The following is a 55,586-nucleotide window of genomic DNA, read 5'->3' as shown; positions in this document are numbered from 1 at the left end:
CTGCCCATCGGTCCGGCCTCGTTGATCTGCGGGGGGATCGCCTCCTCGACCGGTTCCAGGGCGCCTCTCGCGTACCGCCGGAAGCGGGCCGCGCCGACGGCGACCTGCATGGACCGGGCGGTTCCCGTCGTCGCCCCACTCTCCGCCCGGGCGAGTGCGGCGTTGGCGGCGAAGTCGCGCTGTATCAGATCCGCGGCGCGGTCGAGGATCGTCGCGCGCTCCTCGGGGCGGGTGCGGGACCAGGCGGGGAAGGCTTCGCGGGCCGCGGCGGCCGCCGCGTACACCTGCGCGCGGCTCGCCTCGGGTGCGAGACCGACGACGTCCTCCGTGGCCGGGTTGATCACCTCGTAGTGACCGTCGTCGGGTTCGGTCCACTCGCCGCCGATGAAGAGGCGCTGGGGTGTGGTCACTGGGTGCTCACCGTCCGGGTGTCGCGACCGGAGCGGAGCACCGTGCCGGGAACCGCACCGGTCACCTTGTCGTCACGCAGCGTCTCCACGCCATTCACGCGGACCGACACGATGCCGATGGCCTTGGAGTCGAGGCGCGGGCTGTCGCCGGGCAGATCGTGTACGAGGGTGGCGGGCCCGGCGTCGATGCGTTCGGGGTCGAAGAGGACGAGGTCGGCGTGGAAACCCTCCTGGATCCGGCCGCGGTCGCGCAACCCGAAGAGCCGGGCGGGGTCGTCGGTGAGCATTTTGACAGCGGCGGGCAGGGAGACGAGTTTCCGGCCGCGCAGGCAGTCGCCGAGGAAGCGGGTGGTGTACGGGGCTCCGCACATCCGGTCCAGATGGGCGCCCGCGTCGGAACCGCCGAGCATGACGTCCTCGTGTTCCCAGGTCCGCTGCCGCAGCGCCCAGGAGTCCGGATCGTTGTCGGTGGGCATGGGCCACAGCACCGTCCGGAGCTCGTCGGCGGCGCAGATCTCGACGAGGCAGTGGAAGGGGTCCTGGCCGCGCTCGGCGGCGATGTCGCGGACGACGCGCCCGCTGAGCCCCTCGTTCGCCGCACTGTACGTGTCGCCGATGACGTACCGGCCGAAGTCGGCGAGGCGCCGGAAGACCCCTGCCTCCTTGCTGTCCGCGCGGCGGAGCATCTCGGCACGGGTGCCGGCGTCGCGGAGCCGTTCGATCCGCTCGGGGACGGGGAGGGAGAGGATCTCGCCCCAGCCGGGGATGAGGTTGAGGGCGCAGAAGGTGCCGAGCGACATGTTCATGGGGGCGAGGATCGGCATGGTGAGGGCGACGATCCGGCCGCCCGCGCGGCGGGCCCGTTCGCTGGGAACGAGCTGGCGCGGCACCCGTTCGGGGACGGCGGCGTCGATGGTGAGGACGTTCCAGTTCAGGGGGCGTCCGGCGGCCGCGGTCATGTCGACGAGGAGGTCGATCTCGTCGTCGGAGAACTGGTCGAGGCAGCCCGCGACGATCGCTTCGAGCTGGGTGCCTTCGTGTTCGCCGACGGCGCGGGAGAGCGCGAGGAGTTCCTCGGGGAGGGCGTGCCGGGAGGCGACGGGTCTGCCGTCGCCGTCGGAGTGGGTGGCGGACTGGGTGGTGGAGAGCCCCCACGCCCCGGCGTCCATGGCGTCGTGGAAGAGGCGCAGCATCGCGTCGAGCTGGGCGGGGGTGGGCTGTCCGCCGACCGCGTCGACGCCCATGACATGCCGTCGCAGGGCGCAGTGACCCACCATGAACCCGGCGTTGACCGCGATGCGTCCTTCGAGGGCGTCGAGGTACTCGCGGAAGCTGGACCAGGACCAGTCGACGCCTTCCTCCAGCGCCTTGAGGGCCATGCCCTCGACCCTGGACATCATGCGGCGCGTGTAGTCGGCGTCCTCGGGCCGGTCGGGGTGGAGCGGAGCGAGGGTGAAGCCGCAGTTGCCGCCGGCGACGGTGGTGACGCCGTGGTTCATGGAGGGGGTGGCGTACGGGTCCCAGAAGAGCTGGGCGTCGTAGTGGGTGTGGGGGTCGACGAAGCCGGGGGCGAGCACGAGTCCGGTGGCGTCCTCCGAGGTCACAGCCTCCTCGGTGAGGGTGCCGGGCTCGGCGACGACGGCGATGCGGCCGTCGCGGATGCCGAGGTCGGCGGTGTACGAGGGAGCGCCGGTGCCGTCCACGACGGTCGCTCCGCGGATGAGGTGGTCGAACATGACGGGTTCCCTTCTGCGGTGGGTGTGCAGCCGGGGTGCGTACGACCGCGGTACGCACCCCGGCTCGCGGAGCGACGGTCCGGGAAGACGCCGCTCCAGCTCAAGCCCCTCCGGCGATTGAGGAGCGGGGATCCGGGGGCAGCCCCCCGTCTAGGCCGCCGTGCGGAACCGCGTCGTGCGGTGCACCGGATCCGTATCGATCTTCGGAATCACGTGCTCACCGATCAGCCGGATCGAGTTCATCGTGTCCTCGGGACTGATCCCGATCGGCAGCCCGAAGCTCAGCTGATCCGCCCCCGCCTGCTCCCACCGCTTGCACTGCCGCAGCACCTCGTCCGGATCCCCGCAGATCATCAGCTCCTCGGCGATCAGCAGCTCGATGATCTCCTCGCTGTACTCGGGCAGCAGCTCCGGCCACTCCGGAATGCCCTCGGGCCGCGGGAACGTGTCGTGGTAGCGGAACAGCAGCGACTGGAGGTAGTTCAGCCCGCCGCCGACCGCGATCTCGACCGCCTTGGCGTGCGTCTCGGCACAGATGGCCGTGGACGTCACCATGACGTTGTCGTTGACGAAGCCACCGACCGGCTCCGCGTCCTTGACGGCCGTCTTGTACGACTCGACGACCCACTCCATGTCCGAGACCTTCTGCACGCTGAAGCCCAGCACGCCGAGGCCCTTGCGGCCCGCCATGGCATACGAGGACGGCGACCCCGCCGCGTACCACATCGCCGGGTGGGACGTGCCGTACGGCTTCGGCAGGATCTTGCGGGGCGGCAGCGACCAGTGCTTGCCCTGGAAGCCGACGTACTCGTCCTGGAGCCACATCTTGGGGAACTCGGCGATGGTCTCTTCCCAGAGTTCCTTGGTGTGGTTCATGTCGGTGATGCCCGGCATGAACCCGAGGATCTCGTGGCTGCCGGCCCCGCGCCCCGAGCCGAACTCGAAGCGGCCTTCCGACAGATGGTCGAGCATGGCGACCTTCTCGGCCACCTTCACGGGGTGGTTGACGGGGGCGAGGGGGTTGAAGATGCCGGATCCGAGGTGGATCCGTTCCGTGGCGTGCGCGAGGTACCCCAGGTACACGTCGTTGGCCGAGAGATGCGAGTACTCCTCCAGGAAGTGGTGCTCGGAGGCCCAGGCGTACTTGAAACCGGACCTGTCCGCCTGGATGACGTACTCGGTCTCCTCGATCAGCGCCTTGTGCTCTGCCCCGGGGTCGGCCTCGGCGCGCGCGGCGGGCACGTACCCCTGTACAAACAGCCCGAATTCCAAGGAGGTTCACCGTCCTCAATCGTTTCTGACGCTCCGTCAGATTGTGATGCGACCGACTGTCCCACCGGCCGCCCGACCCGTCAATACCTGACACCTCGTCAGCTATCGGCGTCCTCAGAACAGACTGACCCCGGCCAGCCACCCGCCGTCGATGACGAACGGCTGCCCTGTGATGTACGAGGAGTCCTCCGAAGTCAGGAAGAGCGCCAGGGCCGCGACCTCCTCCGGCTGCCCGATCCGCCCCAGCGGCACGAGCTTCCTGTAGAGCTGCGCCACCGCCGCCCGGGACCCCTCCGGGTCCGCGGCCGGATCGAGCGCGGCCGGGTTGGTCATCGCCGTGTCCACGGCCCCCGGGCACACCGCGTTGACCCGTATCCCCTTGCCCGCGAGCTCCACCGCCGCGACCCTGGTCAGCCCGAGCACGGCATGCTTGGTCGCGGCGTACGCGCCGACGAAGGCCATGCCGGTGAGCCCGGTGTACGAGGCGGTGTTGACGATCGTCCCGCCGCCCGCGGTCTCGATCTCCGGCGCGACGTTCTTGATCCCCAGGAAGGCGCCCACCTGGTTGACCTGCACCACCTGCTGGAACTCTTCCAGAGGGGTGGTCACCAGCTCGTTGAACCGGAGAATCCCCGCGTTGTTGACCAGCCCGTCGATCTTCCCGAAGGCGTCCCTGGCGGCGGCGACCGCGCCCTGCCACTCCTCCTCCCGGCCCACATCGAGATGCACGAACCGGGCGACCCCCTCCCCCAGCTCCTTCGCCAGCGCCTCCCCCTGGTCGTCGAGCACATCGGCGATCACCACCCGGGCGCCCTCCGCGACGAAGAGCCGCGCCTCCTGCTCGCCCTGCCCGCGCGCGGCGCCGCTGATGAGGACGACACGCCCATCCAGCTTGCCCATGCCCGTACTCCTTACTGCCGGTCGAGGTATGGAGCGACATCGGCGGCGAACGCCGCCATCTGATCGGTCAGTTCGCTGCGGCTCCGAGTGCGGAACCGCACCTGGATCTGGTGCACCCCCATCGCCCCGTACGCGCGCAAGGACTCGGCGAGCGCCTCCGGCTTCCCACTGAGCGTGCGCCGCCCCACGGCCCAGCCCGGCTCCCCCACGTACAGCGGCTCGGTGATGGCACCGACGACCAGCGGCGCCTCGACACCCGCCTCCTCCCGCAACGCCCGCACCCTGGCGATCTGCTGCGGCAGCCGGTCCCTGGGATCCCCCTGCGGCAGCCATCCGTCACCCCGCAGTGCGGCCCGGCGCACCGCGGCGGGCGAGGAACCGCCCACCCAGACCGGCACCCGCTCCTGGGCGGGCCGCGGCCGCTGCCCGAGCCCGCTGAACGAGAACCGTTCCCCGGCGAACTCCGGGTACTCCTCCGGCCCGAGCGCCGCCTTCAGCGCGTCGATGGTCTCGTCGAGCACGGCGCCGCGCCCGCCGAAGTCCGCCCCGAGCGCCTCGAACTCCTCCCGCACGTGCCCGGCCCCGACCCCGAGGATCAGCCGGCCGCCGGACAGATGGTCGAGCGTGGCGTACTGCTTGGCGGTGGCGAGCGGATGACGCAGCCCGACGACGGCGACATGACTCATCAGCAGGACGCGCTCGGTGATCCCGGCGAGAAAGCCGAGGGTGGCCACCGGGTCGTACCAGACGGTGCCCATGACATCGGCGAGCCGCCGCGGAATCGCGACATGGTCGCAGCTCGCCAGATAGGCGAAGCCGGTGCGGTCGGCGGTGCGGGCGATCTCGGCGAGATCACCGGGCCCGGCCGAGGCCTCCCACGCTTCCGTATAGATGGTGCTCTGCGACTGGACCGGGAGCTGCATCCCGTACGACAGCCGCCCGGCGGGCAGTATCGGCACCGGGTCGCCTCCCTTCCTCCGCTTCCACCCCGACCCGATCTGACACTTCGTCATGTTTCGAGGCGGGTGCCATCGTCGTACCTGACGATGCATCACACAAGAGAGGGGGAGAAGAACGGCGGATCCGTCACCCCGGCCGGTCGCCGGACGGCCATGGACGACGGTTGAAACCGGTACTCCTGCTGTGGGTGCCGCTCGCTACGCTCGCGCCGCAGCGGCCGGAAACGCCGTCCTCAAGGACATCGGCCGAGGCCGGCGGTCCGTGCGTGTCAGAGGTGCGCGGTACGGTCCCCACCACATGCCCCGGACCGAGGAGGAGCCATGCCGACCAGGTGGACCGTGACGCTCGACTGCGCGCAGCCGACCAGGCTCGCGGAGTTCTGGGCGCTCGCCCTCGGCTACGTGCCGAAGCCTCCGCCCGCCGGTTTCGGCAGCTGGGAGGAGTGGTTCGCCCACCACGGCGTCCCGGAGGAGGAGTGGGACGACGGCGCGTACCTGTGCGACCCGGACGGTGTGGGGCCGACGTTGTCCTTCCTCAAGGTGCCGGAGCCGAAGGTGGCGAAGAACCGGGTTCATCTGGACGTACAGGCCGGCGGCGGCCGGGACACGCCGTGGGAGGAGCGGTGGCCGCGCGTCGTCGACGCGGTCGAGCGCCTGACCTCGGCGGGTGCGACGGTGGTACGCGAGCACGACATGGACGGCAGGCCCGATCACGTGGAGATGGCCGACCCGGAAGGCAACGAGTTCTGCGTGCTCTGACTCCGGCTCCGTCACTCCGTGCGTGATCCACCGGGCGACGTCTGCGCATCGCGGCGGAACAGGGCCGTCCACAGGAACGGCTCACCGAAGTACGGGGACCCGGGCGGTTCGTCCTGCATGCGGCGCAGTTCGACTTCCGTCAGGTCGGAGAAGATCCGGCGCAGGGACTCCGGTGTGTAGGCGAGCCCGCCGTGGAGGCCGGACTGGCGGTAGAACTCCGCGTCGGGGAGTTCGGAGCCCATCCCTCCGGCTGCGAAGCAGGTAAGGGCCAGATGGCCGCCGGGGGCGAGGGCGCGGTCGAGCAGGGCGAGGTAGCTGACGCGGCGGTGCGGCGGCAGGTGGTGGAAGCAGCCGGAGTCGTAAATCAGGTCGTACGGCCCGACCAACTCGGCCTCGGCGAGGGCGAAGGCATCACCGCACCGGAACCGGATGTCGGCTCCAGCCTCACGGGCACGCTCCTCGGCCCAGGAGATGGCTGTCGGGGAAAGGTCGACGGCGTCCACCTGGAAGCCCAGGGAGGCGAGATGGACGGCGTTGCGGCCCGGACCGCACCCGAGGTCGAGCGCGCGGCCCGGCGTGATCAGGGATCGGTCGAGGTACGAGACCAGGTTCTCGTCCGGCTTCGCCACGAAGAACGGCACCGGCTTCGAGCGATCGGTGTAGAAGCCGTCCCACCAGCCGGCCCCGTCCGCCGTCCAGCGATCGGCCTCCGGCGCGAACAGGCCGTCCAGCAGCTTCAACACGTCGTCGACCGTGCGTATGTTCCGGTCCATCGAATCCCCTTTCACGATGGGGAAACGGTAGGGCTGTGCGGCGCAAAAGCCCAGGTCAGGGAGGTTTGCTCGGAGTCGCGGACGGCCGCCTGAGAGGCTGCGCCGGGCTGCCGCACCCGCACCCCCACGACCGTTGCCGCAGGATTGCCCATACCCCCGCCGGACGCCGTCAAGGCGGCATTCCCGATGGCGCTCTCGCATGTTTCTTGACGCATTTCCGCGCGAACTCCGTGTGTTGTCGGGCCTCGCGCACTCCCTCATCCCGGTGATCCTGCCCGCCCCCTCCCGGGGGAACGGGCGGGACCACCCACCAGACCGGCGTCAGCAGTTCGGAATGACCGTGCCGTTGTTGTCGCGCGCCTCGTCGTTGCCCCAGCGTGAGAGGTAGTACGCGGAGACGTACGCGCCGCGACCGTTCTTGCCCGCATACACCATGTCCAGGTCGGTCTTCAGCCACCAGTGGTTGTAGGCGCTGCCCGAGCCGACCTGGGCGCCCCACACCTTGCAGTAGACGTAGTTCGTGCCCGCGTACAGTACGCCCTGTGCGTCAACGGTGTTGGCTGCGGCATAGCCCGTCGCGTTGGCGAACGTGTCCACCCAGTACTTCGCGCCGCCACAGCCGTTGTCGCTGGTCAGGTACTTGCTGTAGTACGAGCCGGGGTACGGGGCCAGCGACTGGCCGTTGATCGCGATGCTCTGGCCGACGCCGTTGTACAGCTGCTCGTAGTGGATGTGGGCGCCGGAGCTGTTGCCGGTCGTGCCCGTCACGCCGATTTGCTGCCCCTGGGAGACCGAGGCGCCGTCGGCGACGGAGTACGAGGAGAGGTGGAAATAGTAGGTCTGCCAGCCGCCGCCATGGTCGATCACGATGTAGTTGCCCGCGCCGCTGGGCTGGGAGTAGCGGTGTGCGGTCCCTCCGGACGAGGCGAGGACCGGGGTCCCGGCGGTGGCCCCGCCGTCCGTGCGGACGAAGTCGAGCGCCGATCTGACCTCCGCCGAATGGTGGCTGTAGGTCCAGGTCTGGCCGCAGGGGAACGGCGCCTTGAAGTTCGGCGCCGCTGCGGCGGGAGTTGCGGTGAGCAGTCCTGCGAGCAGAGCCACGAGGGCGAGCAGGGCGATACGTAAAAAGCGCATACGTCCTCCGAGTCGAATCCGGGCGTGGAGTGCGGGGCATCAATCCGGGTTGAACGGGCTCAAGAGTGCCGGAGTTTCCGCCTTCCCCATAGGCCCACTGGGCCCAGAGGACGTACGCGCAGGGCCCAAAGTCGCGAACAGGCGTCAGTCACTGTCCTCCTTCCGGTACAGCCCCGCCGTCGCCGAGTGGCGGATCCCCGGCGATCTGGGACGTCGCTACGGGGCGGCGTCCAGGACTTCCGCGTCCGCCGAGTGGCCGGTTATGCCCCCGCCGAAAGTCGGGTCTTCCGAAGCCCGGGATCACCCTGTGGTGGGACAGCGGTTCCCCCTTGCGCGCGATGTTCCCGCACGGCCGGATCCGTAGCGTCTTCACCATGATCAGTCTTCGCAGCCGGGCCACGGCCACGGCGATCGCCCTGGCCGTCCTGCTCGCCTCACCCACGACCGCCTTAGCCGCCCCGGGTCCCGGAACCCGTCCCGATGCGACCCCTGCGGCACACGCCGCCACCGGACCGTCGCTGGAGGTTCCCAGGCCCACCGGACCCTACGCGACAGGCCGGGAAACCCTGCATCTGACCGACTGGAGCCGCCCGGACCCCTGGGTCCCGGCCGCGGGCGCCCGGCAGTTGATGGTGTCGGTCCACTACCCGGCCCGTCCCGGCAGCGGCACGGTGACCGCGCCGTACATGACCACGGACGAAGCCCGGCTGATGCTGGCGTCCCGGGGGCTGGAGGACGTGATCCCCGCGACCACGGTCAGCGCCACCCTCACCCACGCCCGCCTGGCCGCCCGCCCGGCACCCGGCCGGTTCCCGCTGGTGGTGCTCTCCCCCGGCTTCGGCACTCCGCGGACAACGCTGACCGGCCTGGCCGAGGACCTGGCCAGCCGTGGATACGTCGTCGCGACGGTCGACCACGCCTACGAGTCCACCGGCACCACCTTCCCCGGCGGGCGCCTGCTCACCTGCGCCGCCTGCGAACAGACTGCGACGACGGGCATGGCAGCCGTGGCCACGGGGCGGGCCAAGGACCTCTCCTTCGTACTGGACCGGCTGACCGGCCGTCACCCGGCCTGGCGGCACGCCCACATGATCGATCCGCACCGGATCGGCATGGCCGGTCATTCCATCGGCGGCAACGCGACCGCCTCGACCATGGCCGTCGACCACCGCGTGCGCGCCGGGGTCGACATGGACGGCACCTTCTTCGACCCGGTCCCCGCCGGCGGACTCGACAGCAGACCGTTCCTGATGCTCGGCACCGCCTCCGACCACCATCCCGGCGGTGAGGACGAGAGCTGGGACGAGGGCTGGGCGCGGCTGGACGGCTGGAAGCGCTGGCTGACCGTCACCGACTCCGGCCACTTCACCTTCACCGATGTCCCCGCGCTGGCAGGCCAGTTGGGCATCGTCGACCCCGAGGCACCGCTCTCCGGCGAACGCTCGATGCGGATCACCCGGGACTATGTCGCGGCCTTCTTCGATCTCCATCTGCGGGGCACACCCCAACCGCTCCTGGACGGCCCGACACCGGACAACCCCGAGGTCGGGTTCCAGCAGCCCTGACCCGCCCCGGACGGGACGGGGGCACGTCGCGTCGCATACGCACGTGGCGCTCAGAGCCCGAGTGCCACGTGCGTGCGGTAGTGGGGGCACCGGGTGAAGTCGTCGTGCTCGCAGTCCAGCGCGCACTCGACCAGGTCCAGCGAGGCCTGCACGGCAGCGATACTGGTCCGCAGCCGCGCCGCCTCACCGACGAGCACCGCCCGACGCTCGGCGGGGTCCGCGGCGGAGACCAGAACCCGGATCGCATCCAGGCCGAGACCCGCCTGCTTGGCCCGGACGACGACCGCGACCCGGGTGAGGTCGTCCGTACCGTAACGCCGTCTTCCCGCACCGTCCCGCGCGGGCGTCACGAGCCCCACCGCTTCCCAGTGCCGCAGCACATGCGTGGGCAGCCCGAAGCGCGCCGCCGCGTCCCCGATGCTCAGCAGAGTCCCCGCCTCGCTTGACTTCATGCCGACATTAAGTCGCAGCCTGGCGGCCATGGACAAGCCCCGGACCACACCCCCGACCGCACCCGTGCCGGCACCCCTGGCCACGCCTCCCACCACCGCATCCGCCACGCCTCTCGCCGCGCTCCTCGATGCGGCCGAGCGGATCCCGGGCGCCGCGGCGCTCCGCCGCCACAGCTACGAACTGCTCCGGGCAGGAGCGGACACCACCGTCGTCGACATCGGCTGCGGGACCGGAACCGCGGTCGCCGAGCTGTCCGCGCACGGTGCCCGGGTCATCGGCGCGGACCTCGACGCGCGGATGGTCGCCGTTGCCCGGGAGCGGCTCCCCGGTGCGGACATCCGGAGGGCGGACGCGTACGCCCTCCCCTTCCCCGACCACTCCCTGCACGGCTACCGCGCCGACAAGGTGCTCCACGCCCTCGCCGACCCCGCTGCCGCACTGCGCGAGGCGCGGCGCGTACTGACCCCCGGCGGGCGGGCCGTCCTCATCGGACCGGACTGGGACACCTTCGTCATCGACTCCGACGACCCTGCACTCACCCGCACCGTCGTGCACGCGCGGGCCGACACCGTACCGAGCCCCCGGGCCGCCCGCCGCCACCGGAATCTGCTGCTGGACGCAGGCTTCGAGGACGTCGTGGCGGAGGTGCGTACGGCAGTCCTCACCGACGCCGCGGCGCTGCCGATGCTCACCGGACTGGCAGAGGCGGCCAGGGACACGGGCGCCCTCACCGCCGCGGAGGCCTCGGCCTGGACCGCGGACCAGCGCGCACGCGCCCGAACCGGGCGGCTGTTCCTCGCTCTCCCCCTCTTCGTCGCAGCGGGCACCGCTCCCTGAGGTGCCGGCCGACTCCCGCACAACGCCGAGCGCCCCCGGTCTGTCAGTCGACGGACCGGGGGCGCTCGGCGGAAGCATGGCCGTTACGCGGCGACCGGCACGCTCACCTGCTGCTCCGCGTCGCGCACCTCGACGTCGTCGATCGGGGAGGACGAGGCCGAGTGGTACGCGTCGAGGTCGAGGATCTTCTCGCGGGCCGAGACGATCACCGGGACCAGTGCCTGGCCGGCCACGTTGGTGGCCGTACGCATCATGTCCAGGATCGGGTCGATGGCCATCAGCAGACCCACACCCTCCAGCGGCAGACCGAGCGTCGACAGCGTGAGGGTCAGCATGACCGTCGCACCGGTGAGACCGGCGGTGGCCGCCGAGCCGATCACGGAGACGAACGCGATCAGGATGTAGTCACCGACACCCAGCTGCACGTCGAAGATCTGGGCGATGAAGATCGCCGCCAGCGCCGGGTAGATCGCGGCGCAGCCGTCCATCTTCGTGGTCGCCCCGAACGGGACGCTGAAGCTCGCGTACTCCTTCGGGACACCGAGACGCTCGGTGACCTTCTGGGTGACCGGCATCGTGCCGACCGAGGAGCGGGAGACGAAGGCCAGCTGGATCGCGGGCCAGGCGCCCTTGTAGAACTGGACCGGGTTGACCTTGGCGACGGTGGCGAGCAGCAGCGGGTACACACCGAACAGCACCAGGGCGCAGCCGATGTAGACGTCGGCGGTGAACGTCGCGTACTTGCCGATCAGGTCCCAGCCGTAGTCCGCGATCGCATAGCCGATGAGGCCGATGGTGCCGATGGGGGCCAGGCGGATGACCCACCACAGGGCCTTCTGGAGGAGCTCCAGGATCGACTCGCTGAAAGTGAGGATCGGCTGGGCCTTCTCGCCGAGCTGGAGCGCGGCGATACCGGCGACGGCGGCCATGAAGACGATCTGCAGGACGTTCAGCTCGGTGAACGGGGTGATCACGTTCTCCGGGATGATCCCGGTGAGGAAGTCGAGCCAGGAGCCCGCGTGCTCCGGCAGCTTGCCGTCCTTCGGGGTCAGGCCGGTGCCCGAACCCGGGTTGGTGATCAGACCGATCGCGAGGCCGATGGCGACCGCGATCAACGAGGTGATCATGAACCAGAGCAGTGTGCGGCTGGCCAGCCGGGCGGCGTTGTTGACCTTGCGCAGGTTGGTGATCGACACCAGGATCGCGAAGAAGACGAGGGGCGCGACGGCGAGCTTCAGCAGCTGGACGAAGAGGTGGCCGACCTTGTCGAGCGTGGTGTAGAGCCAGTTGATGTCCTGGCTGCGGGCGAGCCACCCGAGCAGCACGCCGAGGACGAGACCGGCGACGATCTGGGCCCAGAACGGGACCTTGGGTATACGGAAACCGGAGCCGGAGCCGGACGGCTTGCCGGTGCCGGCGGTGGCGGACGCGGGATTCGCGGACACGGACACACTCCTGATGTGACGCATCGGGGCGCACGGGAACGAGACGGGGGGACGGGGGTGCGGCGCCCGCGTCAGGGGCGGCGCCGCTGCATGGTGCCGGTTCGACGTTGCGGCTAACAGACCGCGGACATACAGCGGCAGAGATCGACATGCAGGCGCGCCACGAGCGGAATGCTCGCCGAGTGGCGGGGGCGCACAGATGTCTTCATGCCGAACACGTTAACACTTGAACTTTGAGAACCTCAAAGGTCTTCTTTGGGGAAACCTCGACCCGCCCGGTCCGGGGTACGACAAAACCCCAGTACCTGAGCGGGAAGCTCGGTACTGGGGTTTCAACGAGAATCTCTGCGGGTGTGAGGAACCTTACGTATCCCTTACCCGACCGTCACTCGGCCCTCGCGGACTCGACGCGCCTCGCTACGCGGCGCCGTCAGTCCTCCTGGCCCTGGTTCGCCGCCAGCCGCGCCTTGGCGCGGTCGATCTTCGGGGCGATCTGCGCGGACATCTCGTCGCGCTGCTTGCGCAGCAGGACGTAGCTGAGGGGCGCGGAGAGAATCAGGGCCAGCAAGATGACCCACATGACGTTGGACCCGCCGAGTCCGGAGGGCAGCAGACCGTAGGTGACAGCCACGGCGACGACGGCGAGGCAGCCGACGAAGATGCTGAGGCGCATCAGGGTGTACCGGATCGTTGCGCTCGGCTTGGCAGCGGACACGGCTGGCCTTCTCTCTACGTACGACAAACCTGCCCGACCAGTGAAGCATGCCCCGAAATCGATCGCTTCGGCGGGCAGGACCAGCCAGAAGACCCCTGCGGTCGGTCCAGCGGGAGCAGCATGATGATGTCGTCGCGGTCGTCCCCGTCGGCGACCCGGATCGCATCCGGCACCCGCCCAGCCCCGGCCGGGGACGGCGGCCGGGGCTTTCGTACGGAGCGGTACGCAGGGACGTGCCGGACGTCAGACGCGCATCGGCTGCGGCGCCTCGCGACGGTCCGCGTCCGGCCCCGGGTACTCGCGGATGATCTCGTACCGGGTGTTGCGCTCGACGGGGCGGAAGCCCGCGTCCCGGATCAGGTCCAGCAGGTCGTCACGGCCGAGCTTGTTCGGCGTGCCGTAGTTGTCCGCGTCGTGCGTGATCTTGTACTCGACGACCGAGCCGTCCATGTCGTCCGCGCCGTGCTGCAGCGCGAGCTGGGCGGTCTGCACGCCGTGCATCACCCAGAAGACCTTGACGTGCGGGACGTTGTCGAAGAGCAGGCGCGAGACCGCGAAGGTCTTCAGCGCCTCGGCGCCGGTCGCCATCGTCGTCCGCGCCTGGAGCTTGTTGCGGACCTTGCCGTCCTTCATGTCCACGAAGTCGTGCTGGTAGCGAAGCGGGATGAAGACCTGGAAGCCACCGGTCTCGTCCTGCAGCTCGCGCAGTCGCAGCACATGGTCGACGCGGTGACGCGGCTCCTCGATGTGCCCGTACAGCATCGTCGCCGGAGTCTTCAGACCCTTCTCGTGCGCGAGGCGGTGGATGCGCGACCAGTCTTCCCAGTGGGTGTTGTGGTCCACGATGTGCTGGCGGACCTCCCAGTCGAAGATCTCCGCACCGCCACCGGTCAGCGACTCCAGACCGGCCTCGATCAGCTCGTCGAGGATCTCGGAGGCGGAGAGCCCGGAGATGGTCTCGAAGTGGTGGATCTCGGTGGCGGTGAACGCCTTGAGGGAGACCTGCGGCAGGGCTTCCTTCAGCGCGCCGAGGGAGCGCGGGTAGTAGCGCCACGGGAGGGTGGGGTGCAGCCCGTTGACGATGTGCAGCTCGGTGAGGTTCTCGCCCTCCATCGCCTTCGCGAGGCGGACGGCCTCCTCGATGCGCATCGTGTACGCGTCCTTCTCGCCCGGCTTGCGCTGGAACGAGCAGTACGCGCACGACGCGGTGCACACGTTCGTCATGTTGAGGTGCCGGTTGACGTTGAAGTGCACGACGTCACCGTTCTTGCGCGTGCGCACCTCGTGGGCGAGGCCGCCGAGCCAGGCCAGATCGTCCGACTCGTAGAGGGCAATGCCGTCCTCGCGGGTCAGCCGCTCCCCTGCGCGGACCTTCTCCTCCAGCTCGCGCTTGAGCCCAACGTCCATGCGGCTGCCTCCCAGATGTCTCTGACGTGCTGTGCGTTCCACCGGATTCCGCCGTGGCACCGGCAGAAACCCCCGGTCCCCCGGGGGCTCCACCACGTTACGCCTACGACTCCTCGGGGAGTTCCCCGACCCGGTTCTCCCACTTGGTGGAGAGCACGATCGTCGTACGGGTCCGGGAGACGCCCTTCGTGCCGCTGAGCCGGCGGATGGTCTTCTCCAGGCCGTCGACGTCACCGACCCGCACCTTGAGCATGAACGAGTCGTCGCCCGCGATGAACCAGCAGTCCTCGATCTCGGCGAGGTCCTTGAGCCGGCGCGCGACGTCCTCGTGGTCGGCGGCGTCGGAGAGCGAGATGCCGACCAGGGCCGTCACCCCGAGCCCGAGCGAGGCGGCGTCGACAGTGGCGCGGTAACCGGTGATGACACCGGCGGTTTCCAGCCGGTTGATGCGGTCGGTGACGCTGGGCCCGGAGAGCCCGACGAGCCGTCCCAGCTCGGCGTACGAGGCCCTGCCGTTCTCCCTCAGTGCCTGGATGAGCTGCCTGTCCACCGCGTCCATATGACTGAAACCTTCCATTGTTCAGCAGTACCGCGAGTCTACGTGTAGAATCTAAGGCATACAGAGCCCACGCCCTGTAAATCTTTCAGATATTCCAAGAAGTGCTTTCGAATCCTCAGGAGTGAAAACACCGTGTACACGATCGAGATGGCCTACGCCCGGATGCGCGAGCTGCAGGACCTGGCCAACCGCTCGCGTGCCCACCAGCCCGCCGCCGCGCACCGGATCGACAAGACCCGCACCCCGCGCGCCCCGAAGAAGCGCTGAGTCCCGCCGGGGCGAACCCGGCCTCAGTCACGGGAGCCACCGAGCTTCCCCTCCCACCGGCGGTACAGCTGGTGCGGCACCCCTGCCGCGTCCAGCACCCGCCCCGCGACGAAGTCCACCAGATCCTGGATGTGCGTCGCGCCCGCATAGAACGCCGGAGAGGCGGGCAGCACCACGGCGCCCGCCTCGTCCAGGGTCACCAGATGCTTCAACGTCTGACCGTTCAGCGGAGTCTCGCGCACCGCGACGACCAGCTTCCGCCGCTCCTTGAGCGTCACGCTCGCGGCCCGCTGGAGCAGATCCTTCGAGAGCCCGAGCGCCACTCCGGCCACACAGGCCGTCGAGGCGGGAACGATCAGCATCCCCTTCGTCGGGTACGACCCCGAGGACGGCCCGGCCGCGAGATCGCCGGCCGCCCAGTGCTGTACGGCGTCGAGCTCCGCATCGCCCACCTCGAAGGTGTGCGGCTTCCCGTCCGCGCCGAGCGCCAGCCAGCTCCGCAGGTCCTCCTGCCAGCGTGCGTCGCGGAAGGCGATCCCGGTCTCGTCCAGCAGCGTCAGCCGCGAGGCCCGGCTCACCACCAGGTCGACGCTCTCGCCCGCGGCCAGCAGACCACGCAGCACGGCGGCGGCGAATGGTGTACCTGAAGCGCCCGAAACCCCGACAATCCAAGGCTGACGCTGCTGCTGACTCACTGAAGTCCCGGATTTCACACCCCCGAGCCTATCCGGCACAGGAGTTGCGGAACCGAGCGAGGGGCTCCGCGCGCTCCGACAGCCGGAGGGGTGGGCGCGACGTTCGCGTTCCGCCGCCCGCGCCGTACCGCCCGCCCCGTACCCCCGCCTCTACGGTGTGAGGCCGCGCACCAGCAGGTCCAGCAGGGCACATGCGAACAGCGCGATCCCGATGAATCCGTTGACGGAGAAGAACGCCCGGTTCAGCCGGGACAGATCGTGCGGCCGCACCACGCGGTGCTCGTACACGAACGCCACGGCGACGATCACCATCCCGATCCAGTAGAACAGCTCCGCACCCGTCGCCAGACCGAACCAGACCAGCAGCCCGGTCGTCACCGCATGGCAGACCCGCGCCCCCCACAGCGCGGCCGGGATCCCGAAGCGGGCCGGGACCGAGAACACACCGTGCGCGCGGTCCGCCTGGACGTCCTGGCAGGCGAAGATCAGGTCGAAGCCGCCGATCCAGACGCCGACCGCGAGACCGAGTATCACCGCGTCCCACGACCAGCTGCCGGTGACCGCCAGCCAGGCACCGACGGGCCCTATGGCCTGCGCGATGCCGAGGATGGCGTGCGGGTAGTGGGTGAACCGCTTGCCGTACGGATAGACGACCATCGGCACGACGGCGATCGGCGCGAGCGCCAGACACAGCGGGTTCAGCAGCGCGGCGGCGCCGAGGAAGACGACGACCGCGACGAGCGCGCCCGTCCACGCCGACTTCACGGAGACGGCACCGGTGACCAGCTCACGGCCGGCGGTACGCGGATTACGGGCGTCGATCTCGCGGTCGATGATCCGGTTCGCGGCCATGGCGAACGTGCGCAGCCCGACCATCGCGATGGTGACGAGCAGCAGGCGCGCCCAGTGGATGCTCTCGTCGAGGTCGAACATCGCGGTCAGCGAGGCGATGTAGGCGAAGGGCAGCGCGAAGACCGAGTGCTCGATCATCACGAGCCGCAAGAACGCCTTGACCCTGCCGGTCGGTTGCGCGGGCCCGGGGCCCAGCGTCGCTTCGGCCGCACTCACAGCCCGTACTCCTTCCACCGGCGGTCGACCTTCGCCGCCGTCTCCGGGTCGGACTCGACCATGTCCGGCCAGCCCCCGTCCCGGGTGTAGCCCTCCTCGGGCCACTTCTTCGTCGCGTCGATGCCCGCCTTGCCGCCCCAGAACTGCTGGTAGGAGGCGTGGTCGAGATGATCGACCGGGCCTTCGGTGACGGTGAGGTCCCGGGCGTAGTCGGTGTTGCCGAGCGCCCGCCAGGCGACCTCGTGCAGATCGTGGACGTCGCAGTCGGAGTCCACGACGACGATCAGTTTGGTCAGCGACATCATGTGAGCGCCCCAGATGGCACTCATCACCTTCTGGGCGTGCTTCGGGTACTTCTTGTCGATCGAGACGATCGCACAGTTGTGGAAGCCGCCCGCCTCCGGCAGGTGGTAGTCCACGATGTCCGGCACGATGATCTTGAGCAGGGGCAGGAAGAACCGCTCGGTGGCCCGACCCAGCGGCCCGTCCTCGGTCGGCGGCCGGCCCACCACGATCGACTGGAGCAGCGGACGATTCCGCATGGTCACGCAGTCGATGGTCAGCGCGGGGAACGGCTCCTGCGGTGTGTAGAACCCGGTGTGGTCGCCGAACGGCCCCTCGGGAAGCATCTTCCCGGGCTCCAGCCACCCCTCGATGACGACCTCCGCCTGCGCCGGGACCTGCAGCGGCACGGTCTTGCAGTCGACCATCTCGATCCGCTTGCCCTGGATGAACCCGGCGAACAGATACTCGTCGATGTCCCCGGGCAGCGGGGCGGTGGACGCGTACGTCACCGCGGGCGGCGCCCCGAACGCGATCGCGACGGGCAGCCGCTCCCCGCGCTTGGCGGCGACCTGGTAGTGGTTGCGGCTGTCCTTGTGGATCTGCCAGTGCATCCCGATGGTGCGCCGGTCGTGGCGCTGGAGCCGGTAGAGCCCCAGGTTCCGTACGCCGGTCTCCGGGTGCTTGGTGTGGGTGAGCCCCAGGTTGAAGAAGGAGCCGCCGTCCTCGGGCCAGGTGAAGAGTGCGGGCAGCCGGTCCAGGTCCACGTCGTCGCCGGTGAGGACGACCTCCTGCACGGGGGCGCTCTCCGACTTCACCTTCTTCGGCGGCACGTGCACCATCGAGCCGAGCTTGCCGAACGCCTCGCGCACTCCGACGAAGCCGTGCGGAAGCTCCGGCTTCAGCAGGCCGCCGATCTTGTCGCTGATATCGGCGTACGACTTCAGCCCGAGCGCCTTCAGCAGCCGCCGGTCGGTCCCGAAGACATTCATGGCCAGGGGCATCGACGAGCCCTTGACGTTCTCGAAGAGCAGCGCGGGCCCGCCCGCCTTGTTCACCCGGTCGACGATCTCGCCGACCTCCAGGTAGGGGTCGACCTCGGCCTTGATGCGCTTGAGCTCGCCCTCGCGCTCCAGCGCCCGGAGGAGGGAACGAAGATCGTCGTAAGCCATGCGATCCAGTATCGGCCACGGGCTACCCTGGGCCCGTCACCGGGGCGGGACAGTGCCCCGCCATCTCTCCGTGGGGGGACCCTTCCACCATGTTCCGGGCCTTGATCTATCTCCTGCCTCTGGCGCTGACGATCTACGCGTTCATCGACTGTCTGAACACCCCGGAGGACGAGGCCAAGCACCTGCCGAAGATCGCCTGGGTCTTCATCATCCTGCTCTTCTGGATCGTCGGCCCGATCGTGTGGCTGGCCGCCGGCAAGCTGCGCCAGGTGCCCGCCGGAGGCCGCACGCCCTCCGAATGGCACCGCAGTCACCGCCACGAGTGGGTGGCGCCGGACGACAATCCGGATTTCCTGAAGGCGCTGAAGGAAGAGAACAAGAAGGACGAGTCGCTCCTCAAGGACTGGGAGGCGGATCTGCGCCGCCGCGAGGAGGAGCTCAAGCGCCGGGAGAGCGGGTCCGGTCCCGAGGAGTCCGCTCCGCCCGCCTCGTAGCGCGAAGGCTCACGGATACAGCGGCTGCCCCGGCCGTTCGAGCAGGGGCAGCCGCGCTGTCCGCTCCTGCGGGGCTGGGCGCTTCGAGGGCAGCGTGCACCATGCGCATGGAGCAGCGGTCCGGGAACACCGACCATCAGGAGAGGACGCGCATGAACGACAGGACCATGCTCGCCACCGCCCTCGCGGAGGCCCGCGCCGGTCTCGCCGAGGGCGGCATCCCCATCGGCGCGGCCCTCTACGCCGCGGACGGCACGCTCCTCGGCCGGGGCCACAACCGCCGTGTCCAGGACGGAGATCCGTCCATGCACGCGGAGACCGCCGCCTTCCGCGCGGCCGGCCGGCAGCGTTCGTACCGCGGTACGACCATGGTCACCACGCTCTCCCCCTGCTGGTACTGCAGCGGCCTGGTCCGCCAGTTCGGCATCTCCCGGCTGGTCATCGGCGAGGCCGCCACCTTCCACGGCGGCCACGACTGGCTGGCCGAGCACGGCGTCCAGGTCGTGCTGCTCGACGACCCCGAATGCACTGCCCTGATGCGGGAGTTCATCCGCGACCACCCCGCACTCTGGAACGAGGACATCGGTACCGAATAGCGTTCGAAAATCCTCACCCCTCTCCAACACACCACCGATATCCTGATGTTGACGATGTGGCAGTTCGGGCAGGCGTCGGCACTGGGGGTGCTGTGGACAGAGAACTGTACGGACGCGAGGCGATCTTCGGCAACGACGGACTTGCGGCGCGTCTGACAGGTCTCACCCCCCACGGCTCCGCCAGGGCCGCGTACGAGCACCGCGACGATCCACCCGTCGTCGTGCTGACCGGCGGGCGCGGCATGGGCAAGACCGCGGTGCTCAAGCAGTTACGGCATATGTACCGGGAGATCACCCCGGTCGCCCTGGCCGACTGCGAGGCCGTCACCCCGCCCGAGGATCCCGGTCCCGCCTGGACACCCGTCATCGGTGCGCTGCCCGATCTCGTCGCCCAGTTCGCGGCCAGGGTGCGGGCCGCGCCCTCGGTGCAGTTCCCGCGGCTGAGCCTCGGTCTGGTCGCGGTCGCCTCCATCTCGTGGACCCGGGAGGACGAGACCCGGGCGCAGCGCGATCTCCAGTCGCTCGGCCCGGTGCTGGCCACCGTCCACTCCAAGGGGGACGCGTGGACCGGCTGGGTCACCAAGGTGCTGACGAAGCTGGCCGCCACCACGCTCGACGCCGTGGTCCCGATGGCCGGGCTGCTGGCGGAGGCGACCGTGGAGACGGTGCTGGAGGAGACGTTCAGCCGCGTCCAGCGGCGTTCGGCCGACTGGTACGGGACCTATCCGCAGGCGGGCGGCAATGGCCGGATCGGGCTGCGGCAGCTGGCCGTCGACTTCGAGCGCGGCGGCGATCTGCGTCGCCGCGCCGAGGACCATCTGGTGCTGGCGCTGGTCGAGGACCTGGTCCGGGCCTACCGGGGTAGGGCGCGGGGCGCCCGCCGGGGGCGACCGGTGCTGCTGCTCGACAATGCGCACACGGTGCTGGGGCGGCAGCTGCTCGAGCCGGTGCTGCGGCGGCGCGCCGCGGGGGGCCGTGATCACATTGCCGTGTTCGCCTCCTCCCGGGTCCGGGACCACGAGGGGCTGAGCCATGCGGTGCGGCGCCGGCTGCCGGAGGTGGCGCACGCCAGCCACTGGGTGCGGTCCACGGAGGTGACGTCCGGGATCCTCGCGGTGGGCCTCACCCCGCTGAACGCCTCGCATGTGCAGGCCGCCTTCGACCGGTTCGACCCGGCGGGCCGCACCCCGGCCGGGCTGGCCCGCGGGGTGCACCGGCTGACGGGCGGGCGGCCGCTGGGGGTGGCGCTGTTCGCGCAGGCGGCGGGCGAGGCGCGCGAACCGGCGACGCTGGTGCCGGGGGCCCTGTTCGACTGCACGGTGGAGCTGCGCGAGGACCGGCCGCCGGTGCGGGTGGCGGACGAGCTGCTGCGGCAGCTGCTGCCGGGGCAGCGTCCGGACGTACTGAGTGTGCTGGCGGCCGCGCACGGCGAGGAGTCGGCGCGGCTGCTGGCCAGGACCCGGCTGCGCGGCGTCCCGATGGACGGCGATGTGGCGTTGCTCGTACGGGATCTGCTGCGGGCGGAGGACTGGCAGGTCGGTCCCGACCATTTCGTCGCCGATCCGCTGCTGCGTTCGCTGCTGCTGCACCGGCTGCGGTTCCAGGACGGCGACCATCCGCATTACGCGATGTGGCGGGCGGTGCACGAGTCGCTGCGCGGGGCGTACGTGCCCGGTGGCAGCTTCCCGAGCGTCCCGCACCGGCTGCACCAGGAACTGGTGCTGGGCGGGGCGGGGGCGTGTGTGACGCATCTGCGGGTGCAGTTCGAGCTGGGGGACGTGGTGCGCTGGCTGGATGCGCTGCGGTTCATCGCCTCGGCGCCGTATCCGCGCCCCCTGGGCGGCGGCGGTCCCGATCCGCGGCGGGCGGTCGCCCTGGGCCGGGAGGCGGCGGGCTCGCTGCCGGACGAGGAGACGGGGCTCGCCGGGCTCGACGAGCGGGCGGCCCAGCTGCAGTTGCAGCTTCGCCGGCTGTTCCATGCGGTGTGGCTGCTCTCCGATCCGCTGGCGCTGCCGGACGACGAGGTGACCGAGAAGATGGCGTTCGAGCTGCGGCAGCTGTCCGGGAGACACCCGACGGGCAACAGCGTGCTGTGGGACGCGGCGACGCACTGGCCGCAGGACATCAGGGCGTGGCGGCCGCTGTCCATGCCGCCGGGGCCGCCGGCCCCTGTGCACGGACCAGGACGGACCCAGGGGGACGGTGGCTCGTATGCGTAATCCGTTGCGTTATCGCGTCTGGTACACGGCCCGGCAGAAGATCGTCACGACGGTGGTGACCGGGGCGCTGGTGATCACGTCGGGGTGGTACGTCATCAGCCGGCTGACCGACCCGGAGAACCGGCAGTGCGTGCCGGGTGTGGAGCGCCCGCAGGGCAGTGACGAGTGCATCGGTGTCTCCGGCTCCGGTTACGACTTCGGGAGGGCGAAGCTGACCGATGTCGCGGCGGCGATCGGGCGGGAGAACGCGGGGCTGGAGCCGGGCAAGTACGTGACGGTCGCGCTGCTGCTGCCGCTGACGTCGACGGACGACTCGATGGGTACGAAGATGCGGCATGAGCTGCAGGGCGCGTTCGCCGCGCAGTACCGGGCCAATCGTCTGTCGAACGACCAGGTGCCGAAGATCCGTCTGGTGCTCGCCAATACCGGGAAGAACAACCTGCTCTGGCGCCCGGCGGTGGACCGTCTGAAGACGATGACGGGCGCCCCGGACCGGCTGCGGGCCGTCTCGGGGGTCGCCACCAGCAGTGCGGAGGTGAAGTCGGCGGTCAAGGAGCTGACCGCGGCGCACATCGCGGTCGTCGGCACCACGATCACCGCGGACGACATCGCGAACGGCCCGAAGGGCGACCCGTTCCCGGGGCTTGCCCGGGTCTCCCCCACCAACCGGGACGAGGCACGCGCGCTGGCCCAGTTCGGCAAGGTGGAGGCCGACAGGGCGCTGCTGGTGCAGGACACCCGTACCGGCGACAACTACACGGACACGCTGAGGGCGGCGTTCGCCACGCTGGTGAGGGGCACCCGGTACGAGCCGCAGTTGTTCACCTCGCCGAAGGACCCGACCGACGAGGGCACCACGGCCAACACGTTCCAGCAGATCACGCATCTGATCTGCGACACGAACGCGGAGACGGTGTTCTTCGCCGGGCGCCATACCCAGCTGCGGCAGTTCATCAACGCGCTCGGGGACCGCGGCTGCCAGAACCGGGCGTTCACCGTGCTCACCGGTGACGAGGGTTCGTATCTCGGCGGCGACAAGAAGCTCGACCGGAGTGCGCTGCTTCGCAAGGTGACGGTGCGGTACGCGTCGCTCGCGCACCCGGACGCCTGGGCGGCGGGGAAGGGCGGGGCGGCGGTGCGGACGGGCGGCTCCGCGGCGGACTACCGCAGCTTCCTGGATCTGCTGGAGGTGGTGGGGAAGAAGAAGGCGGGTCCGATCGGCCCGACCGCTTACGCCGATCTGACCGACGGCCAGGTGATCATCGCGCACGACGCGATGGCGACGGCCGTGCACGCCATCCGGCAGGCCACCCCGAAAAGCAAAGAGCTGCCGCAGCCGGCGGACGTGGGTGAGCAGTGGCCGCGGGTGAAGGCGTCGCTGCGGGTGTCGGGGGCCAGCGGCTGGATCTGTCTGGACAACCACGGCAACCCGTACAACAAGGCGGTGCCGGTGGTGGAACTGGTCCCCTCCGGACAGGCGACCGTCTCCCAGCGGTTCGTGGCGATCGCCTGGCCGGAGGGGAAGCCCCCGGCTCAGAACTGCTTGCCGCCGTCCTCCGCACCGTAGCTCTCGCGCAGCTCCCGCCATCGGGCCAGGGTCCACCGTGACCAGTCGGCGGGGTGCCCGTCCAGGGCGTCCACCAGGTACTCGAAGTGGTTGTGCCAGCCCGCCAGGCAGTCCAGCCGCAGCTCGTCGTCGCCGTGGAACTCGTTGCTGAAGCGCAGGAGCACGTGTTCGCCGCGTGGCGGCTCCAGGTGGAAGCGGATCCGGCCGTGCACCCCTTCGAGGGTGTATTCGGCGACGCGCTCGACGTCCCAGGCGGTGACGGTGCCGGAGGCGACCGTGGCCTTCCCGTCCGGGTCGGTATTGAGCCAGCGCAGTGTGATCGCCCCGCCGATGCGGGGCTCGAACGGGTCGGCGGCGGCGAGCCAGCCCCGCAGCCCCTCGGAACTGGCAACGGCTGCCCACACCCGTGGGACGGGGTGGGGCAGCCGGAGCACGAACCGCAGGAGGTGGTGGTCACCATGGGTCTCGGCGGTACCACGTTCGATCACGGGGAGTGCGTCGGTCATGGTTCCAGCGTGGCCCGGTGGGGCGCGTTCCGCACCCGTACGCGGGAACGGTCAGACGCCGGCGTAGGAGTGCTTGCCGGTGACGAAGATGTTCACGCCGTAGTAGTTGAAGAGCCAGCAGCCGAACGCGATCAGCGCCAGGTAGGCCGCCTTGCGGCCCTTCCAGCCTGCGGTGGCGCGGGCGTGCAGGTAGCAGGCGTACGCGACCCAGGTGATGAAGGACCAGACCTCCTTGGGGTCCCAGCCCCAGTAGCGGCCCCAGGCGTCGCCCGCCCAGATCGCGCCGGCGATGATCGTGAACGTCCAGAGCGGGAAGACGGCGGCGTTGATGCGGTACGAGAACTTGTCGAGGGTCGCCGCGGCGGGCAGCCGGGACAGCACGGACTGGGCGAAGGAGCCGGGCTCGGTGCCGTTCGCCAGCTTGCTCTCGTAGGTGTCGCGGAACAGGTAGAGCAGCGTGGCGACAGCGCCGATGTAGAAGACGGCGCCGCAGATGATGGCGGTGGAGACGTGGATCCACAGCCAGTACGAGTGCAGCGCGGGCACCAGCTGGTCGCTGGAGGTGTACAGCAAGGTGGTCGCGATGCCGAGGTCCAGCAGGACGGTGGTGACCAGCAGCAGGCCCATCCAGCGGACGTTCTTCTTCAGCGCCATCAGGATCAGGTACGCGGCGACGGCCACCGTGGAGAAGGTGATCGAGAACTCGTACATGTTGCCCCAGGGGGCACGCTGCACGGACATCGCGCGGGCGATGACACCGCCGGCCTGGACGAGGAAGGCGACGACGGTCAGGGAGACCGCGATCCGCCCGTACAGGTCGCCCTTGAACGTGCCACCGGCGGCACCGGGGCCGTCCGGGACGTCCCGCGAGCCGGCGGCGGACCTCGTGATGATCTTCGGCCGGTCCAGTACGGCGGTGGCGCCGCCCTTCTGCGCGACCTGGACCTGGATCCTTGCCGAGGAGGCGGCGGCCCCGTCCCCGGTCAGCGCGGCGGCGGTGCGGCCGACCTTGCTGCGGCTGCCGAACACCCACTCCGCGATGTGCGCGAAGAAGGCCAGGGTGTAGACGGCCATCGACGAATAGATCAGCACATTGCTGGTGTGTGCCAGATTCTCGTTGGTTGCGGCGGCGAGATTCACTTCTCAGCCCCTTCGGAAAGTGCTTCGGCGGATGCGTCGTCCGGCGCTGTGGGCGCCGCGGCCACGCCTGGTTCTTCGGCCACATCTGGTTCACCGGACGCGTCCGGTGCTTCGGGCGCGTCCGGCGCCGTGGGTGCCAGGTCGTTGAGCGTGACCGCGAGGTCGGCCAGCTCCTCGGGCAGCTTCGCGGACTCGCTGCGGCCCAGCCCCGCCATCTCCACGACGGTGACGCCGTCCGCTCCCCGTACGGCCCGGACCCAGACCCGGCGCCGCTGGATGAACAGCGACCCCGCGAGACCGGCGATCGCGCCGATGGCCCCGGTGAGTGCCCAGCCGCTGGCGGGCTGCTGCGAGATCTGGAAGCTGGCCCACTGCTCGACGCCTTCGAAGGTGATCGATCCGGCGCCGTCGGGCAGCTTCATCGTCTCGCCGGGCAGCAGGCGCTGCTTCAGCTGCTCGCCCTTGCTGTCCTTGAACGCCTTCATCTTCGAGGTGTTCAGCTGGTACACGTTCTGCGGCAGTCCGGAGTCGACGCCGAGGCTGCCGTGGTACCCGTTGAGCGCGAGCACCGGGAAGTCCGCGGCCGGGAACTGCGAGAACATCGTCCCCTTGCCCTTGCCGGCGAACGTCGGCACGAAGAACGCCTGGAAGCCCAGCTGGTCCCTCTTGCCGGTCCCGTCCTTGTAGCCGTCCATCACCTTGATCGCACCGGTCGAGGTGACGTTCGAGTCGATCGGCAGCAGCGGCACAGCGGCCTTGTAGACCTCCTTGCCGCTGCCGTCCTTGACGGAGACGACCGGGGCGTAGCCGTGCCCGATCAGATAGACCTTGGAGCCGTCGACCACCAACGGCTCGTTGACCTTGATGACGGCCTTCTTCGGCTTGCCGTACGCACCCTCGGAGTACGTGACGTGGGCCTCGTACTTGCGGGGCGTGCCGATCTGCGGGCCGTTGCGCTCGTACGTGCCGACGAACTTGTCGAGGGTGAAGCTGAACGGGGCGAGCGAGTCGGTGTCGTACAGCGAACCGGACTTGAAGTCGTCGTACTGGGTGAGCGTGTTGGAGAAACCGTCACCCTGGACGATCAGCTTGCCGCCCTCGGACTTGAAGAGCTGTCCGATGGCGAAGGCCACCAGCATGACGATCAGCGCGATATGGAACATCAGGTTCCCGGCCTCGCGCAGATAGCCCTTCTCCGCAGCGACCGCATCACCGTCCACGTGCGCCCTGAAGCGCCGCTTGCGCATCATCGCGAGCGCGGCCTCGCGGACCTGCTCGGGCTCGGCGTCGGTGCGCCAGGTCGTGTACACGGGCAGCCGGGTCAGCCGCTTGGGGGCGCCCGGCGGCCGGCTGCGCAGCTGACCGACGAACTGTCCGGTGCGCGGCACGATGCACCCGATGAGGGAGATGAACAGCAGGATGTAGATCGCGGAGAACCACACCGAGCTGTAGACGTCGAAGAACTGGAGCTTCTCGTAGATCGGCGTGACGGTGGTGTGGGCTTCCTTGAAGGTCTGCACCTTCAGCTCGTCCACGCTGTTCTGCGGGATCAGCGAGCCGGGGATGGCCCCGAGCGAGAGCAGGAAGAGCAGGATCAGCGCGACCCGCATCGAGGTGAGCTGGCGCCAGAACCAGCGCGCCCAGCCGATGACGCCCATGGCGGGCAGCGTGGCCAGGGCCTCTTCGCGCGGGGCGGTGGACAGTTGCGAGCCGGCCGCGCCGAGTTCCGCCGCGTTCTCCAGCTCCCGCTGGTTCTCACGCTCGCGCTCGTTCGCGCGCTCTTCGGCCGCGTTGGTCTTGGTGTTGCTCATGGAACTCAGATCCCCACCGTGAAGCCGTCGGACCAGCCCTGCAATTCCTGCATCATGCTGCTCCACACCCCGGTCAGCAGGAGCAGTCCGGTCACGATCATCATTGCGCCGCCGATCCGCAGGACCCATACATAGTGGCGTTTGACCCACCCGAAGGCGCCGAGCGCCTTGCGGAAGGCGACTGCGGCCAGCACGAACGGCAGGCCGAGTCCGAGACAGTACGCCAGGGTCAGCACGGCCCCGCGCCCCGCGGTCCCCTGTTCGAGGGCGAGTGTCTGCACCGAGGTGAGCGTCGGGCCGAGGCACGGCGTCCAGCCGACCCCGAACAGCACCCCGAGCAGCGGTGCCCCGGTGAGGCCGGACACAGGCCGCTTGTGGATGCGGAATTCGCGCTGGGTCATCCAGGGCATCAAGCCCATGAAGAAGATGCCCATCAGGATCATCAGGACGCCGAGGATCTTGGAGATGACCTCGCTGTGGTCCTGCAGTCGCTGCCCGAAATAGCCGAAGAGCGCGCCGCTGGAGACGAACACCGCGGAGAAGCCGAGCACGAAGAGCGAGGCGCCGGCGACCATGCGCCCCCGTCTGGCCTGGGCCAGATCGGTCCCGCTGACCCCGGTGACGTACGAGAGGTAGCCGGGCACCAGGGGCAGCACGCACGGTGAGAAGAACGAGACCAGTCCGCCGAGTACGGCGATGGGCAGGGCCACCAGGAGGGCCCCGTTGAACACCGTCGTGTTCATGCCCGTGGTCGCGGCAAGGGTGAGCACGGAATCACTTCTCCGCGATCAGCGGGTCGATCATCTCGTGGAGCTTGACGTCGTCGAGGGCGACGAGGGTGCGGGCCGCGATCTTCCCGTCCCGGTCGATGACCACGGTCGACGGGATGGCCTGCGGGTTCAGCGTGCCCTTGGGGAAGCGCAGGATGAGCTTCCCGATCGGGTCGAAGAAGCTCGGGTAGGTGATGCTGTTGTCCTTCTCGAAGTTCACCGCCGGGCCCTTCTCGGCGTCCCGGGTGTTGATCCCGATGAACTGGACACCCTGGCTCGCGGTCTCCTTCGACACCTTCGCGAAGTGCTTGGCCTCCAGCCGGCAGGGGCCGCACCACGAGCCCCAGACGTTCAGCACGACGACCTTGCCCTTGTAGTCGGCGACGTCGAGGGGCTTGCCGTCCAGTGTCGTTCCGTCGAGCTTCGGCGCGGCCACGCGCTCCGCCTTGGCCACGGTGGAGATTCCGCCACTGCCGGTGACGAAGTGCGAATTGCCGCCACCACCGGCCTTGTTGCCGTCACCTCCGCAGGCGGTCAGGGTCAGCGCCAGTGCGGCGGCCGCTGCGGGGGCGGCGAGCAGGGTGAAGCGGCGTCGGGGTGCGCGGCCAAAGCTCATGTGAAAAGTTTCGCATGACGGTTCCGGGGATCTTGCGCACCCCCCTCGGTGCCCGTAAAGCCCGTTGTCAGGCCCGTTTAAAGAAGGTGTTCCACCCACCGTCGGGCGACTGGCCGACCTCCAGCGTACGGAGCTTCGCGAGCACGGCCGGATCCTGGACATCGAGCCAGTCGACGAACTGCCGGAAGGAGACGAGCCGCACATCCGGCTTCCCCGCGATCCTTTTGAGGGTCTCTTCGACCGCATCCATATAGATGCCGCCGTTCCACTCCTCGAAGTGGTTGCCGATGAAGAAGGGTGCTCGATTCGACCCGTACGCACGATTGAAAGCGGCGAGGTACGAATGAGTGGCCTGGGTGCGCCATTCCGGATAGCGCGACGGCATTCCCCGGGTGGTGTTCTGTGACTGGTTCGCGAGGATGTTGTAGTCCATCGACAGCACTTCGAAGGTGTGCCCGGGGAACGGCATGCCCTGCAGCGGAAGATCCCATATGCCCTGGCGCTTCGTGGGCCAGATCTGGGTGCCGCCGGGCGAGCTCGCATCGTAGCGCCAGCCCAGTCGGCGCGCGGTGGGCAGCAGATTGTTCTGGCCGAGCAGACAGGGGGTGCGGCCGCCGACAAGTTCCTTGCGGTAGTCGAAGGGCAGCGGGTCGAGATCGGTCCAGCCGGTATTGGTGCGCCATTCGGTGACGAAGGAGACCGCCTGATCGATTTCGTTCTGCCACTGGGCGGACGTCCAGTGGGCGACCGATCCGGAACCGGCGCAGAAATGCCCGTTGAAGTGCGTGCCGACCTCATGACCGTCGAGCCAGGCCCTGCGTATGTGGCCCAGCGTCTCCTTGATGTGGGCATCGGTGAGATAGCCGATGTCGGAGGCGCCGATACGGTTGTTCGGCGGCCGGTACAAGGATTTCTTCGACTCGGGCAGCAGGTAGATCCCGGAGAGGAAGAAGGTCATCGCCGCGTCGTGCTCCTTGGCGAGTTCGAGAAAACGCGGGAAGAGCCCGGTGCCGACCTCCCCCGCCCCGTCCCAGGAAAAGATCACGAACTGCGGCGGGGTCTGGCCGGGTTCCAGCGGGACCGGCGCGGAAGGCTGGTTCGGCTGCTCCCCGGTGTCCGCGGTGGAACCGTCCCCGATCTCGCGAACGTCCTCGTCCTCGGCACCGTCCCCCTCGGCCTTGCCGCCCGTCCTCTCCCCGGGGCCAGGGCCCGGCCGGCCCCTTTCGGAAGAGTGCCGGGAACCGCAGCCCGCCGTCCCGATGGCAGCCGCCGCCCCCAGTCCGGCTCCGAGCAGACTCCTTCGGCTGATGTCGCGCATGGCGTCCCCATCTGCGGTCGTTCCCGACCCAACTGCACACAAACTGGCGAAGGCTTAGATGCGCGATACAGCGCGGCGGTTCCGCTGGCTAACACACAATTCTGTGCGTGACCGGACCCCACTCCGGACGTGACCTTGTTCCTGACCCGAACGCACCACGGGCCCCGGCCGACACATCGGCAGGGGCCCGTGCGGGTCGAGAAATCTCGGCTACGCGCCGAACGCCTTGGACTTCCCCTTCACCGGCTTCGCACCGGCCAGCAGGTGCGCAGGGACCAGATCGCGGGCCGGCTCGGTGTAGCCGACCGAGACGATCTTGTCGCCCTGGTACGTGAAGCTGGTCAGCGAGGCCAGCGTGCACTGCCGCTTGCGCGGGTCGTGCCAGAGCCGCCGTCGCTCGACGAAACTCCGGACGATCCAGATCGGCAGCTGGTGGCTGACGCAGACCGCCTCGTGCCCGCGGGCCGCGTCGCGCGCGGCGTCGAGGGCGCCCATCATCCGTACGACCTGCTCGATGTACGGCTCGCCCCAGGACGGGCGGAAGGGGTTGGTGAGGTGCTTCCAGTTGTCCGGCTTGCGCAGCGCACCGTCGCCGACCCCGAAGGTCTTGCCCTCGAAGACATTGGCCGCCTCGATCAGCCGCTCGTCGGTGGCCAGGTCGACGCCGTGCGACTTGGCGATCGGCGTCGCCGTCTCCTGGGCGCGCTCCAGCGGGGAGGCGACGACATGGGTGATGTCGCGCTTCTCCAGGTGCTCGGCCACCCGGTCGGCCATCTGCCGGCCGAGCTCGGAGAGGTGGTAGCCGGGACGGCGTCCGTAGAGCACGCCCTCGGGGTTGTGCACCTCCCCGTGCCGCATCAGATGAACGACCGTGATGTCCTTGCGCGCACTGTCTGCGGTGCCGGCACTGCTGGTCTCGCTCATGCGGTGGCCTCCGAGGCGGCGCGGGCGGCGGCGGGCAGCGCGGCGGCGATCCGCTCGACGGCCTGCGTGTCGTGGGCGGTGGAGACGAACCAGGACTCGAACGCGGACGGCGGCAGATAGACGCCCTGCGACAGCATCGAGTGGAAGAAGGCGGTGAAGCGGAAAGCTTCCTGCTTCTTGGCGTCCTCGTAGTTCCGCACCGGCTGGTCCGTGAAGAACACGGAGAACATGTTGCTTGCCGCGGACACCGTGTGCGCGACGCCCTCCTTGGTGAACGCCTCGCTCACCAGGGACCGGATCTCCGCGGAGACCGCGTCGACCTTCGCGTACGCCGCGTCGTCGAGCAGCCGAAGCTGGGCGAGGCCGGCGGCGGTGGCGATCGGGTTTCCGGAGAGGGTGCCCGCCTGGTAGACGGGGCCGACCGGGGCGAGGTGCGCCATCACATCGGCGCGCCCGCCGAAGGCCGCGGCCGGGAAGCCCCCGCCCATGACCTTGCCGAAGGTCATCAGGTCGGGCCGCACGCCGTCGATGCCGAACCAGCCGGCCCTCGAGGTACGGAATCCGGTCATGACCTCGTCGGAGATGTACAGCGCACCGCCCTCGGCGCAGAGCTCCTTGAGCCCGGCGTTGAAACCGTCCAGCGGCGGCACCACGCCCATGTTGCCGGGCGAGGCTTCGGTGATCACACAGGCGATCTCACCGGGGTGCGCGGCGAACGCGGCCCGCACGGCCTCCAGGTCGTTGTACGGCAGCACGATCGTGTCGCCGGCCTGCGCGCCGGTGACGCCCGGGGTGTCCGGCAGACCGAAGGTCGCGACCCCGGACCCGGCGGCGGCAAGCAGCGCGTCGACGTGCCCGTGATAGCAGCCGGCGAACTTCACGACCTTCGCCCGGCCGGTGAACCCGCGGGCCAGCCGGATCGCGGACATGGTCGCCTCGGTGCCCGAGGACACCAGCCGCACCTGCTCGACGGGCTCGATCCGGGCCACGATCTCCTCGGCGAGCGCGACCTCGCCCTCACCGGGCGTACCGAACGAGGTGCCGCGGGCGACAGCCTCCTGGACTGCGGCGATGACCTCGGGGTGGGAGTGGCCGAGGATCATCGGCCCCCACGAGCACACGAGGTCGACGTACTCACGGCCGTCGGCATCGGTGAGGTACGGACCGGTACCGGACACCATGAAGCGGGGCGTACCGCCCACGGCCCGGAAGGCACGTACGGGAGAGTTCACGCCGCCGGGCGTCACGAGGGACGCGCGGTCGAAAAGCGTCTGCGAAACTGGGGCGTCATAGGGAAAGCTCACACAAGCCATGGTGTCAGAGCCTCCGACGGTCCTGCGGACAGGTGTTTCACACCACGCCCGTGGGGGAGGTCACTGACACGATGATCAGGTTGCGCGGCGGGGGCTGTGTCTCCCAAGCAGTAGTCGGATGGATGAGATATGCATCGCGGTGGCGAAGTGGGCGAAGGGACCGACGACCTGGGGCCCGAGCCTGCCCGACGAGGTCGGCACCGGCGTGAGGCCGAGCGTCGGCAGGGCATTCAGGCCGGCAGTGCGCAGTCCGGAAGCGGGAGTGGTGGCCGGGTGGGGGTGACGTACAAGTACTTCGGGGCCCCCGACGGGGCCACGGCCGCACGGGTGCCCATTTCCATGCGCCCCGAGGAGCTCGGCGGCGACGAGCTGGGCATGGGCGGCATGTTCACCAAGATCAAACCGGAGACGGTGGCGGCCATGGTCCTCACCGGAATCCAGGGCATACCCCTGCACAAGGTCCCCCCGCTGGAACTGGTCGTCCTGCACCCCGACTACGCCGTGGTCAAACTCCCCATGACGGTCGTCGACCCGCTGCGCGGTGTCGGCGAGGAGTCGGTCGGCGCCGCGGCCTTCATCTGGTCCACGGTCCCGGACCGCGGCGGCCCGCGCGACGCGTTCAACGTCTACCAACTGCTGCACGAGTGGCAGGATTTCAGCCACCGGTTACATGAGGCGGGGCATCAGCCTTATTGCCTGGTGTGGCCCTGACCTGGGGTTTTGTAGGGTTCGGGCGGGGTTTTCGGGTCCCGCCCCGGCCAGTGCCTGGTGGGGCCGTCAGGTGGCCAGGGCACATTGAGGGCACATGGATTTCGCTGGGGCGCTGATGTGCTCTTCCGGGGCCGCCTGGGGGTTTTCCCCAAGGAGCCGGGTGACTGGGCTGCCGTCATGTCCGGTTCAGGACGGTGGGGATGGACAGTCCCGCGGTGGCACGTCACGCTTGGGCGAATGGGTGATCCGGACAGCGGCAGGGACAGCAGGATACTGAGGTCCAGCAGGGCGCTGAGTGACCTACGCGGCCGACGATGAGCGAGAGCCTCGCCTCGTCGGCTGTCGCGCGACCGCTGTGGCGCAACCGGGACTTCATGCTGCTGTGGAGCGGCCAGGTCGTCTCGACCGTGGGCATGCGGGTCACGACGCTCGCCTACCCGCTACTGGTGCTTACGCTGACGGGCTCGCCGTTCCAGGCGGGGCTCGTGGGGTTCGCCCAGACCTTGCCGTTCCTGGTGCTTTACCTGCCCGCGGGGGCACTGGTCGACGGCTGGGACCGCAGGCGCGTGATGCTGGCGGCCGACGGTGTCCGGGCGGTGCTGCTCGGTCTCGTCGTGCTGGCGCTCGCGGTCGACAGGCTGGGCGTGGCGGCCCTGCTGGCGGTCGTCTTCGTGGACGGCGCGTGCTTCGTGTTCTTCCAGCTCGCGGAGTCCGCCGCACTGCCGCACATCGTCCAGCGGCACCAACTGCCCACCGCGGTCGCCCAGAACCAGGCCCGGGAACTCGGCGCCGACCTGGCCGGGCGCCCGCTGGGCGGCGCCCTGTTCGCCGCCGGCCACGTCCTGCCGTTCGTGGCGGACATGCTGTCCTACGTGCTCGGCTTCCTGGCCATTTTCTTCGTACGGCCCGGCCTCCAGGACCGGAGCGAGGTGGAACACCAGCGGCGGGGACTGCTCGCCGACATCTCCGAGGGGCTGGTGTGGCTGTGGCACCAGCGTCTGATGCGGGCCCTGGTGGCCCTGACCGGTGCCGTGAACCTCGTCCTGTCCGCGCTCACCCTCGTCATGATCGTGCGGGCCCAGGAGCTCGGTGCCTCGCCCTCGCTGATCGGGGTGATGCTGGCGCTGCCCGGCGGGACCGCGATCGCCGGTGCCTTCGCCGCTCCGTGGCTGCACCGGCGTCTGCGGCCGCGGACCGTGGTGATCGGGTCACTGTGGCTGTGGGCCTGTGGCATGGCGGTGCTGATGTGGCTGTCCTCGCCTCTGGCGCTGGGCGCGGTAGTCGCCGTGACGGCGCTGGCCGAACCGGCCTTCAACGTGGTCGTCACGTCGTACCGTTACGCGCTCGCCCCCGACCGTCTTCAGGCCCGCACCGTCAGCGCCGCCCGGCTGATCACCTGGGGGGCGGTCCCTCTGGCCTCGCTGGCCGCCGGGGGCCTGCTCCAGTCGCTGGGGGCGCGGGGCACGCTGGTGGCGTACGCCGTCTTCATGGTCGTGCTGGCCGCCGTCGTCACCGCGCTTCCCGTGATACGGCAGGCCCCGCGGACCGAGGAGATTCCGCGCCCCGAGTGATCTCTCCCGGACAGGTCAGTTCTCCTCGCCGGTCCCGTCGATCAGCCGACCGAGCTCCTCGATCGTCGGATGCTCGAAGAGCCCGCGGACGGTGAGCGGGAAGCCGAGTTCATCCCTGACCCGGTTGGTGATCCGCAAGGCCAACAGCGAGTGACCGCCGAGATCGAGGAAGTCGTCGTGGACACCGACCTCGTCGAGGCCGAGTACGTCGGCCCAGATGTCCGAGAGGGCGGCCTCCGCACGGCTGCGGGGCGCGTCCGACGGTGCGGTGGCCACCTCCGCGACGGGCAGGGCCGCACGGGCACCGGAGCCGGCCGCACAGAGGCCGACGCCGGCGGAAACCATCGGCGCCGCAGGCGCCCCGGGCGTCCCCGGGGTCACGCCCGGGGCGGCTGCCAGCCCGGGTCGCGGCCGGTCGTACCCAGCATCCGCTCAAAGGGGCTAGCACTGTCCGGTACGGGGAAGGGTTCGCCGTACACCTTCGCCTTCCGCGCGTTCGGCGCCATGTCGGCGACGCCGGGCCCCAGTTCGCGCACCACGGCCTCGTCCGGAACGAATTCCTGCCCGGTGGCGCGCGCCAGGTCCCATGCGTGCACGGTCAGATCGCCCAGCACCATCTGCGCGACGGTTCTGGCGGGGAATCCCATGGAGCCCGCGGTCCCCTCGTCCGCACCCGGCGCGCCCCACGCCGCCACCAGCTTGGCCGTCTCCTCGCCGAAGCGGCTGCGCCAGTCGCCGGTGACCGCGGTCGGCCTCGCGCCGAAGTCCGGCTCCTCCCTGGCCGCCAGGGCCTGGAAGTTGACGACCACCTGGAAGAGATGGTCGACCAGGGCCCGCACGTCGTACTCCGTGCACGGCGTGGGGTCGCCCAGCTGGCCGTCGTCGATCCCGCGCACCACAGGAATCGCCCGCTCCGCGGCCATGTCCAGCAATTCACTGATCTTCTTCATGCTTCAACCGTGCATCCGGCAAGCGCCTGCGTCTTGAAGAAACGCGACAGGGATGATTCGAACTGTTGTGCGTCATAGAATCGCTGTCATGTCAGGTCCTCGACGCGACAACCAGGGCATCGTCGACGCCCGCGAACTCTTCTCGCACGTGCATTTCCGACGCCGCGAGCCCGCCCCCGGCCTGCGGACGCAGGTGGCGTTCTACTGGCTGATCGACTGGGACCTGCCGGAGCCGTACATCTCGCACGTGGTGCCGCACCCTTCGGTGAACCTGGTCTTCCAGTACTACGAGAGCACCGGCGAGCCCGCCTTCTCGGAGGTCGCGGGCATCGGGCTCGAGCTCTTCAGCCAGAAGCTGGAGGGCCGCGGACGGGTCTGCGGGGTGAAGTTCCGGCCGGGCGGCTTCCGGCCGTTCGCACCGGACCACCCGGTGTCGCGGTGGTCGGGCCGACGGCTCATGGCGGACGAGGTCCTCGCCGTACCCGCGCCCGTGGCGGCCGTGCTGGACCCGGCCGAGGAGGACGCACGGGTCGCGGCGCTGGACGCGTACCTGCTGGCGCTCGCCCCGGAACCCGACCCGCAGGCCGAGCGCGTGATGGCGCTGGTCGAGCGCGTCCGCACCGACCGCACGATCCGCCGCGTCGACGAACTCGCCCGCACCGAAGGACTGTCGGCGCGGTCGCTGCAGCGGCTCTTCGCCACCTATGTGGGCGTCGGCCCCAAGTGGGTCATCCTGCGCTACCGCATCCACGAGGCGCTGGAACGCGCCGAGACCGACCCCGAGGTGGACTGGGCCACGCTCGCGGCGGAACTCGGTTACAGCGACCAGGCGCACCTGGTCAGGGACTTCACGACGACGCTCGGAGTGCCGCCGACGGCACTCGTCGGGCGCTGACTGTCAGTGCCGCGTCCTACTGTTGCCGTATGGAGCACACTCCCCCGTCATCGGCGTCTCCGGTACGGATCGAACCCTGGTCGGACGGCGACCTGGAGCTCCTGCGCCGTGTCAACGCGCCGGAACTGATGGATCATCTGGGCGGTCCCGAGTCGGAGGAGCAGCTCATGGTGCGCCACGGCCGCTATGTGGAGCTGAGCGCGGACCGCACGGGCCGGGGCAGGATGTTCCGGATCACCCTGGCCGACGGAAGCGGAGGCGAGGCCGTGGGGACGATCGGGTTCTGGGAGCGCACCTGGCAGGGCCAGGAGGTGTACGAGACGGGGTGGGCCGTCCTCGCCGGCCACCAGGGGCGGGGCATCGCCACGGCCGCGACCAGGGCCGTCGTCGAGCAGGCGCGGGCCGAGCGCAAGCACCGCTATCTGCACGCCTACCCGTCCGTCGACAACGGCGCGTCGAACGCGGTGTGCCGCAGGGCGGGCTTCATCCTGATCGGCGAGTGCGACGTCGAGTACCCGCCCGGCCATGTGCTGCTGACGAACGACTGGCGACTGGACCTCACTCCGGAGCTCGGTTCCGAGCCCGGCCCCGGGATCAGTCAGAATTCCGGGCCAGAGGCTTGTTGAAGCTGAACGCGACAATGTCCAGCCGCTCCCGCAGATAGAAGCGGTGGGCATCGGTGCGATGCGTGCCCGAGTCCAGACTCAGGTCCAGGCAGCCGGCCTCCCGGGCACGCTGCTCCAGATACCCCAGCAGCCGGTGGCCGACACCGGTGGACCGGGCGTGCTCGGCGGTGACCAGATCGTCGACGTACAGCTTGCGGATCTGGCTGGTGTTGTCGACGATCCGCCATCCGGCCGCGCCCACGCATGCGCCGTCGCCGTCGTGGACGGCGGTGAAGCGGAGCCCCTGCGGGTACCCCTTGTCGTACACCTCGCGGAAGAGGTCCTCCGTCAGATGCGGACGGAGTTCGCGCAGCACGGGAAGAAGGTCCGTGGCCAGTCGGGGGTCGCCGGGTTCGAGGTCGGTGATCTTCATGCGGGAACTGTAGGCGCAGCCCCGGGGGCTTGCGAGGGGGGATCCGGCAACCATTCTCATGGTCGGTGGCCCATCAACCATGAGAACCGCTTCACCGAGCGACGGGGAACCCGATGCTGCCGGCACACATCAGCGATCTGCATTTCGACGGAACGGCCCGCGCCACGGACCGCGCGAGCAGGGTGGTGAACTACCTCAACCGCTGCGAGCGTGCGTGCCAGGGCACGACCGCCCGCTCAGAGGCAGCCCAACAGCCTCTGAGCCGGCCCACCCGCCTCCGGCTGCCCCTCGCCCGTGAATTCCCTGGCTCACACAGACCGCCCGGTGGCATGCTGACGACGTGAACGGACCGGAGATCCACCTCGAGGTCGCCCCTGAACTGCGACTCTTCGTTGCCCATGAACGCCGCAACGGACGCACGTCAGTGACCACCGACGGCGCCTCGACGCTCGGCCATGTCGTGGAATCGCTCGGCGTCCCGCTCACCGAGGCCGGCCAGCTGCTCGTGGACGGCCGCCCCGTCCCCGTCTCGCACATCCCGGGCGCGGGCGAACTGGTGGAGGTGCGTGCGGTGGCGCGCCCCCAGCGCGTCGAGGGCGCGCCGCTGCGCTTCCTGCTCGATGTCCACCTCGGCACGCTCGCCCGGCGGCTGCGGCTGCTGGGCGTCGACGCCGCGTACGAGAGCGAGGACCTCGGCGACCCGGCGCTGGCCGCCCTGTCGGCGAAGGAGCAGCGGGTACTTCTCTCCCGGGACCGGGGACTGCTGCGGCGGCGGGAGATCTGGGCGGGGGCGTACATCTACAGCGACCGTCCGGACGACCAGCTGCGAGACGTGCTGGAGCGGTTCGCACCGGAGCTGGCCCCGTGGACCCGGTGCACGGCCTGCAACGGGCCGCTGACCGACGCGGACAAGGAATCCGTCCGGGAGCAGCTGGAGCACGGCACGCAGCAGTCGTACGACGTCTTCGCGCAGTGCGCGGAGTGCGGTCGGGTGTACTGGCGCGGCGCCCACCACTCCCACCTGGAGACGATCGTCACCGACGCGGTGCTCGAGTTCGGCGCCCGGGATCAGGCCGGTCCGGTCCGGTAGGGCTGTCCGGTGGGACACGGCCGGACGACCCGCACGACACACCTGACGCATCGCCCTACGACGCGCCTTGCGCCGGATCGAACTCCCCGCTCCGCAGCCGCGCGATCTGGCCCGCACCGAGCTCGACCGTACGCCGCATATGAGCGATGAGGAGTGCCACCTCGTCGTCGTCGTACGCCTCGAACATCGCCGCCCACTGGACGAGCGACTGTGCGGCCACGCTGCTCGTCCGCCCCGACGGCTATGTCGCCTGGGCGAGCGACCGGCCCGACCCGGCGGCGCTGCAGACCGCTCTCACCCGATGACCACCGGCCGGTCCGTGCACCGCGCACGTCGCGCGTCCACTGCGCCCGCGGCCCCCACGGCACCGGCCCCTCGCGCCACCAGAGGTCAGAAGACGTACTCGTCACCGGTGGCTGGCGCCAGCACCTCATGCCGGTTGTTGCCGGGGTTCCGGTCGGTCGCACCACCGTTCCAGACGGTGTCGATCCGTACGACCACCTCGTTCGGCCGCCTCGCCAGTTGCAGCTCGAGCGCGAGCTGGCGGCCCGCCCACTCGTCCGTCCGTAGCGGACCCGTCCGGCACAGTACGGTTCGGGCGCTCGCCTGCAGACACTCGACCGGCATCTCCTGCCGGCCGCTGAGGGGCACCGAGAAGCGGAACCGTACGGTCACGCTCGCCAGACTCGACGGACCGTGGTTCTCGCTGTGCAGCCAGACCCCGAGCCCCCTTCCCCACAGCGAGACATGCCCGTGGTGCGAGACGTCCGCCTCCCGCGCCACCCGCCGGTCCACCGGCACGGGCACGGGCCCCGTCGCGACCGCCTGTCCAGCCCCCCATGCCCCTGACGACACCGTTGCCGCCATCGCCGCCGCGGCGGAAACCGCCAGCCGAGCCTTACGCGTCACTACCATGCCCCGAAGATACCGATCGCCCCGAATTATCCGTATTTACACACCGGTTCCGCGCTCCACTCCACCCGCTTGCCCCACCCATCCGAACCCACCCGGCCCGCATGAAACGCTGCTCCCATGGTCGTCGCACGCTCTGTCGCACTCTTCGCCGTTGCCGCGCTCTTCGAGATCGGCGGTGCCTGGCTCGTCTGGCAGGGCGTGCGGGAACACCGGGGCTGGATCTGGATCGGCGCCGGAGTCATCGCCCTGGGCGCGTACGGCTTCGTCGCCACGCTGCAGCCGGACGGTGAGTTCGGCCGCATCCTCGCCGCGTACGGCGGTGTCTTCGTCGCGGGCTCGATCGCCTGGGGCATGGTCGCCGACGGCTACCGCCCCGACCGCTGGGACGTCACCGGCGCGCTGATCTGCCTGGCCGGCATGGCCGTGATCATGTACGCCCCGCGCAACCACTGAGAAACAGCACCCCACCGGCCACGTCGGCACCCACCACCGACCGACGGCCGACCACGCCGACAGCCCACCGATCCGGCGCCGACCGCCGACCCCGCCGACACCCGCCGGACTCCGGCGGCGCCGCTCTCCCCGCCCCCCGGCCGCCTCTCAGGAAACGCGGCCCGCCCGACGCCCCGTACAGCGCGGCCGCCGGCCGGAACCTCGCGCCGCCTGCCTATCCTGACCCCGTACCGATCAGCTGTCCGAGGAGTCGAGTCCGCATGGCCGCCACCCCCATCGCCGTCATCACCGGAGCGAGCAGCGGCATCGGCGCCGCGACCGCCCGGCAGCTGGCCGCCGCCGGCTACCGCGTCGTCCTGACCGCCCGCCGCAAGGACCGCATCGAGGCGCTCGCCGCCGAGATCAACGAGGCGGGCCACGAGGCCACGGCGTACGCCCTGGACGTCACGGACCGCGAGGCGGTCGACGCTTTCGCCACCGCCTTCCGCTCTCTCGCCGTCCTCGTCAACAACGCGGGCGGCGCGCTCGGCGCGGACCCGGTCGCCACCGGCGACCCGGCCGACTGGCGCCAGATGTACGAGACGAACGTCATCGGCACGCTCAACGTCACCCAGGCCCTGCTCCCCGCCCTCACTGCGGGCGGCGACGGCACGATCGTGATCCTTTCCTCGACGGCGGGCCTGTCCACGTACGAGGGCGGCGGTGGCTACGTGGCCGCCAAGCACGGCGAACACGTCCTCGCCGAGACCCTCCGCCTGGAGATCGTCGGCACCCCGGTCCGCGTCATCGAGGTCGCCCCCGGCATGGTCAAGACGGAGGAGTTCGCCACCACCCGCTTCCGCGGCGACACCGAGAAGGCCGCCAAGGTCTACGCCGGCGTCGACGCCCCCCTCACCGCCGACGACGTGGCCGACACGATCACCTGGGCCGTCACCCGCCCCAGCCACGTCAACATCGACCTCCTGGTGGTCCGCCCCCGCGCCCAGGCGTCCAACACCAAGGTCCACCGCACGCTCTGAAGCCATCGGCCCGCACGGAAGAGCCCCGGACCACCACCACAGGGTCCGGGGCTCGTCTTCGTAGCGGCGTCAAGGGCACTCAGCCCTTCACGCACACCACCTGCTTCAGCTTCGCGACGACCTCCACCAGGTCCCGCTGCCGCTCGATGACCTGCTCGATCGGCTTGTACGCACCCGGGATCTCGTCCACGACGCCGGAGTCCTTACGGCACTCCACACCCCGCGTCTGCTCCTCCAGGTCCCGCGTCGAGAAGCGCCGCTTGGCCGCGTTGCGGCTCATCTTCCGGCCGGCACCGTGCGAGGCCGAGTTGAACGACTTCGCGTTCCCGAGCCCCTTCACGATGTACGAGCCGGTGCCCATCGACCCCGGAATGATGCCGAAGTCACCCGAACCGGCACGGATCGCGCCCTTGCGGGTGACCAGCAGATCCATGCCCTCGTACCGCTCCTCCGACACATAGTTGTGATGTCAGGAAAGCTGCTAATTTCGTATGAACCGCAGCAAGGAGGGGAACTTTGACGCTGGTTGACCAACAGCCGAAGAAGAAGCTGACTGCCGCCGAGGTGGAGCGCTTGATCGAGCGGCTCCGGGGAGTGCCGACCGGCGCCCCGAGCCTCGAAGAGGCGTTGGCCCTACGCGCGGAGGGTTGGCATCTGCTCTTGGCCTACTGCCGGATCTCCGACGACGCACACAAGCGCGACGGTCACGGCGTGGAGGACCAAACACGGCACTGTGGACGCATTGCGGGGCACGTGCGTGGGGTCGTGATCCACCACTACATCGACAACGACAAGTCAGCGTCGAAGGCGAACGTCGTCCGGGACGACTTCGACAAGATGATCGAAGCACTCGAACGAGGCACCACGGAACACGGCTACCCAGTCGATGGCGTGGTGTGCGTGGCGGATGACCGGCTCTACCGGGGCGCACACGCCTACGAGCGTTTCGTGGACTCGTTCACAGGCCACCCCGACCGCGTCTATGCGGACGACACTGGCCGCCACGACCTCTACGGCGACGGAGCCGAGTACCGCGGACTGCTCGGCGTTGCCGCGTCCCGATCAGAGACCAAGAAGAAGAAGCGTCGGGCACGGCTGAACCACCTTGCCCGCGCGGAGCGGGGCGAGCCGGTATCGGGTCGCCGCCCGTTCGGCTGGAACAACGACAAGCTGACCCTGCGCCCCGAAGAGTCCAAGGTTGTCCGCCAAGGAGTCACGGACTTGCTCGCAGGCAAGAGCATCACCACTGTGACGTGGAATTTCGTCCAGTCCGGGCTCACAACCACGATGGGCAACAGCTGGCAGCTTCAGACGGTCAAGCAGATCTTGCGCAACCCGCGCATCTGCGGTTACCGGAAGTTGAAAGGCGAGCTGGTGACCGACGCCGAGGGCAACCCGGTTGTCGGCAAGTGGGAACCGATTGTCACGCCCAAGGAGTGGTACGCCGTCACGGCGCTGCTGGAGAAGAACCGCAGCGCGGGTGGCTGGGACGGCTCCGGCGACAGCAAGCGGACTCCGCGCAAGTACTTGCTGACCGGGCTCCTGCGGTGCGGGAAGAAGCTGGAAGACGGACGGACCTGCAATGCGAAGATGCACGGCGCCCCCGCCCGGAAGACGCACAAGTACCGTTGCCGGTCTGTGCTGGACGGGGGCTGCGACAAGCTGAGCCGTCAGGGCCCAGCCATCGACAAGCTGATAACTCAACTCGTGTTCGCCAAGCTGGAGAAGCGCAACGCGGAGCGTGAGCCGGTTGAAGAGACGTGGGCCGACGAGCCGAAGCTTGAGGCAGCCCAGCGCAGGAAGACCGCGCTGGAGGAGCAGTGGCACGCTGAGGAGATCAGCGACTCGACGTTCTTCTCCCTCCTGAAGAAGGAGGGGGCGGAGATCAAGCGTCTCTCCAATGAGCGTAAGGCGTGGGCGGCGCGTCAGGAGACCCGGAAGCACGAGGTCACGGATGTACGGGCTCAGTGGAAGGACATGGACCTACAGCAGAAGCGCACCGTCATCTTCAGCGCGCTGGAGGCTGTGATCGTCCTGCCCGGCGTGAAGGGATCGCACAGGTTCGACCCCGACACCATCGTCCCCGTGTGGAAGGAAGAGGACGCTAGCTGAACTTGACGCCGAGGACATGGCCCATCGCGTTCCACTTCTCGGCGCTCCACTCGGGCGACTTGTCCAGCCACTTGGCGATCCAGGCGCGTTCTTCCTCGGTTATCTCTGCCTCGGTTTCCACCGGGGCACCCGTCGTCTCCACGCAAAGGATGTTCGCCTCGGTCAGGGAGGGCATGGGCTCTGCAACGGTGGTCACTGCCACACCTCTCCTTCTGTCTTGGCGCATTCGGCTTGGTCGCGTGCTTGAGCAATGTCATGGCGGGTTTGTGCGGCGAGGAGTTCTTCGCCGGGGCGGTAGCCGGAGGCGAGGTAGGCCCAGGAGGCTTCGGTGACGAGGGTGGTTTTCTCGTCGGGAGCGGAGTGGCCGGCGCGGGTGCGGGCTTGCTCTGCTTGTGCGGTGCGCCAGGCACGGCGTACGTCGCGGAGTGCGCCGAGGGTGGTGGAGTAGCAGCGGGATTTGGTGGAGAAGTGGCCCCGGAAGCCGGGCATGTGGGCCCATTTCCAGAGCTTGAGGTGAGCGAATTCGGGCAGGTGGCCGAGGGCCCAGACGCTGCGGATCATCTGGCGGACGTGCTGCTGTACGCGGAGGTCTTTGATGGGTTCGGCTTGTCCGGTGCCGTCGCAGTCGGTGCACAGGTCACGGAAGCCGTCCGGGCCGCGTACATGGCCACGTCCGCCGCAGGGGTGGCAGATCAGGGACCGGTCGACGGTGCCGGAGCCCTCGGCGCTCTTGGTTGCGTACTTGGCGACGTAGGCAGCGACCTTTTGGTCAGTGAGTTCGCCATCCCCGAGGGCGGTGATTTCGCGTACGTCGATGCGGTCGCCCCAGGCGATCTCGCGTTCGCCGATCGCGTCGGATTCCACGGTGAGCACGGCGCGCCGGGCGGCGGCGTGTACGGCGTGGTTGAGGGCGTCGGTGGTGGCCCAGGCGGGGGGCTCGGTGGTGTGGCCGTCGGGTCCGTCGAAGCGGATCACGGCGTGGAAGTGGACCAGGCCGCGCTTCCGGTATTCGGCGACCTTGGCGAACGAGACGCGCAGCGCGGCGTTCAGTGCCTTCTGTGTCATGCCGAGGTGGGCGGCGAGGGCGCGGCGGAGGTAGGTGGTGAAGCGTGCCCATAGAGCACCGGCGTGTGCGTTCCACAGGACCGCGCCGGTGTAGTCGTAGGTGGCCGGGTTGAGGAGAGTGTCTGCCCCTTTGGTGGGACCGATTCACGGTGACGGATGCCTTCGGCCGATGCGGCGCCCGCGGCCCCCAAGCGCCGTGGCTACCGCCGTCGCGCTCGCCGAATCGTCCGGCCAATACTGGGTGGTCAACTCTCTCGGGCGTCGAATCCGGGCAACGGCGAGCCCCTGTTTCGGCAGGAACGGCACCGCATCCAGCCGCTCCAGGCCGCCCCGCCCGCGGGCGGCGAGTTCCTGGGCCGCATAATCGCTCGCGTGAGCGACCTGCCCGTTCCCTTGCCGCCCGGATCTGCACCTGCGGGTGCTCCTGCCTGGCTGTCCCACGATGCCTTCCGCTGGGCAAATCCCAGGTTGTCGCGCTGGGCACAGCCCCGGTGGCCGGTACTGACGCTGCTGATGACCCTGATCGCGGCGATGATTCTGGAGCCGGAGCAGCGCTGCACGGTGGCGGCCCCTTGCGGGCCGGACTGGGTGGGCATGATCCAGGTGGGACTGGCCGTGGTGCAGCTGTTGTGGTACGTCCGGCTGCCGGAACTCACTCTCGTGTCGGGACCGGTGCTGGCGGTCATCGTGGCGGTGGAGGAGTTCCCCCTGCCCGATACCGCTTCCGACGCCGCCAACGCCGCCGTGATCGCGGCACTCGCCTTCGGGTGGGCCGCATCCTGGCAGCGGCTCGCTCTTCGGCGACGGCAGCGGCGCCTCGCCGAGCAGGCGGCCGCCGGGGTGCAGCACCCGCTCCCCGGCGGCATGGGCCCGCTGCGGCGGGGGATTGTTCCCATCGTTGCCGGGCTGGTGCTGTGCGCCGTGGCGGGCGTGGCGGTCGACCAGGGCCTGCGGGGCATTCACGAGGACGAGCAGTGGGCCGCGAAGGCGGTGTCGGTATCGGCCGTCGTCCTCGGCCAGGGCGAGGAAACGCTGCGCGTGCGCACCTCGGACGGCTCGAAGCGCACCGTTGACGCCGTCTTCCCCGAGGACTACGACACCGGCAGCGTCGTGACGCTCCTGTCGGACGGTAACTGGATCCGCCTGGCCGCCGAGCCGTACGACGCCTTCGGCTGGCAACTGCTCACCCTGGCCGCCGGGGTGCCGGGGCTGGCCTTCCTCGCCGCGGGTGTCCTGGCCCGCCGCCGGGCCGCCGCGCTGCGCCGGGCGCCCGTTCCCTTGCTGCGGGTACTGAAACGCCTGGACCACAACGGTGACACCTGGATCTACGCCGCCGACGACACCGCCGGCCGTACGCCGCTGCTGCGCTGCCTGGCCTACCCGGTCATCGATGACGAGGCCGGTGAGTTCGGCCCCTCTGATGGCGAGGACGAGGATCGGCCCATCGTCGACACCCAGCTGCGGGAGGCAGTGCTGTACGGCCCACCTTATGACGCAGGCGAGTTGCTGATCGTCGCCGCCGCCCAGGGCGGGGTCCCGGTGGTCCTGCTCACGGCTGGTCCGGTGCGGTTGCCGACGGGCGATCAGAGGCCGGAGCTCGAATGGCCTGTGGGGGATGCCGTTGAGCAGGATCCAGTGCTGGTGGGCCGGATCGCGGCGTCGATGCAGCCGGTCGCCCGTCCGATGCGCTGGGGGCCGAGCGTGTTCACCCGGTGCGCGGCGCTGCTCGGCGCAGTAATCGCTGCGGCGGTGATCAAGTTCATCCTGGACGAGGTGAGGGCGGGCACGCTGGGGTGGCATGTCCTGCCCCTGCTCGGACTGGCGTTTGCGCCGGGATCGCTGGCGACCTTCCTCAACTGGCGTATCACCGCAGACCGTTCGGGGCTGTGGCTGGCCGGAGCGTACAAGGTGCGGTATCTGGCCTGGGAAGAGCTGCGCGCGGCCGTCTACACCAGCGGCGGCGTTCTCGAGATACGCCGCGCCGACGGGAAGACCTGGGCACCGTCCCTGGGCTGGCCCTGGATGGAACGCCGCCTTGGCCTGCGTCCGTCATACCTGAGAGCCGCGGCGGAGATCTCCGCCATGCACGCCCACCCCGAGCTCCGCCCCACCGAGGAGAGCCCGGCGCGCGCCCACGGCCTCCCGCTCGGCCCGTTGTTGGCGGTGCTCTACGCCCTGTGGGCGGCCGCTCTCCTCATCCTGTGACCGCGGCTGTCAGCCCGGACTGTGCCGGACTCGTGGTTGGAGCCGACCACCACAGCCGCCGGCTACGCCCCGCCCGTCCCGGGATGCGCCACGACAGGCGTGGCAAGCGCGCACAGCGCCGCCAGACGGTGACCTGCACGCGCGAAGGCCCACCAGAGGACGGGCGGGTTCTCGTGCCTCACGTCGTCGAGGTCGGTGACCTCCACGCGCCGGATCACGTTGGTGGAGCAGAGGGAGATCTTGACGATTCCCCGCGACAACGGCCACCGGCTGCGCCGTCAGCAACATGATCACTCGGCACGAGCCCCAGACTCTACCCGATCAAGATCAACTAATCGAACGACGTTGCGCATTGGCCCTAGGTGTGTACCTAGAAAAGCTACAGACTGCACTGAATGAGGGGATGCCAGACGAAGTCAAGCTCGAATACAATCCTGAATCGTCGCCGGTATCTAGGACTTATTCCAATTCAAGGGACATTCTTGTTCTTGATCTACGCTGCCTTTATCGCGGCCGGTGGAATCACGTATAACTTGGCGCGTCATGAGATCGCGGCTCAAGTGTTCTATTGGACAAGTGTTGTGCTGGGTTCCATGTCATTGATCCTAGCCGCAGTTGATGCGCTTCGTTCAGAACGAGTGGCGGCGAGACTCATCGGAATTCCCGTTGAGAAAGTCGCGGGATCGGGTGACCCGCTCGGTCTGCGATAGGCAAAGGGAAGGAAAGCCAAAGAATGGCTTACTCATTGATCGGGCGAGAGTATATTCTGTCTACGACCACTCGTTCCCGCATTCTCCAGCCTGTCAGAGGGGTTATCTGCGTCTACGCATCTTTAGGCTGGCGAATTTTGGCCAGTAGTTCGGTAATTTCTTGAGACTGTAGTTCTCTCCAGTCCTTGACTTGCCTCTGGGGTGATTCCATCTGATCGTAAATTCGCTCGCACGTGGCAACGGTCTCTTCGGTGATATAAAGCAAGCCCGGCCATGCGTTGACGCTGATGGGAGCTTCGTCATCCAAAGCCCAATAGAATACGGGCCAACGATTGAACCGTGCGGCGTTCAAAGCCTCTTTCATCTGCGACAGGCACGCCAAGAGGTGAGACGTAGCTGCACTATGGCCTGCTGGCAGATCCAAAAAGCCGGATGGCCCAATATATTGGGCGACTCGCTTATCCCGCTCTTCCTGCGACAAGTCCCAAATGGAATGAAACTTGTTCTCAAGCAGGGTGATTCGCTCTTGTAGGTCCCTCACCTTAATGGATGCTAGCTCATCTGCCGTATTCTGACGAAAATCGACTAGGCTCGTCAGGGTGAGGTTGGTGTTGCCTGCCGCGCGTATCGCCCCAGCCTGGAATCCATTCTCAGCAAATACAAGACCCCGATCTGCCCCTACATCAGCGACAATCGCCGAGAACGTAAGGACTCGCTCTTTTGGTACGGCCCGTTTCCACTTCTTGCACTCGACTACCCACAGTTGGGTAATGCCTGCCGCTGTGATTCGCGCGGTCACGTCAATATCATGTGTGCCCCTAACGCCTGTGACTTTCTCTTCAACCTCTGTGGCGAAACCGAGCTCAGACAGAGCCGCTGCGACTTCATGTTGATACTGTTGCCATTCTGGTCCCTTGTTGTTCAATGCGGCCCTCTTGTGGTAATTGCCTAGTAGTGTTGATTCACATGTACATGTCCGGCCCAGCATCGAACGCACGACATTCGCTGCAACCTACGTAGGATCAGGTCAGGTGTCGAGGAAATCCCATTCCTCGCCAAGCACCCAGCGCAGCGCCGAAAGCTTCCCGTGCATAAATCCCCATTCCCAATCATTGACGGGTGGGAGTCCCTCCTCTCCGTATTTATCCTCGATGCTTTTCCTTGCTGAGGCGATCCGTTGCTTCAGAGATTCCGATGATTCGGAGTCTATCTGTCCGTCTTCGGTATCCCTCATCAAGCTTCGCCCATACCAAATCTTATCGAAATACTCCTGTTCGGCGGCAGTAATGTCAGACAGGGACCGATTCTCTGTTGCGTTTTGGATGAACTCCACTTCCTCGGTCTCGTCGAAATAATCACTCCCTAGCTTTTCGCCCAGGACTGCAATGAGCCCGTCGACGTCATATGCATAGTGGGAGTTCTCGCACTTGAATATATCTGCAATGTCTGGATGCGGCTGTCGGCGGTCACCTTTGGGGGCCGAGAAGTCGGTGTAGTTTGAGGTTGCGAAGACGTATTGGTCTTGCAGGCTTCCGGCCTTAACGGCGGACGCGTACTGTTCGATGATCAACGCGTCTGCGACGCTATTCTTGCTCTCGGCCTCGCCTTACAACCGCTGCGTATTCAAAATCACTCGGCTGCAAAGCTGACCCAGCCCGCAGCAGGTCAGAAATCTCCGAAAAGTTTTGAAGAGAACGTGTACTGACGTATGGGATTTGATGAGCCATTTCTGCGATCCACTGTTGAGCTGCATCATCCCCATAATCCTGCAAATCCTGCCGTAGAAGCCTGAAACGCTCGCGTACGCTGCTCGATGTAGCTGCCTCTGCACGAGGTCGATTGCGCTCGAATTCGTCCAGAATTACGGATGGGGTCAGGATTTCTAGCTTTTTTTGGAAAAATAGAACCCTTAAAGGCACGATGATCTGCCGGCCATCCCGGCGCTTCGCCATGTTCAGCCAGACCGATGTATCGATGATGAGACGCAGCATAGACGGATGGTACGGAATGCCTGACGCTTCGGTGGGGTTTTTGGCGATTGAGCAGGAACGGTGGTAGGGCCGTTATGTTCGAGGATCGCGCCAAAGTGGCTGCCGTTAGCTGTGGAGCCGTCCCCGCCAGACCCGACGGACCTTGTCTGGCATCAGGTGCGGCTGGAGTCGGGCGGAGCCTGGAGCGCAGGCCCGGCCAGGAGGCTGGCACGGGCGCAGACACTCGGCGGTGGTGCCATAGTTCAGATTTGACGGCAGTTCTGACGGCAACGACGGCAGACAGACGCACATAGTGGCTAACTATGACCGATCGAGCTTAGGGGCCGCCAGCTGCTCGATCCGCGTCTTGCCCGATCCTACGGATCAGAAGGTTGCAGGTTCGAGCTCTGCCGAGTGCGCAGCGACTCTGAGAACGGCAGCGTCCCCTTCCGGCCGCTGGCCGCCGAGCGTGGCAGGCCATCGAGGGGCCGTGGACCGCGCACAAGGTGCGATGTCCACGGCTTCTTCCTGCTGGCTACAACTAGGTTCACTTCACGGTGAGTTCGCTGCGGAGTATTCATCCGCCACATTGAAGACGCTGCCGCACTCCCCGCACTCTGCGCAGCCGAAGAGGTGGGTGATCCCGCGCGCGAGCTTGTCCTGGGCGTCCCGCACGGCCGTCACGTACATCCGTCTACCCACGCCGCGCAGCTGGTCCAGGCCGATGGGCCGGAGCGGCAAGCGGTGCACGTCCCCTCTGTGCCAATCACGGATAGAGGAGTAGTGACCGTAGTCCCCGATGGCCACAGTGACACTCGAAGCGCAGTGCGGGCAGCCAACCTCGTAGAAGTCATCGGTGAAGTCACCGATGACTTCGCTCCACAGGGGATGACCTTCGAGAGCAAGCAGCACACTGAAGAGCCCCAGGTAGCCGTCCGGGCGACCCACGAGGCGTTCGTCCGCAAGCCTCCGCAGATCCTCGACTGCTGCCGAGCACGACAGGATGATGCCGTCCGCCCCATGGCTCTGGAGCGAGCCGCGCATGATGGTGCCGGCCAGGACGAGTGCCCGACCGCTGTCATCGCTCTGGCCGTGTCGAGCCACCTCGGCCAACCGCGGTATCGCTGCGAAGCCCGCAGAGCAAGCTGTCCCCTGGTGGCAGAGACGCCCCCAGAGCTCACGCCACACTTCCTCGTCTGCTCCCGCGCCCAAACGGTCGAGAAGCTCAGGGATCCTTTCCGCAGAGCCGTAGGCATCGCCAAGCCGCGACCAGTCCGTCATGCCGTGATTCAACCAGGGTGACCGGCCACTTCAGTCGGTGCGTTCGGGAAGGTAGAGCGCGGCAAGCTGGGGCAGACGTCGCCGCATCTGCAGAGGGTCGCTGAAGTCGAAGTCCTCCCCCATATCGGCCGGGGACTCTTGGATGCCACGCGAGGCCCGGTACTGGTCCCACGCCTCGTAGAAGTCGTCCACGTCCCCGCCTGTGCGCCGCTCGAACGCATCGCATGCCGCAGTTCCCGCTTCCTCCGAGAACACCACGCCCTCGCCATACTTCCCCACGCCAGCCCTGACGTCCGGGTGGACAGCGAGACTGTCCGGCGAGCTGATCGCTCTCTCGTACCAAACACGACCGAGTGCGATCAGCCCGGCTCGGAAGTCCATGAAACTGTCATCGGAACATCCACTGCCTATGAGGTACGCCGCAGCCCAGACGTCCCAGCGGCAGACGGCACCATCAAGGGCATCGAACCGCTCCTGAAACGCCAGGATCTGCTCCGCCGACCTTGCTGCCAGCCGTTCCGCCAACGCCTAGGCGAACGGCCGATCGTCACTACGCGCCGACTCGATGAAGCTCCAGAACTCATCCACGTCCATGGCGCGCCATGCTGGCACCAGGGTCCGACAATCACCCATGCCTGGCCAAGACTCAGGTGTTGGCGGCCCCATAGTGCAGGACCTCGCCCTGCGGCAGCAGGTACCCGATGTCCCGCTCCTCCGGCAACCTGCCCTCCATCGCCGATGCGTCGGTGCAGCCCGAGACTTCGAAGCCGATGACGCCCAGGCTGAAGGGCGCGCGCTTGAAGGTCTCGGTCCCGATGGCGGCAAGCCAGTCATCCATGTCGGCGGACCTGAAGAACGGCCGACCGTCCCAGTACGCGATGCCCGCCTTCTCCAGCGCTCCTACGGGCACGTAGAAGTCCAGCCAGTCGCTGCTTTCATCCCCGCCGCGGATCACCAGGCAACCGCACACGGCCAGCTGGCCCGTCGGCAGGCGGACCTGGCCGTGAAGGTGACCGTACTCGGACAGGGAGGCAACCGTGCACGGTACGGGATCCTGCTCCTGAGGCTCACGGTCGCTGTTTCCAAAGCATCCCTGTACGTCTGCTACGGACCACAGAGCGCTCAGGACTGCCTGTATCTGGGCGTCATCGGCTGATCCAACCTCGATGGCCAGCTCGTAGTAGCCGTTGGACCAGTTGGTCTGGTCACGGAAGGAGGCGGGATTCGACATGAGCGAAATCATCAGGCACGGCCCAGTCCTCTGGCAGCCGCATTTCGGGGCTCTGCTGAGCCCATCGAGACGACGCGTCAGTCAACAAGCCCCGGACGCAGAGTCCGGGGCCTGTCGATCACATGGAGTGCTGGAAGTCAGCCCTTCACACAGATGACCTGCTTCAGCTTCGCGACGACCCGCACCAGGTCCTTCTGCTGATCAATGACCTGGCTGATGGGCTTGTACGCGGCCGGGATCTCGTCCACGACGCCGGAGTCCTTACGGCACTCCACCCCCCGCGTCTGCTCCTCCAGATCCTTCGTGGAGAACTGCCGCTTCGCCGCGTTCCGGCTCATCCTTCGACCGGCACCGTGCGAGGCAGAGTTGAACGACTTGGGGTTGCCCAGGCCGCGGACGATGTACGACTCGCTACCCATGGAACCGGGGATGATCCCCCACTCCCCCGAGCCCGCGCTGATGGCTCCCTTGCGGGTGACCAGCAGATCCACCCCCTCGTACCGCTCTTCGCTGACATAGTTGTGGTGGCAGCTGATCACGCCAGGGCGGTACTCGACGGTTCTCATCTGGCCTTCGGCATCTTCCTGCTGGTAGGAGATGACCGGTTCGAAGGTGACCCGGGCCTTCTTGAACTCCTTGCGGACGACGTCCTGGAAGAGCCCCATCATGATCGCGCGGTTGTGCTTCGCGTACTCCTGGGCCCAGAACAGGTCGTTCCGGTACGCCGCCATCTGCGGGGTGTCCGAAATGAAGACCGCCAGGTCACGGTCGCTCAGGCCCTGGTTGTGCGTCAGCTTCTGCGCCACCCCGATGTGGTACTCGGCGAGCTCCTTGCCGATGTTCCGGGACCCGGAGTGCAGCATCAGCCACACCGAACCCGACTCGTCGAGACAGAACTCGATGAAGTGGTTTCCGGATCCAAGCGTTCCCATCTGCTTGGTGGCACGTTCATGACGGAACTTGACCGCATCCGCAATCCCGTCGAACCGTCCCCAGAAGTCGTCCCAGCCCGCGGTCGGGAAGCCGTGCAGCCGGCCGGGGTCCACGACGTCGCCATGCATGCCCCGGCCCACCGGAATGGCCTGCTCGATCTTCGACCGGAGCCTCGACAGGTCGCCCGGAAGGTCATTGGCCGTCAGGGAGGTCTTCACCGCGGACATGCCGCACCCGATGTCCACTCCCACTGCCGCCGGGCAGACCGCACCACTCATCGCGATCACCGAACCGACGGTCGCACCCTTGCCGTAATGCACGTCGGGCATGACGGCCAGCCCCTTGATCCAGGGCAGCGTGGCAACGTTCCGCAGCTGCTGCATCGCACCGTCCTCGACCGAAGCCGGGTCGGCCCACATGCGGATGGGGACCTTCGCCCCCGGTACCTCTACGTACGACATAGCTCCTCGATTCCCCCGGAAAGTCTGAAAGCGCAAAACCGGTGCCAAGGTCGGCAAAAGAGTCGGCCGACCGGCAATCACAGCGGCGCGTGCGATACACATTGTGTCCACCGGCCGCCATCGAGCGGCAACTTCTTTTCGCTCGAAGGGAGCCCGGACCGTGCGACGAATGGCGTACGTACCCGGCGTCGTACTCCTCGCAGTGCTGACCGCCGGCTGCACCGGTGGCACCGGTACCGAAGGCCCCGCCGCCGACAGCAAACCCGGCAGCCCGAGCATCGCCGCCGCTCCGCCGGGCAAATACCGCACGCTTCCCGAGCCCTGTCGCTCCATCACGCGATCCACGCTGAAGGACCTGCTTCCGGGCATCGCCGAACTGCCGGAGGACCAGCAGGAGAAGGCGTACACGGGCACGGCCGCCGTCACCTATGACACCGACCGCCGGGTCGGCTGCCAGTGGAAGTCGGAGGCCGCGGCCTCGTCCCGTTCCGTCGTGCTCGACTTCGAGCGCGTCGTCTCGTACGACACCTCGGTGAGTGACGAGGACCGCGCCCGCGAGGTGTACGGGAAGAAGGAGACCGCGGCCCACCTGCCGTCCGGCACCTTCGCCCCCGACGACGCGGAGAAGGTGACGGACTCCCCGTCGGACTCCCCGTCGGACTCCCCGTCGGACTCCCCCTCCGGCTCGGCACAGGACACCGGCGGCGACGCAGGCGCGGGCTCCGAGGACCTCCGTCCGCGCACCCTCGACAGCCTCGGAGATGCCGCATTTCTGGACGATCTGCTCACTCGGGCAGGATCCAGCGCACAACACCGCACGGTGAGCGTGGTATTCCGCACATCGAACGTCATCGTGACCGTCCGGTACGCCGAGCAGCCCGCCCTCGCGAGCCAGGTCCCGGACAGCAAGGAACTGCAGGAGAAGGCCCAGGCACTGGCCCGGAAGCTGGTCGACAAGTTCAGCGAATAGCCCGCCGCCGGGCGCCCCCGACCCGCACCGCGCCGGCCGGCGGAGCGTCCGGCCGAGGCGGCATCCGGTCGCCGTCCGTCGTACCGTGGCCCTCCGGAACACCTGCCCGAGCACCATGCCACCCGCCCGTCGCGCCACCCGAGTGAAGGAACCATGCACCGATCAGCCCCGCGACTCACCCGCATACTCGCCTGCGCCGCCGTTCCGGTGATGCTCGTCGTCGCCGGCTGCTCGTCGGACTCCGGCAGCAAGGAGAAGTCGGCCTCGCCCTCGGCCTCCGCTCCGAGCGCACAGAAGACGGAGGCGACGGTCGAGCCGGCGAAGTTCGCCGAGCTGCCCGACCCGTGCAACGCGATCTCCGCGAAGACGATCACCTCGCTGGTGCCCAAGGCCAAGAGCAAGGCCGGTACGCCGGCCCGGTCCAGCGACACCTCGGCGCGCGCCGGCTGTTCCTGGAACGGCCTCGACGACAACGGCGTCAATGGCTCGCAGTACCGCTGGCTCGACGTCGGCTTCACCCGCTTCGAATCGGACCAGGCGCTCGGCAGCGGCGCCGAGCGCGCCCAGGAGGACCTCGCGAACCAGGTCGCCAAGACCAAGGCGACCGAGGGCGCCGAGAAGGTCGTCGAAGCCCCCGTCAGCGGTATCGGCGACCAGGCCACCCTGCTCACGTACGACCTCACCAAGACAAAAGAGGACTTCAAGTACGCGACGGTCGTGGCCCGTACGGGGAACGTCGTCGTCACCCTGACCTACAACGGCGCGGGTTACGCGGGCGCGCAGACGCCGTCCGGCGACGACATCCTGAAGGGCGCCGAGAAAGCCGCCAAGGAGACCGTCGCGGCGGTCGCCGATGCCAACAGGAAGACGTCGAGCCCGTCCGCGGGCACGTCGAAGTCTCCGACGGCGACGAAGTCCGCGGCGTCCGCGAAGTCCGGGTCGTCCCCGAAGTCGACAAAGTCGGCGGGCTCCCCCAAGTCGACGAAGTCCGCGTCACACACGTCGTAACACCGGACCACCGCCCGCCGGGCATTCCCGCCAGGCCCACGGCAGGTACCCCAACAACCCTGCGCAGAAGCAGTTCCACGAAGCCCGGCCCTCCCCCGAGAGCCGGGCTTCGCCCCTCCCCGCGCACCGCACCCCACGCGCATGTGCCAGGCTGTGCCCGCCAGAAGTCGAAGTCGGGAACGCAGGGAGGGGATCGCGGGTGGCCGCGATGCAGCTGACACGCACGCACCGGATACTCATCGGGGTCGTCGTCGCCGGCGCGGCACTCATCGCCGCGATCGGCTTCGCGGGCTCGTACGCCGCGGTGCGCGCGCTCGCAGAACAGAAGGGCTTCGGGAACTTCTCCCTGGTCTTCCCGATCGGCATCGACGCGGGCATCTGCGTACTGCTGGCGCTGGACCTGCTGCTGACCTGGATGCGGATCCCGTTCCCGCTGCTGCGCCAGACGGCCTGGCTGCTGACCGCCGCGACGATCGCCTTCAACGGCGCCGCGGCCTGGCCGGATCCGCTGGGCGTCGGCATGCACGCGGTGATCCCGGTGCTGTTCGTGGTCGCCGTCGAGGCCGCCCGGCACGCGGTCGGCCGGATCGCCGACCTCACGGCCGACAAGCACATGGAGGGTGTCCGCCTCACCCGCTGGCTGCTCTCCCCGGTCCCGACGTTCAAGCTGTGGCGCCGGATGAAGCTGTGGGAGCTGCGTTCGTACGAGCAGGTCATCAAGCTCGAACAGGACCGGCTGATCTACCAGGCGCGGCTCCAGGCCCGCTTCGGCCGCAACTGGCGCCGCAAGGCGCCGGTCGAGTCCCTGATGCCGCTGCGGCTGGCGAAGTTCGGTGTCCCGCTGGCCGACACCGGCCCGGCCGGGCTGGCCGCAGCGGGCATCGAACCGGCCCTGCTGCCGCCGGCTCCGGCGGCCGTCGAAACGGTGCCCCCTCAGCCCGAGCTGCCGTACGCCGCACAACAACAGCAGTACGCCGAGCCCCGGCAGCACCCGCAGCAGCCCCAACAGCAGTACGCCCACCCCTCCGACCCGGCCGCCGAGGATTGGCCCCCGGAGGGCCCCGGCGCGCACGAGAGCCCCTGGTTCGCGGCGCCGCAGGTCCCGGAGGGCGCGTACGAGGGCGCGTACGACCCCACGTACGTCGAGGGCCTGGAGCCCACCCCGGTCACGGTCCCGTCGGGCCCGGGCGGCCGCACCCGTCCCCTGGGCAACGTGGGCACGATCGGCGCGGTCCCTCACCCCCGCAGCGAGGAACCCCTGCCGAAGCAGCTGGAGCAGCCGCAGGGCCTGCCCCAGGAGGAGCCGCAGCCCCAGC

The 55,586-nt window shown here is 68.7% G+C and carries 58 protein-coding genes and 3 pseudogenes (2 of these 61 only partly in view); 21 read left to right on the top strand and 40 right to left on the bottom strand.

From position 1 onward, the window contains the following. The 5 genes from OH809_RS24325 to OH809_RS24305 form a co-directional block, all read right to left on the bottom strand. Positions 1-410, bottom strand: the start of a protein-coding gene (locus OH809_RS24325) for an aldehyde dehydrogenase family protein (protein ID WP_406420408.1). 1,051 nt of this gene lie to the left of the window's left edge; the window shows 410 of its 1,461 coding nt (coding positions 1-410); the start codon lies at positions 408-410; the stop codon falls past the left edge of the window. Then, on the bottom strand, positions 407-2,146 hold the full coding sequence (locus tag OH809_RS24320; protein WP_406515516.1) for an amidohydrolase family protein: 1,740 nt from the start codon (positions 2,144-2,146) through the stop codon (positions 407-409). Before OH809_RS24320 ends, OH809_RS24325 begins: the two co-directional genes overlap by 4 nt. A gap of 150 nt (positions 2,147-2,296) precedes the next feature. Next, positions 2,297-3,418: an LLM class flavin-dependent oxidoreductase gene (locus tag OH809_RS24315; protein ID WP_406420410.1), complete on the bottom strand. Its 1,122-nt coding sequence runs from the start codon at positions 3,416-3,418 to the stop codon at positions 2,297-2,299. 114 nt (positions 3,419-3,532) lie between these two features. Next, positions 3,533-4,318 carry an SDR family NAD(P)-dependent oxidoreductase gene (locus OH809_RS24310; RefSeq protein WP_406420411.1) on the bottom strand — a complete coding sequence of 262 codons (786 nt, stop codon included), beginning with the start codon at positions 4,316-4,318 and terminating at the stop codon, positions 3,533-3,535. Positions 4,319-4,329: 11 nt separating this feature from the next. Then, positions 4,330-5,277 (bottom strand): LLM class F420-dependent oxidoreductase, encoded by a 948-nt coding sequence (locus OH809_RS24305; RefSeq protein ID WP_406515515.1) that lies wholly within the window; start codon positions 5,275-5,277, stop codon positions 4,330-4,332. A 321-nt stretch (positions 5,278-5,598) separates the two neighbouring features. Between OH809_RS24305 and OH809_RS24300 the strand changes: the two genes are divergently transcribed. After that, positions 5,599-6,036: a VOC family protein gene (locus OH809_RS24300; protein ID WP_406420412.1), complete on the top strand. Its 438-nt coding sequence runs from the start codon at positions 5,599-5,601 to the stop codon at positions 6,034-6,036. Positions 6,037-6,047: 11 nt separating this feature from the next. Here OH809_RS24300 and OH809_RS24295 read toward each other — a convergent pair whose 3' ends face one another. Both OH809_RS24295 and OH809_RS24290 read right to left on the bottom strand, forming a co-directional pair. Continuing rightward, positions 6,048-6,809 carry a class I SAM-dependent methyltransferase gene (locus OH809_RS24295; RefSeq protein WP_406515514.1) on the bottom strand — a complete coding sequence of 254 codons (762 nt, stop codon included), beginning with the start codon at positions 6,807-6,809 and terminating at the stop codon, positions 6,048-6,050. 321 nt (positions 6,810-7,130) lie between these two features. Continuing rightward, on the bottom strand, positions 7,131-7,943 hold the full coding sequence (locus OH809_RS24290; RefSeq protein ID WP_406420414.1) for a M23 family metallopeptidase: 813 nt from the start codon (positions 7,941-7,943) through the stop codon (positions 7,131-7,133). Positions 7,944-8,317: 374 nt separating this feature from the next. Here OH809_RS24290 and OH809_RS24285 point away from each other — a divergent pair, with 374 nt between their 5' ends. After that, entirely contained in the window at positions 8,318-9,508 is a 1,191-nt protein-coding gene (locus tag OH809_RS24285) for an alpha/beta hydrolase family protein (RefSeq protein WP_406515513.1), read from the top strand. A gap of 50 nt (positions 9,509-9,558) precedes the next feature. On the opposite strand, the gene OH809_RS24280 is transcribed toward OH809_RS24285, so the two are convergent. Continuing rightward, positions 9,559-9,960 carry a MerR family transcriptional regulator gene (locus OH809_RS24280; protein WP_406420416.1) on the bottom strand — a complete coding sequence of 134 codons (402 nt, stop codon included), beginning with the start codon at positions 9,958-9,960 and terminating at the stop codon, positions 9,559-9,561. Between the two features lie 28 nt (positions 9,961-9,988). On the opposite strand from OH809_RS24280, the gene OH809_RS24275 reads away from it, so the two are divergent. Continuing rightward, positions 9,989-10,798, top strand: a complete 810-nt coding sequence (locus tag OH809_RS24275; RefSeq protein ID WP_406420417.1) for a methyltransferase domain-containing protein — start codon at positions 9,989-9,991, stop codon at positions 10,796-10,798. A gap of 83 nt (positions 10,799-10,881) precedes the next feature. On the opposite strand, the gene OH809_RS24270 is transcribed toward OH809_RS24275, so the two are convergent. The 5 genes and pseudogenes from OH809_RS24270 to OH809_RS24250 form a co-directional block, all read right to left on the bottom strand. Continuing rightward, a complete protein-coding gene (locus OH809_RS24270; protein ID WP_406420418.1) occupies positions 10,882-12,243 on the bottom strand; it encodes a dicarboxylate/amino acid:cation symporter in 1,362 nt (453 codons plus the stop codon). A 430-nt stretch (positions 12,244-12,673) separates the two neighbouring features. Then, a complete protein-coding gene (locus OH809_RS24265) occupies positions 12,674-12,958 on the bottom strand; it encodes a DUF4229 domain-containing protein (RefSeq protein WP_406420419.1) in 285 nt (94 codons plus the stop codon). A 107-nt stretch (positions 12,959-13,065) separates the two neighbouring features. After that, positions 13,066-13,137: pseudogene (locus OH809_RS24260) on the bottom strand (GNAT family N-acetyltransferase); the annotation flags it as partial. Positions 13,138-13,201: 64 nt separating this feature from the next. Then, positions 13,202-14,365 (bottom strand): aminofutalosine synthase MqnE, encoded by a 1,164-nt coding sequence (gene mqnE / locus OH809_RS24255; RefSeq protein ID WP_406420420.1) that lies wholly within the window; start codon positions 14,363-14,365, stop codon positions 13,202-13,204. A gap of 103 nt (positions 14,366-14,468) precedes the next feature. Next, complete coding sequence (locus OH809_RS24250) at positions 14,469-14,924, bottom strand: Lrp/AsnC family transcriptional regulator (RefSeq protein ID WP_406420421.1); 456 nt, start codon at positions 14,922-14,924, stop codon at positions 14,469-14,471. 132 nt (positions 14,925-15,056) lie between these two features. Here OH809_RS24250 and OH809_RS24245 point away from each other — a divergent pair, with 132 nt between their 5' ends. Further along, on the top strand, positions 15,057-15,191 hold the full coding sequence (locus OH809_RS24245; protein WP_266984549.1) for a hypothetical protein: 135 nt from the start codon (positions 15,057-15,059) through the stop codon (positions 15,189-15,191). 23 nt (positions 15,192-15,214) lie between these two features. On the opposite strand, the gene OH809_RS24240 is transcribed toward OH809_RS24245, so the two are convergent. The 3 genes from OH809_RS24240 to OH809_RS24230 form a co-directional block, all read right to left on the bottom strand. Further along, a complete protein-coding gene (locus OH809_RS24240) occupies positions 15,215-15,886 on the bottom strand; it encodes a UbiX family flavin prenyltransferase (RefSeq protein ID WP_406425017.1) in 672 nt (223 codons plus the stop codon). Positions 15,887-16,036: 150 nt separating this feature from the next. Beyond that, the gene (gene mqnP, locus OH809_RS24235) at positions 16,037-16,954 is read right to left on the bottom strand and encodes a menaquinone biosynthesis prenyltransferase MqnP (RefSeq protein WP_406420422.1); all 918 of its coding nucleotides are present in this window, start codon (positions 16,952-16,954) and stop codon (positions 16,037-16,039) included. Next, on the bottom strand, positions 16,951-18,408 hold the full coding sequence (locus OH809_RS24230; RefSeq protein ID WP_406420423.1) for a menaquinone biosynthesis decarboxylase: 1,458 nt from the start codon (positions 18,406-18,408) through the stop codon (positions 16,951-16,953). Before OH809_RS24230 ends, mqnP begins: the two co-directional genes overlap by 4 nt. Positions 18,409-18,497: 89 nt before the next feature. Here OH809_RS24230 and OH809_RS24225 point away from each other — a divergent pair, with 89 nt between their 5' ends. From OH809_RS24225 to OH809_RS24210, 4 genes are all read left to right on the top strand, one after another. Further along, on the top strand, positions 18,498-18,902 hold the full coding sequence (locus tag OH809_RS24225) for a PLD nuclease N-terminal domain-containing protein (RefSeq protein ID WP_406420424.1): 405 nt from the start codon (positions 18,498-18,500) through the stop codon (positions 18,900-18,902). Between the two features lie 152 nt (positions 18,903-19,054). Then, complete coding sequence (locus OH809_RS24220) at positions 19,055-19,498, top strand: nucleoside deaminase (protein WP_406420425.1); 444 nt, start codon at positions 19,055-19,057, stop codon at positions 19,496-19,498. Positions 19,499-19,590: 92 nt separating this feature from the next. After that, the gene (locus OH809_RS24215) at positions 19,591-21,717 is read left to right on the top strand and encodes a hypothetical protein (protein WP_406420426.1); all 2,127 of its coding nucleotides are present in this window, start codon (positions 19,591-19,593) and stop codon (positions 21,715-21,717) included. After that, the gene (locus tag OH809_RS24210; protein ID WP_406420427.1) at positions 21,710-23,284 is read left to right on the top strand and encodes a hypothetical protein; all 1,575 of its coding nucleotides are present in this window, start codon (positions 21,710-21,712) and stop codon (positions 23,282-23,284) included. Before OH809_RS24215 ends, OH809_RS24210 begins: the two co-directional genes overlap by 8 nt. Here OH809_RS24210 and OH809_RS24205 read toward each other — a convergent pair. The 8 genes from OH809_RS24205 to hemL form a co-directional block, all read right to left on the bottom strand. Continuing rightward, positions 23,251-23,790: an SRPBCC domain-containing protein gene (locus OH809_RS24205; protein WP_406420428.1), complete on the bottom strand. Its 540-nt coding sequence runs from the start codon at positions 23,788-23,790 to the stop codon at positions 23,251-23,253. The two genes, OH809_RS24210 and OH809_RS24205, sit on opposite strands and share 34 nt — an antisense overlap. Before the next feature lie 51 nt (positions 23,791-23,841). Beyond that, complete coding sequence (ccsB, locus tag OH809_RS24200) at positions 23,842-24,930, bottom strand: c-type cytochrome biogenesis protein CcsB (RefSeq protein ID WP_406420429.1); 1,089 nt, start codon at positions 24,928-24,930, stop codon at positions 23,842-23,844. Beyond that, on the bottom strand, positions 24,927-26,741 hold the full coding sequence (locus OH809_RS24195; RefSeq protein ID WP_406420430.1) for a cytochrome c biogenesis protein ResB: 1,815 nt from the start codon (positions 26,739-26,741) through the stop codon (positions 24,927-24,929). Before OH809_RS24195 ends, ccsB begins: the two co-directional genes overlap by 4 nt. A gap of 5 nt (positions 26,742-26,746) precedes the next feature. Then, entirely contained in the window at positions 26,747-27,484 is a 738-nt protein-coding gene (locus OH809_RS24190) for a cytochrome c biogenesis CcdA family protein (RefSeq protein ID WP_406425019.1), read from the bottom strand. 31 nt (positions 27,485-27,515) lie between these two features. Further along, positions 27,516-28,127 (bottom strand): TlpA family protein disulfide reductase, encoded by a 612-nt coding sequence (locus OH809_RS24185; protein WP_406420431.1) that lies wholly within the window; start codon positions 28,125-28,127, stop codon positions 27,516-27,518. A gap of 67 nt (positions 28,128-28,194) precedes the next feature. Then, complete coding sequence (locus OH809_RS24180) at positions 28,195-29,445, bottom strand: hypothetical protein (RefSeq protein ID WP_406420432.1); 1,251 nt, start codon at positions 29,443-29,445, stop codon at positions 28,195-28,197. Between the two features lie 210 nt (positions 29,446-29,655). Beyond that, positions 29,656-30,369, bottom strand: coding sequence for a histidine phosphatase family protein (locus OH809_RS24175; RefSeq protein ID WP_406420433.1), 714 nt, complete (start codon positions 30,367-30,369; stop codon positions 29,656-29,658). Further along, positions 30,366-31,682 carry a glutamate-1-semialdehyde 2,1-aminomutase gene (gene hemL, locus OH809_RS24170; RefSeq protein ID WP_406420434.1) on the bottom strand — a complete coding sequence of 439 codons (1,317 nt, stop codon included), beginning with the start codon at positions 31,680-31,682 and terminating at the stop codon, positions 30,366-30,368. Before hemL ends, OH809_RS24175 begins: the two co-directional genes overlap by 4 nt. Before the next feature lie 129 nt (positions 31,683-31,811). Between hemL and OH809_RS24165 the strand changes: the two genes are divergently transcribed. Beyond that, complete coding sequence (locus OH809_RS24165) at positions 31,812-32,393, top strand: hypothetical protein (RefSeq protein WP_406420435.1); 582 nt, start codon at positions 31,812-31,814, stop codon at positions 32,391-32,393. A 314-nt stretch (positions 32,394-32,707) separates the two neighbouring features. Next, positions 32,708-33,964, top strand: a complete 1,257-nt coding sequence (locus tag OH809_RS24160; RefSeq protein ID WP_406420436.1) for an MFS transporter — start codon at positions 32,708-32,710, stop codon at positions 33,962-33,964. A gap of 15 nt (positions 33,965-33,979) precedes the next feature. Here the strand turns inward: OH809_RS24160 and OH809_RS24155 are convergent, their stop codons facing one another. After that, positions 33,980-34,309 carry a phosphopantetheine-binding protein gene (locus OH809_RS24155; RefSeq protein WP_406420437.1) on the bottom strand — a complete coding sequence of 110 codons (330 nt, stop codon included), beginning with the start codon at positions 34,307-34,309 and terminating at the stop codon, positions 33,980-33,982. A 32-nt stretch (positions 34,310-34,341) separates the two neighbouring features. Next, a complete protein-coding gene (locus OH809_RS24150) occupies positions 34,342-34,914 on the bottom strand; it encodes a TIGR03086 family metal-binding protein (RefSeq protein ID WP_406420438.1) in 573 nt (190 codons plus the stop codon). Positions 34,915-35,002: 88 nt separating this feature from the next. Between OH809_RS24150 and OH809_RS24145 the strand changes: the two genes are divergently transcribed. Together OH809_RS24145 and OH809_RS24140 are read left to right on the top strand one after the other, a co-directional pair. After that, positions 35,003-35,809 (top strand): DUF6597 domain-containing transcriptional factor, encoded by an 807-nt coding sequence (locus OH809_RS24145; RefSeq protein WP_406420439.1) that lies wholly within the window; start codon positions 35,003-35,005, stop codon positions 35,807-35,809. A 29-nt stretch (positions 35,810-35,838) separates the two neighbouring features. Beyond that, positions 35,839-36,435, top strand: coding sequence for a GNAT family N-acetyltransferase (locus tag OH809_RS24140; RefSeq protein ID WP_406420440.1), 597 nt, complete (start codon positions 35,839-35,841; stop codon positions 36,433-36,435). On the opposite strand, the gene OH809_RS24135 is transcribed toward OH809_RS24140, so the two are convergent. After that, entirely contained in the window at positions 36,404-36,847 is a 444-nt protein-coding gene (locus OH809_RS24135; protein ID WP_406420441.1) for a GNAT family N-acetyltransferase, read from the bottom strand. The two genes, OH809_RS24140 and OH809_RS24135, sit on opposite strands and share 32 nt — an antisense overlap. A gap of 340 nt (positions 36,848-37,187) precedes the next feature. Between OH809_RS24135 and OH809_RS24130 the strand changes: the two genes are divergently transcribed. Beyond that, complete coding sequence (locus tag OH809_RS24130; protein WP_406420442.1) at positions 37,188-37,937, top strand: Mut7-C RNAse domain-containing protein; 750 nt, start codon at positions 37,188-37,190, stop codon at positions 37,935-37,937. Between the two features lie 55 nt (positions 37,938-37,992). On the opposite strand, the gene OH809_RS24125 is transcribed toward OH809_RS24130, so the two are convergent. Next, positions 37,993-38,157: a hypothetical protein gene (locus OH809_RS24125; protein WP_406425480.1), complete on the bottom strand. Its 165-nt coding sequence runs from the start codon at positions 38,155-38,157 to the stop codon at positions 37,993-37,995. On the opposite strand from OH809_RS24125, the gene OH809_RS24120 reads away from it, so the two are divergent. Then, the gene (locus tag OH809_RS24120) at positions 38,084-38,242 is read left to right on the top strand and encodes a hypothetical protein (RefSeq protein ID WP_406420443.1); all 159 of its coding nucleotides are present in this window, start codon (positions 38,084-38,086) and stop codon (positions 38,240-38,242) included. The genes OH809_RS24125 and OH809_RS24120 overlap by 74 nt on opposite strands. A gap of 85 nt (positions 38,243-38,327) precedes the next feature. Here the strand turns inward: OH809_RS24120 and OH809_RS24115 are convergent, their stop codons facing one another. After that, complete coding sequence (locus tag OH809_RS24115) at positions 38,328-38,852, bottom strand: hypothetical protein (RefSeq protein ID WP_406420444.1); 525 nt, start codon at positions 38,850-38,852, stop codon at positions 38,328-38,330. A gap of 117 nt (positions 38,853-38,969) precedes the next feature. Between OH809_RS24115 and OH809_RS24110 the strand changes: the two genes are divergently transcribed. Continuing rightward, positions 38,970-39,305, top strand: a complete 336-nt coding sequence (locus tag OH809_RS24110; RefSeq protein ID WP_406420445.1) for a YnfA family protein — start codon at positions 38,970-38,972, stop codon at positions 39,303-39,305. A 260-nt stretch (positions 39,306-39,565) separates the two neighbouring features. Then, positions 39,566-40,324: an SDR family NAD(P)-dependent oxidoreductase gene (locus OH809_RS24105; protein ID WP_398957185.1), complete on the top strand. Its 759-nt coding sequence runs from the start codon at positions 39,566-39,568 to the stop codon at positions 40,322-40,324. A 79-nt stretch (positions 40,325-40,403) separates the two neighbouring features. Here OH809_RS24105 and OH809_RS24100 read toward each other — a convergent pair. Then, positions 40,404-40,793, bottom strand: a pseudogene (locus tag OH809_RS24100) (RtcB family protein); the annotation flags it as partial. Positions 40,794-40,840: 47 nt separating this feature from the next. Between OH809_RS24100 and OH809_RS24095 the strand changes: the two are divergent. Beyond that, positions 40,841-42,436 carry a recombinase family protein gene (locus tag OH809_RS24095; protein WP_406420446.1) on the top strand — a complete coding sequence of 532 codons (1,596 nt, stop codon included), beginning with the start codon at positions 40,841-40,843 and terminating at the stop codon, positions 42,434-42,436. Here OH809_RS24095 and OH809_RS24090 read toward each other — a convergent pair. Next, positions 42,429-42,632, bottom strand: coding sequence for a hypothetical protein (locus tag OH809_RS24090; RefSeq protein ID WP_406420447.1), 204 nt, complete (start codon positions 42,630-42,632; stop codon positions 42,429-42,431). The two genes, OH809_RS24095 and OH809_RS24090, sit on opposite strands and share 8 nt — an antisense overlap. Beyond that, a pseudogene (locus OH809_RS24085) lies at positions 42,629-43,621 on the bottom strand (replication initiator); the annotation flags it as partial. The gene OH809_RS24090 and the pseudogene OH809_RS24085, both read right to left, overlap by 4 nt. 393 nt (positions 43,622-44,014) lie before the next feature. Between OH809_RS24085 and OH809_RS24080 the strand changes: the two are divergent. After that, the gene (locus OH809_RS24080) at positions 44,015-45,706 is read left to right on the top strand and encodes a hypothetical protein (protein WP_406420448.1); all 1,692 of its coding nucleotides are present in this window, start codon (positions 44,015-44,017) and stop codon (positions 45,704-45,706) included. Between the two features lie 62 nt (positions 45,707-45,768). Here OH809_RS24080 and OH809_RS24075 read toward each other — a convergent pair whose 3' ends face one another. The 8 genes from OH809_RS24075 to OH809_RS24040 form a co-directional block, all read right to left on the bottom strand. Continuing rightward, positions 45,769-45,966 (bottom strand): hypothetical protein, encoded by a 198-nt coding sequence (locus tag OH809_RS24075; RefSeq protein ID WP_406515512.1) that lies wholly within the window; start codon positions 45,964-45,966, stop codon positions 45,769-45,771. A 562-nt stretch (positions 45,967-46,528) separates the two neighbouring features. Beyond that, positions 46,529-47,341, bottom strand: a complete 813-nt coding sequence (locus OH809_RS24070) for a restriction endonuclease (RefSeq protein WP_406420449.1) — start codon at positions 47,339-47,341, stop codon at positions 46,529-46,531. Positions 47,342-47,443: 102 nt separating this feature from the next. Then, positions 47,444-47,986 carry a hypothetical protein gene (locus tag OH809_RS24065; RefSeq protein ID WP_406420450.1) on the bottom strand — a complete coding sequence of 181 codons (543 nt, stop codon included), beginning with the start codon at positions 47,984-47,986 and terminating at the stop codon, positions 47,444-47,446. A gap of 13 nt (positions 47,987-47,999) precedes the next feature. Continuing rightward, positions 48,000-48,407 carry a PIN domain-containing protein gene (locus OH809_RS24060; protein ID WP_406420451.1) on the bottom strand — a complete coding sequence of 136 codons (408 nt, stop codon included), beginning with the start codon at positions 48,405-48,407 and terminating at the stop codon, positions 48,000-48,002. A 531-nt stretch (positions 48,408-48,938) separates the two neighbouring features. Next, positions 48,939-49,667, bottom strand: coding sequence for a hypothetical protein (locus OH809_RS24055; protein ID WP_406420452.1), 729 nt, complete (start codon positions 49,665-49,667; stop codon positions 48,939-48,941). 30 nt (positions 49,668-49,697) lie between these two features. Further along, entirely contained in the window at positions 49,698-50,192 is a 495-nt protein-coding gene (locus OH809_RS24050) for a DUF4240 domain-containing protein (RefSeq protein WP_406420453.1), read from the bottom strand. A 121-nt stretch (positions 50,193-50,313) separates the two neighbouring features. Next, positions 50,314-50,898, bottom strand: coding sequence for a hypothetical protein (locus OH809_RS24045; RefSeq protein ID WP_406420454.1), 585 nt, complete (start codon positions 50,896-50,898; stop codon positions 50,314-50,316). Positions 50,899-51,035: 137 nt separating this feature from the next. Beyond that, positions 51,036-52,292: an RtcB family protein gene (locus OH809_RS24040; protein WP_406420455.1), complete on the bottom strand. Its 1,257-nt coding sequence runs from the start codon at positions 52,290-52,292 to the stop codon at positions 51,036-51,038. A gap of 169 nt (positions 52,293-52,461) precedes the next feature. Here OH809_RS24040 and OH809_RS24035 point away from each other — a divergent pair, with 169 nt between their 5' ends. From OH809_RS24035 to OH809_RS24025, 3 genes are all read left to right on the top strand, one after another. Continuing rightward, positions 52,462-53,262 carry a DUF3558 domain-containing protein gene (locus OH809_RS24035; protein ID WP_406515511.1) on the top strand — a complete coding sequence of 267 codons (801 nt, stop codon included), beginning with the start codon at positions 52,462-52,464 and terminating at the stop codon, positions 53,260-53,262. A 153-nt stretch (positions 53,263-53,415) separates the two neighbouring features. Continuing rightward, complete coding sequence (locus tag OH809_RS24030) at positions 53,416-54,270, top strand: DUF3558 family protein (protein WP_406420456.1); 855 nt, start codon at positions 53,416-53,418, stop codon at positions 54,268-54,270. Positions 54,271-54,469: 199 nt separating this feature from the next. Further along, positions 54,470-55,586, top strand: the 5' portion of a protein-coding gene (locus tag OH809_RS24025) for a DUF2637 domain-containing protein (RefSeq protein ID WP_406420457.1). Its footprint extends 239 nt past the window's final position; 1,117 of the gene's 1,356 nt are visible here — the first part of the coding sequence; it begins with the start codon at positions 54,470-54,472; its stop codon lies off the right edge, out of view.

This window comes from Streptomyces sp. NBC_00873 (assembly GCF_045207415.1).
In the GTDB taxonomy this organism is placed as follows: Bacteria; Actinomycetota; Actinomycetes; order Streptomycetales; family Streptomycetaceae; genus Streptomyces.
This window is presented reverse-complemented; position numbering and strand designations above follow the sequence as displayed.

Bases quoted from the DNA above. Each gene is read 5' to 3' on its own strand.
- OH809_RS24320 (WP_406515516.1), bottom strand. From the start codon at position 2,146: ATGTTCGACCACCTCATCCGCGGAGCGACCGTCGTGGACGGCACCGGC.
- OH809_RS24310 (WP_406420411.1), bottom strand. From the start codon at position 4,318: ATGGGCAAGCTGGATGGGCGTGTCGTCCTCATCAGCGGCGCCGCGCGC.
- OH809_RS24300 (WP_406420412.1), top strand. From the start codon at position 5,599: ATGCCGACCAGGTGGACCGTGACGCTCGACTGCGCGCAGCCGACCAGG.
- OH809_RS24295 (WP_406515514.1), bottom strand. From the start codon at position 6,809: ATGGACCGGAACATACGCACGGTCGACGACGTGTTGAAGCTGCTGGAC.
- OH809_RS24290 (WP_406420414.1), bottom strand. From the start codon at position 7,943: ATGCGCTTTTTACGTATCGCCCTGCTCGCCCTCGTGGCTCTGCTCGCA.
- OH809_RS24285 (WP_406515513.1), top strand. From the start codon at position 8,318: ATGATCAGTCTTCGCAGCCGGGCCACGGCCACGGCGATCGCCCTGGCC.
- OH809_RS24280 (WP_406420416.1), bottom strand. From the start codon at position 9,960: ATGAAGTCAAGCGAGGCGGGGACTCTGCTGAGCATCGGGGACGCGGCG.
- OH809_RS24275 (WP_406420417.1), top strand. From the start codon at position 9,989: ATGGACAAGCCCCGGACCACACCCCCGACCGCACCCGTGCCGGCACCC.
- mqnE (WP_406420420.1), bottom strand. From the start codon at position 14,365: ATGGACGTTGGGCTCAAGCGCGAGCTGGAGGAGAAGGTCCGCGCAGGG.
- OH809_RS24250 (WP_406420421.1), bottom strand. From the start codon at position 14,924: ATGGACGCGGTGGACAGGCAGCTCATCCAGGCACTGAGGGAGAACGGC.
- OH809_RS24230 (WP_406420423.1), bottom strand. From the start codon at position 18,408: ATGGCTTACGACGATCTTCGTTCCCTCCTCCGGGCGCTGGAGCGCGAG.
- OH809_RS24225 (WP_406420424.1), top strand. From the start codon at position 18,498: ATGTTCCGGGCCTTGATCTATCTCCTGCCTCTGGCGCTGACGATCTAC.
- OH809_RS24220 (WP_406420425.1), top strand. From the start codon at position 19,055: ATGAACGACAGGACCATGCTCGCCACCGCCCTCGCGGAGGCCCGCGCC.
- OH809_RS24210 (WP_406420427.1), top strand. From the start codon at position 21,710: ATGCGTAATCCGTTGCGTTATCGCGTCTGGTACACGGCCCGGCAGAAG.
- OH809_RS24205 (WP_406420428.1), bottom strand. From the start codon at position 23,790: ATGACCGACGCACTCCCCGTGATCGAACGTGGTACCGCCGAGACCCAT.
- OH809_RS24195 (WP_406420430.1), bottom strand. From the start codon at position 26,741: ATGAGCAACACCAAGACCAACGCGGCCGAAGAGCGCGCGAACGAGCGC.
- OH809_RS24190 (WP_406425019.1), bottom strand. From the start codon at position 27,484: ATGAACACGACGGTGTTCAACGGGGCCCTCCTGGTGGCCCTGCCCATC.
- OH809_RS24185 (WP_406420431.1), bottom strand. From the start codon at position 28,127: ATGAGCTTTGGCCGCGCACCCCGACGCCGCTTCACCCTGCTCGCCGCC.
- OH809_RS24180 (WP_406420432.1), bottom strand. From the start codon at position 29,445: ATGCGCGACATCAGCCGAAGGAGTCTGCTCGGAGCCGGACTGGGGGCG.
- OH809_RS24175 (WP_406420433.1), bottom strand. From the start codon at position 30,369: ATGAGCGAGACCAGCAGTGCCGGCACCGCAGACAGTGCGCGCAAGGAC.
- hemL (WP_406420434.1), bottom strand. From the start codon at position 31,682: ATGGCTTGTGTGAGCTTTCCCTATGACGCCCCAGTTTCGCAGACGCTT.
- OH809_RS24165 (WP_406420435.1), top strand. From the start codon at position 31,812: ATGCATCGCGGTGGCGAAGTGGGCGAAGGGACCGACGACCTGGGGCCC.
- OH809_RS24160 (WP_406420436.1), top strand. From the start codon at position 32,708: ATGAGCGAGAGCCTCGCCTCGTCGGCTGTCGCGCGACCGCTGTGGCGC.
- OH809_RS24155 (WP_406420437.1), bottom strand. From the start codon at position 34,309: ATGGTTTCCGCCGGCGTCGGCCTCTGTGCGGCCGGCTCCGGTGCCCGT.
- OH809_RS24150 (WP_406420438.1), bottom strand. From the start codon at position 34,914: ATGAAGAAGATCAGTGAATTGCTGGACATGGCCGCGGAGCGGGCGATT.
- OH809_RS24145 (WP_406420439.1), top strand. From the start codon at position 35,003: ATGTCAGGTCCTCGACGCGACAACCAGGGCATCGTCGACGCCCGCGAA.
- OH809_RS24140 (WP_406420440.1), top strand. From the start codon at position 35,839: ATGGAGCACACTCCCCCGTCATCGGCGTCTCCGGTACGGATCGAACCC.
- OH809_RS24135 (WP_406420441.1), bottom strand. From the start codon at position 36,847: ATGAAGATCACCGACCTCGAACCCGGCGACCCCCGACTGGCCACGGAC.
- OH809_RS24120 (WP_406420443.1), top strand. From the start codon at position 38,084: ATGAGGAGTGCCACCTCGTCGTCGTCGTACGCCTCGAACATCGCCGCC.
- OH809_RS24115 (WP_406420444.1), bottom strand. From the start codon at position 38,852: ATGGTAGTGACGCGTAAGGCTCGGCTGGCGGTTTCCGCCGCGGCGGCG.
- OH809_RS24110 (WP_406420445.1), top strand. From the start codon at position 38,970: ATGGTCGTCGCACGCTCTGTCGCACTCTTCGCCGTTGCCGCGCTCTTC.
- OH809_RS24105 (WP_398957185.1), top strand. From the start codon at position 39,566: ATGGCCGCCACCCCCATCGCCGTCATCACCGGAGCGAGCAGCGGCATC.
- OH809_RS24080 (WP_406420448.1), top strand. From the start codon at position 44,015: ATGACCCTGATCGCGGCGATGATTCTGGAGCCGGAGCAGCGCTGCACG.
- OH809_RS24060 (WP_406420451.1), bottom strand. From the start codon at position 48,407: ATGCTGCGTCTCATCATCGATACATCGGTCTGGCTGAACATGGCGAAG.
- OH809_RS24055 (WP_406420452.1), bottom strand. From the start codon at position 49,667: ATGACGGACTGGTCGCGGCTTGGCGATGCCTACGGCTCTGCGGAAAGG.
- OH809_RS24045 (WP_406420454.1), bottom strand. From the start codon at position 50,898: ATGTCGAATCCCGCCTCCTTCCGTGACCAGACCAACTGGTCCAACGGC.
- OH809_RS24040 (WP_406420455.1), bottom strand. From the start codon at position 52,292: ATGTCGTACGTAGAGGTACCGGGGGCGAAGGTCCCCATCCGCATGTGG.
- OH809_RS24035 (WP_406515511.1), top strand. From the start codon at position 52,462: ATGGCGTACGTACCCGGCGTCGTACTCCTCGCAGTGCTGACCGCCGGC.
- OH809_RS24030 (WP_406420456.1), top strand. From the start codon at position 53,416: ATGCACCGATCAGCCCCGCGACTCACCCGCATACTCGCCTGCGCCGCC.